Source organism: Mucilaginibacter rubeus (assembly GCF_014643835.1).
Classification (GTDB): Bacteria; Bacteroidota; Bacteroidia; order Sphingobacteriales; family Sphingobacteriaceae; genus Mucilaginibacter; species Mucilaginibacter rubeus.
The window spans coordinates 601,198-652,559 of the sequence record NZ_BMKD01000004.1 but is presented as its reverse complement, the minus strand read 5'-3'; the positions used below and the strand labels follow the sequence as shown (position 1 = coordinate 652,559).

Genomic DNA, 51,362 nt, shown 5'->3' with positions numbered 1-51,362 from the left:
AATATTCCTGGCAAATTTTTCGCTTAAACTCCTCACTGTACTGGCTCTGCCATTTACCCCCATACACTTTTGAATATCTTTCCATTTTTGTTTACTGATGTGTAAACCTATTTCAGGACAAGACAGATTGAATAAATTCCACAAAAAAAGCGATGAACACTGCCCACCGCTTTCTTTTAAATATTAAGCTGCTTATGCTTTTTTCTTATCAGTTGGCTTTGCAGCCGGAGCTTTCTTTTTGTTTTCCGTATAAGCAGCACCACCTAAGGCAAGCACCAGTAGGATTGAACCTGCTAATGAAATATTCTCGCCGGTGTAATATGATGCCGGGTGGAAAATAAATTCAATTTTGTGGTTACCGATTGGGATCTGAGCTGCACGTAATAGATAATCGGCACGGAAATAAGGTTTTTCAACACCGTCGATATACATTTTCCAGCCTTTGTTATAGTATACTTCAGAGAACACCGCAATTTGTGAGGCGGTAGAACCGCTTGTGTAAACCATATGGTCGGGCGAGTAGCTGGTAAGCTCAATTTTGCCTTCGCCGGCACCTGCTCCCAAAGTTTTTTCGTCGATAATGCTTTTGTATTGTTTATCAACAATAGCTTCATCTTTTGGTGTAAAGCTGCTGATGGCTACCATCTCCTGGTCTGCATTGTCGGCATATTTAATACTTTTAACAAACCATGCGTGGCCACAGGCTGTTTGGTTTACCTGCATGCCTACGTTTTGTGTTTTTGGATCAGAGTTAATAATGTACTTCACGTTCATCATATCCAAAACATCCTGGTTAATGCTTTTGCTTAGTTGATTATCAACAAGCTCTTCCCAGCGTTTTAGCCTTGCTGCCGAGTAACCACCCAATGACTTGTAGAAAAATGGTGTAAGACCATCGCCTTTGATTGATTGTGTGGCGTCAAATACCCTAAAATCAGGATCTTTATCTTTCATGATAAACTGGTCAACCTCGCGTGGCTGTGGTGTTTCATTGTCTTGTTTTGGCGCAAAGCTGTCGTGATTTAAATAGCGTTTGTCGATACCCCAAAGGTCAACAAGGATCAGCGCCAGGAAAGCAAGCGATGCAACAGTTGGATTGATCTTCTTTTTAAGGAATGCCCATGCAATACCAAATGCTATGGCAATGAATATAAGTGACCGGATAGCATCTGCTTGTGCTATCGATTCCCTGTCGGCAATTAAAGCGCGGGTAAGGGCTGAACTATCAGTTTTAAGGGCCTGACCAATTTGTGCAATAACGCCGGCTTGCTGTTCGCTAACACTGAAAGATAACAGCAATGAAGGTACCACGGCCACAATTAGGACAAGGCCACCAGTAATGTAAAAAGCAATTTTTAGTTTTTTAAACAGGCTTTCTTTATCTTCATTTATAATAGCTTCGTTTACTGCTAATACAGCAAGGATTGGAAAGCAGAAACCTACAATTGCCAATATTGAGTCAACTGCCCGGAATTTATTGTAAAGCGGGAAATAGTTAAAGAACAGATCAGACAGAAAAGACCAGTTTCTGCCAAATGATAATAGCGTAGTTAAAACCACAGCACCAAGCAACCACCATTTAATACGGTTTTTAACAATCATTAAACCCCATACAAACAGCAAACAAATTACTGCACCAAAATAGAATGGGCCGGCGGTGAATGGTTTATTACCCCAATATAAGGGTAGATAATTGGCCGAAATGCCGGTAACCTGATTAGGGTCGGCTCCACTTGCATTAAGCGCTTTGATTACGTGTGAGTCCGGATCGGTAGAGCCTTGTTCGCCGCCGCCATAAGCGTTAGGAATAAGGAAAGTGATACATTCACCAACACCCTGGCTCCATTCAAAGGCGTAATCGCGTGCCAAACCGTTATTGGGCTCTGCAGCTTGCCTTGTGAGATTTGATTTGCCACGGATGGTTTCATTGCCATAGTCGGCAGTACTCCATAATATGGATGCATTTACAGAAACCGCAAGAAGAGTAGCCGCCGCTATATACCCCAGCGATTTTAGAAAGCTGTTGAGGGTTTTATTTTTGATAGCATGGTAAAGTTCAATACCCACCATGATCAATAAGGCCAGCATCAAATAATACGTCATTTGTATGTGGTTGGCCCTGATCTCTAACGCAAGAAACAAGGCTGTAACCGCGAAACCAAGTAAATGCTTGCCGCGAAGCGTAAGGATGATACCCGCAAGTATCGGCCCGAAAAATGCTATGGCGAAGGCCTGATTAGCATGCCCGGCAACCAGCAAAATGATATTATATGATGAAAAGGTAAACGCTATTGCACCTGCCGCTGCAAGCCATGGATTAACCTTTAACACAATAAACAGGAAGTATGTACATAATAAGAATAACAATACTGTACCAACAGGGGTTGGGAAAGTGTAATTTATGGCAGTAACCACCCATGTAGTTAAATTGGCTTTATAAGGTGCCCACACCTGGTAGGTGGGCATGCCGCCATAGATCTGGTTGGTCCAGAGTATCGTAGTGTCTTTAGCTTTGTAATCGTTGATTTCTTTTTGGGTTGATAGAGCCCTTGTAACGTCATTGCCGCCTAATGTTTTTCCCTGGAAAGCCGGGGTTAAAAATATAAAGCAGATCACTAAAAAAATTGCAGCTATGGCAAAATGAATGCCGTTACGCTTAAACCAGTTATTCATTTAAGTTTTTTGAAATGGATATTATATTCCTCAAAAATAGAAATTACAATGAGAATAGGAATTATAAGTTTTGTTAAGGAATAACTTAACAGGTTTGCGCACGGCTGCGCAGCAGGAAAAACATGGCAATCAGCACAATGATAGATATTACGTAAGCAATAACCTGCGCCTTGCCGTAATCTTCGCGGTATTTGCGGATGTTGAAAAAGTTGTAAACGCCCAGCCCCCCCATGATCACCCAGTAAAAAGTGCTGATTTTAGTGCAATTGGCAAAAATTTGAGTGGCAACAATAAATACTATCACATTAGTGATAATAAGCGTAATTGACTCGGGCGTGTTGTTATGATTTTGGCGCCTTCTAAATACAGGGTTGGTGTCCATGATTTATTGGTTAGGTTTATTTTACTTCTTCGTAATCAACAAATTCACCTTCACTGTCGGGCACGCTGCCTTTTTTAGGCTGCGGAATATGGTCGATCCTGATTTTTCCATCAGGTTTTGGGCCTTCATTGTAGTTACGTTGTTGCTGTTGATATTGCTGTTGGGCTTTATTCACAACACTTTCAAAAAGGAACGGCAGCAGGTAACGCGCCAGGCTGCGGATAATGTATAATATACAGATAGATATGATCAGGAAACGAATAAGAATCATACTGTTAATTTTGAGCTTACAAATATAAGGTATATAACGGTAAAAATGTTTTATTATGATTTGAGGATAGCTGACGCTGTTTTAATTTGAAGATAAAGCAATTTGAAGGTTTGAAAATGTGGGGACTGTCGTTTTCAAATCTTCAAATCAATAAATTTTCAAATTAAAACTTCTCCTCCATCATTTTTTCCAAAGCAAACATTTCGTCGCGTAGTTTGGCAGCCAGCAGGAAATCCATGTTTTTGGCGGCGGCAAGCATATCTTTTTTGGTGTTGTCGATTGATTTTTTCAGGTCGGCTTTGGTCATATACTGAACTATCGGATCGGCGGCAAGGGTTAGGGTATCAGTTTCTACATAAGCCTGCTGTACACCGCCCTTAAAGTCGACCACTGATGTTTGCTCCATAATTTCCTCGCGCGTTTTGCCAACCGTTAGCGGTGTAATGCCATGTTGTGTGTTATATGCAATCTGAATTTCGCGGCGGCGGTTGGTTTCATCCATCGTGATCTGCATCGAATCGGTTATGGTATCAGCATACATGATCACACGGCCACGGTCATTACGGGCAGCACGGCCAATGGTTTGGATCAACGAACGCTCTGATCGCAAGAACCCTTCTTTATCAGCATCCAAAATAGCCACTAAGGATACTTCAGGTAAATCCAATCCTTCACGCAGTAAGTTGATCCCTATTAATACGTCAAATTCGCCAAGGCGCAGGCCACGTAAAATTTCCACGCGCTGCAGTGTTTTTACTTCTGAGTGGATGTAGCGGCATTTAATGCCCAGCCTGTCCATGTATTTGGCCAGTTCCTCGGCCATGCGTTTGGTGAGGGTGGTTACCAGTACGCGGTCGCCCTTTTTAATTGTTTTATCTACTTCGTCAAGCAAGTCATCCACCTGATTTATTACCGGGCGAACGTCAATAACGGGATCAAGCAAACCGGTAGGGCGGATTACCTGTTCTACCACCACACCACCTGATTTTTCAAGTTCAAAATCGCCGGGAGTAGCGCTTACATAAACGGTTTGCGGGGCAAGGTTTTCAAACTCCTGGAAATTAAGCGGACGGTTATCCAAAGCTGCCGGCAGGCGGAAGCCATAATCAACCAGCGAGATTTTACGCGAACGGTCACCTCCATACATCGCCCTGATCTGCGGAACAGTTACGTGACTTTCGTCAATCACCATCAGGTAATCTTCCGGGAAATAATCGAGCAAGCAGAACGGCCTTGCACCAGGCTTGCGCCCGTCAAAAAAGCGGGAGTAGTTCTCGATGCCCGAACAGTAACCCAACTCGCGGATCATTTCCAGGTCGTAATTAACCCTTTCTTCCAGCCGTTTGGCTTCCAGGAAACGGCCGTCATCAATAAACTGTTTTTTGCGGGTTTCCAGCTCTTCCTGTATAGCCCAGATAGATTGCAGGAAACGCTCTCGGGGGGCAACATACAGGTTGGCCGGATAAACCACCATGTGTGTCATTTTTTCGATGGTTTTACCGGTGCCGATATCAAAGGCGCTTAACTCTTCAATATCGTCGCCAAAAAAGGAGATGCGGTAGGCATAATCCAGGTAAGCCGGAAAAATATCGACGGTATCACCCTTAACCCTGAATGTTCCTCGTTTAAAATCGGCAGTGGTGCGGGCGTATAAAATTTCGACCAGGCGATGTAAAAAAGCATTCCTGCTGATACGGGTACCTACGGCAAATTTGAAAACCGAGTCGGCAAAATCATCGGGGTTACCCATACCGTAAATGCAGGATATAGACGATACCACGATCACATCGCGCCTGCCCGACATTAAAGCCGAAGTAGTACGTAAACGAAGCTTTTCTATCTCCTCGTTTATTTGCAAATCCTTTTCAATGTAGGTGTTGGTGGTAGGGATGAAAGCCTCCGGCTGATAATAGTCATAGTAAGACACAAAGTAGTTCACCGCGTTTTCGGGGAAAAACTGCTTAAACTCGCCATAAAGCTGTGCCGCTAATGTTTTGTTGTGGCTCAGGATCAGCGTAGGTTTTTGCGTTTGTGCTATAATATTGGCAACCGTAAAGGTTTTGCCCGATCCGGTAACCCCCAAAAGGGTTTGATATGGGTCGCCGTTGTTGATACCTTCAACCAACTGCCTTATAGCTTCAGGCTGGTCGCCGGTTGGTTTATATTGAGATGTTAATTGAAAATCCATGTTGTTATGTAAAAATACAAATAATCCAGAAACAGGGTTTGCAAATCAAAATAAGTACATGGTAATGACAACCGTATGTCAACATTGTTGGATTTGGGGTGATAAATTACATTTCTGCCTTTAAACGTAACGCCCTATCCAAAAAACTCTGCTGCTTTATTTTCTCTTCGGCTTCAATAATAGCCTTCATCAGGTTGTTTTGGGTGTCGGCAATTTCCGCGGCGGCCGCTTTCATGATTTCCCAAACAGGTTTCATGCGCACAATAAGTTCCTGGCCTTTTGTTGTTAACATGATAAGACGCTTCCTTTCATCGGCCTTATCCTTTTTTGATCGGATCAATTTCTCTTTTTCCAATTCTTTTAACAGACTGATGGTGGAAGGATGGGTATAACCAATTTCGGCAGCGATTTCCACCACGCTTAAAAGGGGCTTAAAATGTAAAGTGTAAATAACGGGGAACCATTTGGGTTCAAAATCAATATTGCTGGCTTTATAAATAAGTACGCCTTCCTTGCGCAGCTGCTCGGCCAGGCGCTGCAACCTTGTTGAAATTGCTAAAATTCCCGATTCGTCAATAACATTCATCATACCGCTGTTAATTGTTCAAATGTAACTCATAAAAAATGGTATCTGCAGCCATAAGTGGGAATGATTCAGGTAAATCCTGTTTGGCAAGGCGGGTAAAGCCATTTTTTTCATAAAACCGATGGGCCGCTTTCAGCATCTCAACAGTGCCTAAATAAATGTGGGCAATGTTGTTTTGTTTGCAATAATCAATAAGATTATTGAGCAGTAACTGCGCGATGCCCAGCTCCTTTCCCCGGTATTCTTTAAGTACAAACATTTTGCGTATGGCCGCCGAATTATTATCAAAAGCAATAAGTGCAATGGTGCCAACAAGTTGTTCGTTGTATATCGCTCCCCAAAAATCTCCGCCGGTTTGGTGGTAATTGGTTTCAATATCAAGCAGGTCGGGCTGGGCTTCAAGCGTGATAGGCACATTAAATTCAATTTGCTGAATTGGTAAAATGATATCAATGATCTGCTGGCAATAAGTATTGTTGAGTGAGCTGATAACAGGTGTAGTATCCATAACTTTAATATTTATGTACAAATCTACGTAGTTAACTACATATATTCAAAATTTATTATCCTTCCCATGGTGCGGTATGACATTTAATAAACAAATAGTGATACTATTGCTCAAAAACGCTTAAATTTAAGCATGATTTTTATCCTCAATAAAACCAATACCATTGCCAACCAGTTCCTTGCCGAATTACGGGATGCCGTTATTCAGCAGGATAAGGCACGTTTCAGGCAGAACCAGGAAAGGTTAGGAGCCATACTGGCTTATGAGTTGAGTAAATCATTACATTACGAAACCAAAGAAGTTCAAACCCCCTTGGGTACAGCCAGTGTTAATATACCGGCCGATGAACCGGTGCTGGGTATTATATTGCGCGCCGGCCTGCCTTTTCACCAGGGTTTTATGCAGTTTTTCGACCGGTCGCCCTCTGCATTTATCACAGCTTATCGCAAGGTGAAGCGTAACGGCAGCTTTTTGATCCAGGTGGATCATATCTCAACCCCTAACCTTGATGATAAGATCTTTATTTTGTGCGATACCATGCTGGCTACCGGGCAAAGTATTGTATCGGTTTGTAAGGAGTTGATGGCTCAGTATAAAATAAAGGAGCTGCACATTGCCGCTGTAATTGCAAGCACCGAAGGCGTGGCGCATGTTAAAGCCAATCTCCCAAAAGCCAAACTCTGGCTCTGCGCCGTTGACGACGAAATGACCAGCAAAGCTTATATTGTACCTGGTTTGGGTGATGCGGGCGACCTGGCATTTGGGGAAAAAGTGTAGTTGATTTCGGATTTCGAATGTTCGATTTCGGATTTATTTTGATTTCGAATTTCGGAATTGGGATTTCGGATTTAGTAATATTGAAATTCTTAATTTTGAATTTTTAAGCAGGGAAAAAAAATCGAAATCGAACATCCGAAATCCGACATGAAACAATACAAACACATCTTCTTTGATCTCGACCATACCATCTGGGATTTCGATAAAAATGCCGAAGAGGCCCTGCATGAGTTATATGTTATTCACCAGCTCGATGAAATAGGCCTGCAATCTGCCGAGTTGTTCATCGAAACTTATACCCGTAACAATCACCGCCTTTGGGCACAGTATCATATCGGCGAGATCACCAAAGATGAACTGCGGGAGGCCCGTTTCAAATCAACCTTTACTGATCTTGGTTTGCATCCCGACCTGATGCCGCTTGATTTTGAGGATGCTTACGTAAAGCTTTGCCCCACCAAAACCAACCTGTTTCCGCATGCGCACGAAACACTGCAATACCTGCAATCAAAATATACCCTGCACCTGATCTCGAACGGGTTTAAAGATTCAACGCGGATAAAAATCGCGGGGACCGACCTGGCCAAATATTTTCAGAACATTATCATCTCCGAAGATGTTGGCGTTAACAAGCCGGACAAAGCCATATTTCAACACGCGCTTGACCTGGCCGGGGCATTAAAAGAAGAAAGTGTGATGATCGGCGACAGCATCGAAGCTGATATCCGCGGGGCGCTTAATTTTGGAATGGACGCTATTTATTTTAATCCTTTTAAGGCGGAAAAACCTCAGGATGTGCCCGTGCAGATTGCTCATTTAAAAGAGTTAACTTTACTTTTATGAGTATCGCCAAAGAACGTAAAGCTATTGATGCAGCCCTTGATGAATACCGCAAACAACTGGATGTTATCCCCGATGTGTTGTTTGATGTTACTCCGGAGGATGGCGGCTGGTCGTTTGCCGAGGTTTACAGTCATATTATGCAGGCTACACTGGGTTCATCAATCGCGCTTGAACGTTGTACGCACGGCAATTGCGAGCCAACTAAAAAAGGCATTAATTGGGAAGGCCGGATCTTGCTGTTGTTAGGTAAATTTCCGCCGGTTAAAACAACAGTCCCCAATGCGGTAAGCGATAAAATGGCTGCCAATAAGATCAGTAAGGAAGATGCCAAAAACCTGATCATCAAATGCCGCAAACGGATTGAAACTACTATGCCACTCATTGCCGAATCATCGCCGGCTAACAGATACAAGCACCCGCGTATGGGAATGCTTAATGCCAGGCAATGGTTTAAATTTATCCGCATTCATTTACAGCACCACTTGAAACAACTTAACAGGATCAAAAATAAATTTAGTACAGCAAAGTAACCTTTTATATTTAATGTAGTCTTAACAGTAGGATAATGTTAAATTTCAGACATTTGTAAAAATCTTTGTGATGAATTTTGAGTATGCTTATTTGGTAGTTATAGGGTTGCTGATCCTGGTCGGCTGCTTTTATGCAAGTCCATATGAATTGACTGTTAACGAAGATGAGGACGACGAGTAATCGTTGCTTTATTAATAACAATGTTGTTTTCCGGCATATCTTGCCGGCCTGTAAAATAGCCCCTTAATTTAATGGCAAAACGCGAAGTTGATATTGTAGTAATATCTGATGTGCACCTTGGTACTTACGGCTGTCACGCAAAAGAGTTGCTTAAATATTTAAAAAGCATCAAGCCCAAAATCCTTATCCTTAACGGCGATATTATTGATATTTGGCAATTTAGTAAATCATACTGGCCCGAGGCACACATGAAAGTAGTGCGCCGCATCCTGAAGTTTGTTACCGATGGCATCCCGGTTTATTATTTAACCGGCAACCATGACGAAATGCTGCGCAAGTTTACCGATTTTAATATGGGCACTTTTCAGCTGCTGGATAAGCTGGTGCTGAATATCGACGGTAAAAAAGCATGGATCTTTCACGGCGATGTGTTTGACGTTACCATGCAGCACTCCAAATGGCTGGCTAAACTTGGGGCTGTTGGTTATGACACATTGATTTTGATCAACAGTTTTGTAAACTGGTTCCTTACCGCTATTGGCAGGCAAAAAATGAGCTTTTCGCAAAAGGTGAAAGCCAGTTTTAAAGAAGCGGTAAAATTCATTAACCAATTTGAGCAAACCGCGGCCGACCTGGCTGTCGATAAACAATACGGCTACGTGATCTGCGGTCACATTCACCATGCCGAAATCAGGGAAATTACATCTACTCAAAATACAGGCTCGGTGCTTTACCTTAACTCGGGCGATTGGGTAGAAAGTTTAAGCGCTCTTGAATATCACAACGGCAAATGGGAGGTGTTTAAATACAAGCCGGATGATTTCAATACAGATGCTGATGAAGATGATAAAACCGATTCGGAAGATCTGAACGCTATGCTCGATGTTAAAAACTTGTTGGAGCGCTTTAAACACGAACACGATTAAATTACTTACCGAAAACATTTTTCTTTACTAAATTAAGCCCCTGAATATTGGTGCAGACAAATCAGCGTGTCCGCTGTACCTGCGCGGTATAATCATCATCCTTTTGAAAAGAATTTATTTTAATGAAGATACTGTTTGGTATACAGGGAACAGGTAATGGGCATATAAGCCGGGCAAGGGAAATTGTGCCCCTGCTGCAACAATACGGCGAGGTTGATTTGCTGGTAAGCGGCACCGAAGCCGAAGTATCATTATCACAACCCCTGAAATATCGCTTTCATGGTGTAAGCTTTGTATTTGGTACCAATGGCGGCGTGGATAACTGGGCCACCTGGAAAATCATGAACCTGCGCCAGTTTCAGCGCGATCTGCGGAGCCTTCCCCTGAAACAATATGACCTCATCATCAATGATTTTGAACCTGTAAGTGCCTGGGCTTGTAAATTACGGGGTGTACCGTCGGTATCCTTAAGTCACCAGTGTTCGTTTGTATCGCCCAAAACACCACGTCCCGAAAAAAAAGACCCCTTTGCGCAATGGCTTTTAAAAAACTATTCGCCTACTACCTATCATGTAGGCTTCCATTTTGAGCGTTATGACACTTTTATCAATACGCCGGTAATCCGTAGTGAGATCAGGCAGATGGAAACCTCTAACCTGGGCCATTATACAGTTTACCTGCCGGCCTATGATGACAAAACACTGCTGAAATATTTAAGTGCCGAAAGAGAGGTTAAATGGCAGGTGTTTTCAAAACGGCAAAAGCAGGCCTACAAATCGGGAAACGTGGAGATCTTCCCCGTAAATAATGAAGCTTTTAACAAAAGCCTGGCAAGCTGTACCGGTTTGCTTACCGGTGGCGGTTTTGAAGGCCCCGCCGAGGCCCTGTTTTTACAGAAAAAGGTAATGATGATACCCATGAAAGGGCAATACGAACAACAGTGTAACGCGCTTTCGGCCTCCAGGTTGGGGGTTCCGGTGGTGAGCGAAATAAATGATAAGTTTAACGGCCATTTAAACCACTGGATCAACGACAGTAAAAAGATCGTAGTTGATTTTCCGGATGAAACCGCCGCTATTGTTGATAAACTGGTAAAGCAGTATACAAGGTAGTAAAGCATTGCAACTTAAGCGGTTTTTCTGCTAATTTTGCAACCGCAAACACGGCCGCGCATATGATCAATCTTTTCAGGAACTATAATCCCCTTAATATTATATGGCTGGCTATTTTGCTGTTCGTGCTCCGGATAGGTTTCATGGTGCAGGTTCCCGAAAAAGTTGAGTTTATTTTTGTAGAACCCTTTGCACGGCTGCTGGTACCCGTAAAATATGAATACGCGTTTTCGCCGCTGCTTAATGTGATACTGGCCGGCGGGCTTGTATTTATCCAGGCTTTATTGCTTAATTCGTTAATTAATCATCATAATTTATTAGGCAAGCCAACCTTTTTGCCGGCACTGATGTATATCACGCTTTCGGGCTTGTTTACACCCTTTTTAACTTTAAGTGCCCCGCTTTTATGTAATTTCTTACTCATCTGGATGTTGTTTAAATTATTCAACCTGTATAAGGGGGAGGATGTTAAGTCAACAACTTATGATTTGGGGTTGATCGTGGCGGTGGGATCGCTTGTTTATTTTCCGTTTATTTATTTGTTCCTGGTTATATGGATAGCGCTTATGATATTCAGGCCGTTTAACTGGCGCGAATGGGTTATTTCGATATTAGGGTATGTAACCGTGTTCTTTTTCCTTGCGGTTATTTATTTTATGAATGATATGCTGCCCCGGTTTAGCCATATCTGGTCGCCCTTAGGCAAAAAATTTCCCGATCATATCAGCATTAACTCCTATAACTACCTGCTGCTGGTGCCGGTAATTGTAATATTAGTGCTATGTTTTTTTAAGCTGCAGCAAAATTTCTTTAAAAGCTACGTGCAGATCCGTAAAACATTCCAGCTTTTGTTTTTTATTTTTCTGATCACATCACTTTCATTTTATCTCAATTCGGAATTTCGGCTGAGCCATTTTTTGCTTTGTGCAGTGCCGGTAACGGTGTTTTTTGCCTATTATTTTTTGTATGCAACCAAGCGCTGGTTTTATGAAATACTGTATTTGTTGTTGTTTATCAGCATCATTTACTTTCAGTTTAACAAATTTTAACTTTTACATTCGTCCTTATTTCGGCGGTTATGTTAGTTTTGTAGCCTGAAACTATATAATAAGCTATTTAGGTTCAACCTCAATTTAAAAAATAATTCTGATGAAGTTTGGAGTAGTTATATTTCCCGGTTCTAATTGTGATGAGGATATCATATATGTATTAGAGAAAGTGACGGGTCAGCAAGTGGTAAGGTTATGGCATAAAGATCATGACCTGCAGGGTGTTGACTTTGTTGTTTTACCCGGTGGTTTTTCATTTGGCGATTACCTGCGTTCGGGCGCTATTTCCCGTTTTTCGCCAATTATGCAGGAGGTTATCCAGTTTGCTGCCAAAGGTGGCTATGTAATGGGTATTTGCAATGGCTTCCAGATATTGACCGAGGCCGGTTTGTTGCCAGGCGCGCTATTGCACAACACCAATCGCAAATTTATTTGCCGCAACATTTACTTAAAACCGCAAACAACTCAATCATTACTTACCGCTCAGCTTGATCCGCAGCAACCCTTAAGGATCCCGATAGCACATGGTGAAGGCAACTATTTTGCAGATGCCGATGTGATCAAAGCCCTTAACGATAACGACCAGGTAATGTTCAGGTACTGCGATGAGGCCGGCAATATCACTGCTGATGCAAATCCTAACGGATCATTGGAAAACATTGCAGGTGTTACAAACCTGAGCAGGAATGTATTTGGCTTAATGCCGCACCCGGAACGTGCTGCCGACGGCTTATTAGCCAATGAAGATGGTTTAGCTATTTTTGAATCAATATTATCAATAGTTAGGGCCTGATGACCAGCCTGGTTATCGATATTGGTAATACACTCATCAAAATCGCGGTTTTTAAACTGGATGAAATACTTGAGGTTAGCCAATATGAAACCATTGATGTGCCGGTACTGGATGCTTTGCTTAACAAATACCATCCTGTTAAGGCAATCATCTCGTCGGTAAAAAAAAATACAGAAGCATGGCAGGCCGGACTGGGGCAAAAAATTCCGCTGACACATTTTAATACGTTAATGACAAGCGGAATAAATAACCATTATTTAACCCCTGAAACCCTTGGGCCCGACAGGCTGGCAGCTGTTATAGGTGCATATCATATATTCCCGGGGCAAAATAGCCTGGTAATAACCGGGGGTACAGCCATTACTTATGATGGTGTTGACACCGCGGGAAATTATTTTGGCGGCAGCATATCGCCGGGCTTAAATATGCGTTATAAGGCTTTGAACAATTATACGGCAGGTTTGCCGCTTATTGAACCCGATGCCGGTTTTGATACGCCATACGGAAACAATACAACCACGGCCATCCGTTCGGGAGTACAAAACGGAATAAAATATGAGCTTACCGGTTTTATTGAAAGCTATAGAACCATGGGCGAACAACTGAACATTATACTAAGCGGGGGCGACAGCATTTTTTTTGATACTCTATTGAAAAATAGCATCTTTGCCCGCTACATAAAAATTGAACCATATTTGGTTTTAAAAGGATTAAACGCAGCTATACAAAAGCATAATGATTAAATATACCCGGTTTTTTATAACACTTTTATTGGCTGTTGCCGCTTTTTCAGCACACGCGCAATCAACGGCAACCTCAAGCTCTCCATATTCACGTTACGGTATCGGTGATATTGATCCTCAGCTAATGGGACAAAATATAGGTATGGGCGGTATAGCTGTAGCCACCAACAGGATAAGCCTTTTTAACAATATCAACGTGATAAATCCGGCTTCATACGGTGCTATTAATCTTACAACCATTGATGTTGGCTTATATGCAAATTTTTTAAATCTGTCGCAAACCGGTTCGGCAAGCCAAAAAAACAGCAATTTCAGGCTTAACCACATCGCTTTCGCCATCCCTACTTCAAAACGTTCGGCATTGAGTTTTGGTTTATTGCCATACAGTGAGCGCGGCTATAATTTTAAAAAAACGGTGAATAAATTAGGAACCTCGGGTTCACCTGCCGATACCAACGTAACAAATTACAGTTATAGCGGCGATGGTAGTTTATCAAAAGCATATTTGGGATATGGTTTTGGCATCGGTAAGCATTTGTTATTAGGTGCAAACGTATCGTACATATTTGGTAATATTAAAGATATCGCTACTACCGAAATCCCTGGCCTGGCAGGTGCCATCAACTCAAAAATTGAATCGAGCAATGCCATTGGTGGTATCAACTATGATTACGGCTTGCAGTATTCATTTGATTTTTCTGAAACCAAGCATCTTGTATTTGGCTATTCGGCATCTGCAGGTACAAAACTGCACACGCAAAGCAGCTTTATTGTTAGCCAGTACTTTAACGATGCAAACGGAAACCAGGACATCGCTGCCGATAGCGTGGTTAGCACAACCGGGCCTAAATCAAAATTAAAATTACCGCAGATCAACAGATTCGGCATCTCTTTCCAAAGTGATGGTAAATTTTTGGTTGGTGCCGATTACTCCATGGGCAAATGGTCCGACTTGTCAATTGCCGGCGTAAACCAGGGTTTACAGGATAGTAAAACTTTCAATATCGGTGGTTCATATACCCCAAACATATCAACCATCAGAAACTACCTTGCCACTGTTGATTACCGCATAGGAGCTATATACGATCAAACTTACATGCACATTAACGGTACTACTATTAAACGTTATGCCGGTACTGTAGGTGTTGGCTTGCCTTTGCGCTCAAATAACGGCAGTTACTATAAAATTAATATCGCGGCAGAAATAGGTCAGCGCGGTTCGTTGGTTAACGGTTTGGTTAAAGAAAACTACGTTAATATTCACCTTGGCTTTACTCTTAACGATAAGTGGTTTACTAAGTATAAATTCGACTAATTCGCTATTATGAGCCGCCCTGCAGTTAACATACCGGCTTTATGCCTGTTACTGTTGCCAATGGCGGCTTTCCTGTCTTCGTGCGAAAATGACCTGAAAAAAGTTAGGGAAATTTCGGCAAACGAAGTTGATACCGTAGCGCAGCGTACTACGGGGCTTGATCTGATCATGAGCGATTCGGCCAAAGTGGAGATCCATCTTACTGCCCCGCTGATGATCGAATACCAGATCAAGAAGCCTTATAAAATTATGCCTAAAGGCGTAAAGATCGACTACTATGATCGGGGAACTGGCCAGTTTGCCGGTGATATCATTGCCGACACGGGTATCCAGCGTGAGCAGGAAAAATTGATCGAATTTCATGGCAACGTAGTTGCAACCAACGCCAAAGGCGAAACCTTTAAATCAAACGAATTATTTTGGGACCAGGTAACCAAGCGGGTTTACTCCAATAAACCTGTTCAGGCCACACTTAGCGGCGGTAATGTCATGAATGGCAATACCTTTGAAAGTGATGATAAGCTTTTAAACCCTACTTTTAAAAGCAGCACCGGGCTGTTTCATGTTGATGAAAAAGCGACACAATAATGACTTTTTTTAACGAAAATTTTGTGTTATAGAATTTTGTTAAAAATTGTATCTTGCGCCCTCTTAAAAAGAATAGAATAATTATAAATGTAATATGGGTATAATGGGTTTTTTGCGCGAAAGGATGGGGAAGATTCTCGCATTCTTTATTGGTTTCGCGCTGCTTGCATTTATTGTGAGCGAAGTTGTAAGATCGGGCGGTTCCTTTTTCAGGGACGATAGTAACGAGCTTGCCGTTGTAAACGGCGAAAAAGTGCCCTATGACAAATTCAACGAAAAGCTGGAGCAAAACTCTGCACAGTTTAAACAACAGGGACAAAGTATCTCTCCGCAAATAGCAAGTTATCTGCAGGAAACTACCTGGAACCAGTATTTAAGCCAGTTGCTGATAGGTAAAGAGATTGAAAAACTTGGCCTTACTGTTGGTGATGATGAAATGAACGTAATGATCGGCGATAACAATCCCGACCCGCAGATAGCCCGTCAGTTTGCCGATCAGCAAACCGGTCAGTTTGATCGCAGCAGGTATGATCAGTTCAAAGCCTACCTGCAATCAGGCAAAGCCGACCCTGCTCAGAAAAAAGCCTGGAGCGATTTTGTGATCGACCTGATAGAAGCTAAAAAAGCTACCAAATACATGACTTTGGTTACCAATGGCCTGTATGTAAACTCGCTTGAGGCTACAGATGATTACGAAGCAAAAAATAAGCTGGCTAACTTTAAATATGTATCGCTTGATTATGCTTCAATCCCTGACGCTAAAGTTACTTTAACCGATGCTGATTACAGCGCATATTATGATGCACACAAAGCTTCATTTAAAACTCCGCAGGAGTTAAGGAATTTTGAATACGTTAGTTTTAACGCGGCTCCTTCAAAAGAAGATTCAGCGGCAGTTAAACAACAGGCCGAGAAATTAGCGAATGAATTCAAAACTACTCCTAACGATTCGCTTTTTGTGCAGATCAATGCCGAAACCAAAGCGCCTTTGGCTTATCAGCGTAAAGGCAGCCTTGACCCTAAACTGGATACTACCATGTTTAGCGCAGCTAAAGGGTTTGTTTATGGCCCTTACCTTGAAAATGGCAGCTATAAAGTGGCTAAGCTGGTTGATACCAAAACCACTTTCGATTCGGTTAAAACCAGGCATATCCTGATCGACCTTGCGTCGGCAGGTGGTGAAGAAAAAGCTAAAGCTAAAGCCGATTCAGTTAAAAAATTAATTCAGGGCGGTAAATCATTTGCCGAACTTGCAACAGCTTTCTCCGCCGATAAAGGCAGCGCGGTAAAAGGCGGTGAAATTCCTTCATTTGACGCCAATGGCTCAATGGGCGGTCAGGGCAATTTAGTTCCTGAATATTACAATGCTGCTTATAAAGCAAATAAAGGCGATATCCTTGTTGTGAAATCACAATTTGGCTACCACGTTATTCAGGTTGAAGATCAGAAAGGTTCTGTTAAACTGGTTAAAGTTGGTGTTGTTGATAAGCCGTTAACTGCAAGCAGCAAAACCCAAACTGTAGCTTACAGCAAAGCCCAGGCATTCTTAGCCTCATTAACACCTGATAATTTTGAGGCAGAAGCAAAAAAAGAAGGTTTGAAACCCCGTACAGCCGAAGATGTTACTGCGATAGCTTCTGGTCTTCCTGGCCTGGATAATGCGCGTGACGTGGTTAGATGGGCTTACAAAGCCGAAAAAGGCGATATTACCGATAAAGTATTTACCGTAGGCGACCAGTATATAGTAAGCCGCCTTACCGAAATTAAACCTAAAGGTACCTTATCTCTTGAGGCTGTTAAAAAGCAAATTGAGCCAATGGTACGTAATGAGGTTAAAGCTAAACAATTGAAAGAGAAGTTTGATGCAGCCCTTAGCGGTGGTACTTCAATTGACCAGGTTGCCCAAAAAGTAGGCAGCAAGGTAGTTCCGGTTGAAAACATTGTATTTGCCAATCCTATTATCCCAGGTCAATCGGCAGAGTATAAAGTTATCGGTTCAATCTTTGGTTCGGCAATCAACAAAATTTCAAAACCTGTTGATGGTGCACAAGGTGTTTATGTATATGTGGTTAATGGTTTCACTAACCCGCCGGCACTAACCAACGCTATTAAACAAAAAGAACAAATTAACCAGGCGCTTTTACAACGTTCACAAGGCCAGGTGCTGGATGCATTAAAAGATAATGCAATTGTAAAAGATAACAGGGCTAAATTCTTCTAAACAAAATTTAAAGTAAATTTACATCCGGGATCAGCGTTAAGCCGTTCCCGGATTTTTGTTTATATACGGTCTGTTGGGCTTTTATATAAAGCAGTTAAGTAGTATTAGCTTTAAACTTTGTGCGTTCTGCTTTCAGCTTATATAAATATTGATAATCAAGCTAAGCGGCTTTAGGCTTTGTGCCTTCAGCTTTTGGCTTTCATATAAAAGATATGGATATCCAGGAAAACATAATAAACAAGGTAGCTCAGAGCGGCCTCGTTACCTTAGACCCGGCCTCTTTTTATCCTGCCGGCGATCGCGTCATTTATGATATTAAAGATAACCTGTTCTATGGCCTGATCCTTCGCGAGAAAGATTTCAGGGACTTTATAAAGGAACATGACTGGGCGCAATATGAGGGCAAAAATGTAGGTATCACCTGCACCGCCGATGCTATTGTACCAGCCTGGGCATATATGCTGCTGGCCAACCGGATGGCCCCTTACGCCCGCGAAATTGTTTTTGGAGATAAAGAGGTATTGGAAACTGTACTTTTTGAAAAGGAAATAGCCAAAGCCGATTTTGAACAATACCGCGGGCAGCGGATTGTGCTGAAAGGTTGCGGCGATACCGAAGTGCCGGTATCTGCTTATGTTGAGCTGACTAAAAAGCTGAGCGCTGTGGTTAAAAGCCTCATGTTTGGTGAGCCTTGCTCAACAGTACCTATCTATAAGCGTAAGGATTAAGTATTTAAGCGGCAGTGCGCAATAAAAACAAGTTTAAACCATTTATAATAGCAGTTGTCATATCACAAGCCTGGCTAAAAAGGGCTATTAATCAATGAAGAAACTGCTGATAAATAAATATTTTTTTACTGTACTGCTTTTTATAGCCTGCTGCAAGGGCGGATTTGCCCAGGAACTGAAAAAGATCAATGAGTCGATCTTTAAAGCAGGTGAACAACTGGACTACAAGATGAAATACGGTTTTTTTACTGCTGCCGAAGCTACCATAAAGGTAGAAGCCAGCGATAAGAAATATAATGACCGCCCTACATTTCATCTCGTGGCCGAAGGCAAAACCGCCGGCTCTTTCGACCTGTTTTACAAGGTACGTAACCGTTATGAATCATATGTAGATCAAACAACGTTGATGCCCTATTTTTATACAGAAAACAGGCGCGAAGGTAAGTACAGGCATACCGACAATGTTACGTTCGATCAGAAAGACAAGAAGGTAACGGCAAATAAAGGAACATTCGGGTATAAAGGTGAATCCTTTGATTTTGTATCGGCTTATTATTTTGCGCGGGCCATTGATGTTTCAAAGCTGCACCAGGGCGATACCTTTGATCTGCAATATTTCCTGGAAGACGGGTTTCACAGTATGCAAATAACCTATGTTGGCACTGAAACGGTTGAGTGTTCGCTTGGTAAGTTTAATTGTCTTAAATTTAGCCCGGCAATTATTCCGGGGCGCATTTTCCGGAAAAACAGCAAGTTGTACCTTTGGGTTACCAACGATAAGAACAGGATCCCGGTAAAGGCCCACGTTGAAGTGCTGATAGGCAGCGTAACAATGGACCTGAAATCGGCTGCAGGACTTAAATATCCTTTGAACCCTATAAAAGATTGATTTAAAAAAAGATAATGATTGAGGTTGGCAATGTATTACTGCACGAGGATGTAGTAAAAGAGAATTTTGTATGTAATTTAAATAAATGCAAGGGTGCCTGCTGCCTTGAAGGTGACTCGGGCGCACCGCTTAATGCCGATGAACTCGATATTCTGAAAGAGATCTATCCTAAAGTAAAGCCTTACCTTACCGCGAAAGGGATCAAAACCATTGAAAAGGAAGGGGTTTACGTTACCGATTTTGAAGGGGATTATACTACGCCCTGTGTTGATACCAACAAAGAATGCGCCTATGTAATATGGGAAAACGGCATTACTAAATGCGGTATTGAAAAAGCGTATGAAGAAGGTGCCGTTAATTGGAAAAAACCCATATCGTGTCATTTATATCCTATCCGCATAACATCTTATCCCGAGTTTGATGTTTTAAACTATGACCGTTGGAGTATCTGCAGCCCTGCATGTTCATTTGGGGATGAGTTGAAAGTACGCGTTCACGAATTTTTGAAAGATCCGCTCATCCGTAAATACGGAGCAGATTGGTACCGGGAACTGGAAGATACCGTTGCCGGAATTTAATCTTTTGTAAAACTTTTTAGGCCGGATATTTTTTCTTTAAACTGTAGTATAACGCCTTGCCTAAACCTATAATTGAGCGTTATAGGAGTAATTACAATAAAATTGGATATTATTGTACTACCTAATATATCTACGGTCATAATTAATGAAAAAGGCTTTAATAACAGGCATAACGGGTCAGGATGGCGCTTATTTAGCAGAGTTTTTGCTGAAGAAGGGCTACGAGGTACATGGGGTTAAACGCCGCTCATCCTTATTAAATACCGACAGGATAGATCATTTATACCATGACCCGCATGAGTCGGGTGTTAAATTCAGTCTGCATTATGGCGACCTCACCGATTCAACAAATCTGATCAGGCTAATCCAGGAAGTTCAGCCCGATGAAATTTATAACCTTGCAGCACAAAGCCATGTAAAAGTGAGCTTTGAAACCCCCGAATATACCGCCAATGCTGATGGTGTTGGTGTACTCCGTATTCTTGAAGCAGTAAGGCTTCTTGATCTCACCAAAAAAACACGTATCTACCAGGCTTCCACATCCGAGCTGTATGGCTTGGTACAGGCTGTGCCGCAAAGTGAAACCACGCCCTTTTATCCACGCTCACCTTACGCGGTGGCAAAACTATATGGCTACTGGATTGTAGTTAATTATCGCGAAGCCTATGGTATGTATGCCTGCAACGGGATTTTGTTTAACCATGAAAGCCCGGTAAGAGGCGAAACTTTCGTTACCCGGAAAATTACCCGGGCAGCATCAAAAATAGCCCTTGGCTCGCAAAACTGTTTGTATGTAGGCAACCTTTCGGCACAGCGCGATTGGGGGCATGCCAAAGATTATATAGAGGCGATGTGGCTGATGCTGCAGCAGGAAACTGCCGAAGACTTTGTAATAGCAACCGGTGTAACAACCACCGTTCGTGATTTTATCAGGATGGCTTTCATGGAGTTGGGTATCGAAGTTGAATTTAGCGGAAAGGACGAGAACGAGCGTGGGGTGATCATTGATATTGATGAGGAAAAGGCCATCGCGCTTGGATTGAACCTGGAGGCTTTGAGGTTTGGGCAAACTGTTGTAAAAGTTGACCCCAGGTATTTCAGGCCGACAGAGGTTGATCTGTTAATTGGAGATGCTGCCAAAGCTTATAACAAGCTCGGCTGGAAACCAAAATATGATTTGCAGGCATTGGTGACGGATATGGTACTGGCAGATCTGCAACTGGTAAAAAAAGATGAATATCTGAAAAAAGGTGGGTTTAGCACGCCTAATTATTTTGAATAACCAAGTATAAAACCATATAAACCATTATATGAAGAGAATATTTACAAGCATTATTTTACTGCTTTTGATAAGCGGGTTTGCGAAGGCCCAGTCAATATATCAACCTTATAACTACCAGTTTTATCAGAAACTAAATGAGGATGTTTATTCCACCAAAACAAGGGTACACAGTTCATTAAAACCATTTATGGTTGATGACTCACTTTTGAAAGTTCACTATGACTCATTGATGAACTTAAACGATATTAAAGGGCGTTTTTTTAATGAACATCAGATTGATGTTAAAAGCAGCAACTCCACCTTCTATGCCGATCTGTTGCCCGACTTCAATCTGAGTCGTGATTTCTCCGGCAAAAAGAACACCAATTTTGGTACCCTTGGGATCCAGTTGGGCGGTACCTTCGGAAAAAACTTTTCGTATAATGTGGCCGGATATGAAAACCGCGCGGTATTACCTAATTATTTACAAACCTACGTTAACCAGGTTGGCATAGCCCCCGGGCAGGCCTACGCCGGTATTTACGGCAATGAATACCGCTGGTCATATATCACGGCTAACGTTTCGTATACACCGATAAAATTTTTGAACATCAGCGCGGGGCGCGATAAAACCTTTGTTGGCGATGGCTACCGGTCATTATTATTATCTGATTATGCATCGCCCTACCCATTTTTCAAGTTAACGGCAACGCTGGGCAATGTGCGTTATATGGCCATGTGGACTTATTTTAATGACCCGCTTTCGGTAAAAGTAGATAACGGGGACAGGAAAAAATTTGGTGTATTTCACTATTTAGACTGGAACGTATCTAACCGGTTATCACTCGGTTTCTTTGACGCGGTGATATGGGCTGCTAAGGATGATTTAGGCCATAAACGCGGGTTTGATTTTACTTACATCAACCCGGTGATATTTTTAAGGCCTGTTGAAGCTTCAAATGGCTCCCCCGATAATGCTTTGATAGGATTTACAGCTAAATATAAGCTAACTGATGGCATCACGGCTTATGGCCAGTTTTCGCTTGACGAGTTTGAGTCTTCAAGCTTCTTTTCAAGTAAAGGTAGCTCGCGCAATAAATACGGATTTCAATTGGGTGTAAGGGGGGCTGACCTGTTTAATGTTAAAGGCTTAAACTATTTGCTCGAGACAAATAATGTTAAACCATATACCTATTCAGAGCGTTCTTCGGTAATCAATTACACTGAAAATGGCGAGCCGATAGGACATCCCTGGGGCGCCAATTTCCGCGAGGTAGTTGGACTGCTTAACTATTCATATAAAAGGTTTGATTTTTCAGGGGAGCTTGACTATGGGCATTACGGGCTTGATATCAATGGCCTGAACTATGGTAAGGACCCCTTTCAGGGTTATCGTGACCCGGCAAGGGTATATGGCAATTACACCGGGCAGGGCCTAACCACCAATATGGTTTACCTGGAGGGAAAAGTAGCCTATTTGATTAACCCCAAGTATAACCTAAGGTTTGAGCTTGGCGGCCTGGTACGCCGTGATAAGAACAACCAGTTCAATGATAAAACATCGATGTTAACCTTTGGTATCCGCAGTTCATTCCGTGCTATATATAATGATTTGGCGAGCTATAAAGTTCATTAAATTGAGCCCTGCATGATTAAAGAATTTTAACAAAACATAAAAAGCGACCATCAGTCGCTTTTTATGTTTTGTACGTAATAACAATTTTGCATTACGACGCTATCGTATTCACATTGCGTTTCTCAGTCATGTTACGTACTTGCCTGGCTATACCGTTGGCATCAAAGCCACAGTCGGCCCATAGTTCGGGCTGGTCGCCATGTTCAATAAACTTGTCAGGGATACCCAGGCGTTTAACCTGGATATTGGTATAGCCATTATCGGCCATAAATTCAAGTACCGCGCTACCCATGCCGCCTTCAACGCAGCCGTCTTCAACGGTAATTACTTTATTAAAGTTTTTGAATACGTCATGTAATAAAGCTTCATCAAGCGGTTTTACAAAGCGGAGATCATAATGGGCCGGGTTATAACCTTCGGCATTGAGTTCGGCAGTGGCTTTAATCACCTCGTTGCCGATAGCGCCAATAGACAGGATAGCCACATCATCGCCATCACAAACCTTACGGCCTTTGCCTACGGGGATGGCTTTGAACGGACGCTGCCAGTCAACCATAACTCCATTACCACGTGGATACCTGATCACGAATGGCCCCATGTTTTCCTGCTGGGCAGTAAACATCAGGTTGCGCAGTTCTTCCTCGTTCATGGGGGCAGATACCACCATATTGGGGATACAGCGCATGTAGGCCATGTCATAAGCGCCATGGTGGGTAGCGCCATCAGCCCCTGCAAATCCGGCGCGGTCAAGACAAAATACTACATTGAGCTTTTGTATGGCTACGTCATGGATCACCTGGTCATAAGCCCGCTGCATAAAGCTGGAGTAAATGTTGCAGAACGGAACGAGCCCCTGGGTAGCTAAACCGGCAGAGAAAGTTACCGCATGCTGCTCGGCAATACCTACGTCAAACGCACGGTTAGGCATGGCCTTCATCATCAGGTTTAATGAACAACCTGATGGCATCGCCGGCGTAATACCCATGATCTTAGGGTTTTGCTCGGCCAGTTCAATGATACTATGCCCAAACACATCCTGGTATTTAGGAGGCTGAGGCTTGTCGTATTTAGTTTTTTTGATTTCGCCGGTGATCTTGTCAAACAAGCCCGGAGCATGCCACTTGGTCTGGTCTTTTTCGGCAAGGGCATAGCCTTTACCTTTCACCGTGATACAGTGCAGTAATTTAGGTCCCGGAATATCGCGCAGGTCCTTTAAAACTTTTATCAGATGATTAACATCATGCCCGTCAATAGGGCCAAAATAACGGAACTTAAGCGCTTCAAAAAAGTTGCTGCGTTTAAGCAGGGTACCTTTAATGCTTTTTTCGAGTTTTTGGGCTACTTTAAAGGCATCCGGGCCAATGGATGATAGCTTGGCCAACACGTGGGCAATATCGTCCCTGAAGCGGTTGTATGGCTTTGACGTGGTTATGTCGGTCAGGTATTCTTTCAATGCACCAACATTAGGATCGATGGCCATGTTATTGTCATTCAAAATCACCAGCAGATTGGAGTTTTCAATGCCGGCATGGTTAAGTGCTTCAAAGGCCATCCCTGCGGTCATCGAGCCGTCGCCAATTACGGCTACATGCTGCCTGTCTGTTTCGCCTTTATAATGAGAGGCAACAGCCATGCCCAATGCGGCAGATATAGAAGTTGATGAATGGCCTACACCAAAAGTATCATATATGCTTTCCGAACGTTTTGGGAAGCCGCTGATGCCACCATGAATGCGATTGGTGTGAAACTCATCACGGCGGCCGGTAAGTATTTTGTGGCCGTATGCCTGGTGCCCAACATCCCAAACTAACTGATCGTATGGCGTATTAAGAACGTATTGTAGCGCTACAGTAAGTTCAACCACACCCAGGCTGGCGGCAAAATGCCCGCCATTAACTGATACTACGTCAATAATATACTGGCGTAGTTCCTTGCATACCTGTTCAAGCTCTGTTTCATTAAGTAGCTTTAAATCAGATGGATAATTTATTTTTTGTAATAAATTCCCGGCCGGTACCTGCATTGACATTCGTAAGGATATTTAACCTGCAAAATAAACTATTTATTGTTACATTCAGGGTATATAAAGATATTAAATTACTTAACAAACAGGATATGCCAAACAAGACAGTTTGGTTAAGGCATATTATGATGATCAACAGAAGCAGTGGATTGTTTGTTTTTAAACCTGAAAGTCTGTGCTTTGCAGCTTAATTCTTACTGCGATGAATCCGGCCGAAATGTTTATTTTTGACCGGATTTTATGACCGACGATAGTTTTGCCATTAGGTTACCCCAGTTTGAAGGCCCGTTTGACCTGCTGCTGTTTTTCATTGAGCGTGATGAGCTGGATATCCACGATATCCCGATAGCCAAAATTGCCGATGATTTTTTGCACTTCCTGCACCAGATGTCAAGCCTCAATATGGAAATTGCCAGCGAATTTATTTTCGTGGCAGCAACACTTATGCGGATTAAGGCCAAAATGCTGTTGCCGCGTTATGGCACCGAAGAGGCCGGCGATGACCCGGACACCAAAGAAAACCTGATCAGGAAACTCATCGAGTATAAAAAGTTTAAAGAGGTGTGTGAAGAGATCAGGCCTATGGAAGATGAGCGATTTAAACAGGAAAAGCGCGGCAATATCAAACATGACCTCGAACAAGTTGAAAAAGTAGCCGTCCCCGGCGAAGAGTTATCCGAATTAACCCTTTACCGCCTTATGGTTGTTTATGAGCGGATGATCCGCAATTTCACCAGGCGCAGCGAAGAGGTGAAACACACGGTAGTACAGTATCCCTACACCATCGAAAAACAAAAGAAGGCGGTTGCCGATCTGCTCAAGATCAATAAAATGCTCGATTTTAAAGCAATCGCCAAAGAATCTGAAAACAAAGTTCATTTTGTATATAACTTTTTGGCGGTGCTTGAAATGTTGCAACAGGAGCTGATAGATATCCAGATTGGATTGGGTTATAATAACTTTTGGATTTCGCCAAAAGAGATATGAGACATTAGATTTGAGACAGCCAAGTGTTTTAAAAAAGAGGAGGCCATCGGTTAGTTTATCGGAGGCTGATTTTTGGACTGATGTTCCAAAAGGAATTAAGCAGGCTATTCAAAAAGCCGAAGAACAACTTGATCGGGGTGAGGGCATTGCACATGATAAAGTGATGGAAAAAATAAAATCCAGATTTCTCAATAGGTGAAGTTGTTTGAGATTCAAAGAATAATTATGCGTTTAGGTCTGACGATTTATTCGCTGTAAACACCTGGGCGGCAAATAATATTGCGTTTATTTTAAGCCACGTAAAATCTAACATTACTCTTATCTCAAATCTCACATCTCACATCTCAAATCTATATCAATTGCGTAACTTAGCGCCGTTAAAAACACACAATGAAAAGAGACAAACTGATATTTAAGCTATTGGATGAAGAACAGCAACGCCAGGAAGAAGGCATTGAGCTTATAGCATCTGAGAATTTTGTAAGCAGGCAGGTTATGGAAGCTGCAGGTTCTGTTGCAACCAACAAGTATGCCGAAGGTTTACCGGGCAAACGCTATTACGGCGGCTGCCAGGTGGTTGACGAAATTGAAACCATAGCTATTGAACGCGCCAAGCAATTGTTTAACGCCGAGTGGGTTAACGTACAACCACATTCTGGTGCACAGGCAAACGCGGCAGTTATGCTTGCTGTATTGCAGCCGGGCGATAAAATATTAGGTTTTGACCTTTCACATGGTGGTCACTTAACACACGGTTCGCCTGTTAACTTTTCGGGCAAATTGTATGAACCTCATTTTTATGGGGTTAAAAAAGAAACCGGCCTGGTTGATTATGACCAGCTTAAAGAGGTAGCCCTGCGCGAAAAACCGAAACTGATCATTGCAGGCGCGTCGGCTTACTCACGCGATTGGGATTATGAGTTTATCCGTAAGGTAGCTGATGAAGTTGGTGCGCTGGTATTGGCCGATATCTCGCACCCTGCAGGTTTAATTGCCCGCGGTTTATTGACCGATCCGCTTCCGCATTGCCATATTGTTACTACTACTACCCACAAAACTTTACGTGGTCCGCGTGGTGGTTTAATTATGATGGGTAAGGATTTTGAAAACCCATTTGGTATCAAAACCCCTAAAGGCGAAATCAGGATGATGTCGTCATTATTGGATATGGCCGTATTCCCTGGTACACAGGGTGGTCCGTTGGAGCATATCATTGCCGCTAAAGCAGTTGCTTTTGGTGAGGCTTTGAGCGAAAACTACATGAAATACATTGTGCAGGTTAAGAAGAATGCCGACGCTATGGCCGAAGCATTTGTGAAACTGGGTTACCAGATCATATCTGGCGGTACGGATAACCACTTAATGCTGATCGATCTTCGTAATAAAAATATTACAGGTAAAGCTGCCGAAAATGCTTTGGTAACTGCCGATATCACCGTGAATAAAAACATGGTGCCATATGATGATAAATCGCCATTTGTAACTTCAGGCATCCGTGTAGGCACTGCGGCTATCACTACCCGCGGGATGAAGGAAAAACATATGGAGCATATTGTTGAATTGATAGATGCTGTAATTTCTGATCCTGAAAATGAACATTCTATCAAGAAAATCCGTAAAAGGGTTCACAAGTTAATGTACGACTTCCCGTTGTACAGAGATAAGGACTCAGAGTAAAAAATGACACTAAGGCAGGAAGATCCATCAAGCATAGAAGATAAGCGCTTAGCAGCGCTTAAATCATACAATGTTTTGGATACCATGCCCGAAAAGGAGTACGACGCTATTACGCGTTTAGCCTCCTACATATGCCAGGTGCCGGCAGCGCTGATATCGCTGCTTGATGCCGAAAGGCAATGGTTTAAATCAACATACGGCGTCGACGTGGAGGAAACACCCCGCGCCGACGCTTTTTGCAACCGCACCATCCAATCCGAGGCGCTTCTTGAAATAACCGATTCTAAAGAGGACGAGGAATTTAAGGATAACCCCATAGCCAATGAAATGGGCGTACGCTTTTATGCCGGCGCCCCATTGATTGATCCGGACGGCCACAGGCTTGGCTCATTATGCGTGATTGATACAAAGCCGCGTAAGCTCACAGCCGAACAGCGTGATGCGCTCCGTACGCTGGCCGATGAGGTCATGTCGCACCTGCTGCTCCGGAAACAGAAGCTTGAACTGGAGCGAAATTTGAAAAGCCACCAGGAATTTCATGATCTTTTTGACAGCTCGCCCGATATTCATTGTATCATGGACAGGGATTTTAACATCGAGCAAATTAACCGCTCTGCCAAACCGGTTTTGGGTTATTTAGCTACTGAGGTTATCGGTAAACCCATCTGGAGTTTTTTCCTCGAAGAAGAACAGGCAAAATCGCTGTCGGTCCTAAAAAAAGGGTTGAGCAGGCAGCAACGCCATTTTGAAATAGAAGCAAATATTATAACACCATCGGGCGATATTAAATGCATTAGCTGGTCGGTAACTTTTAAAAACGATAAGTGGTTTGCCAGCGGGCGTGATATCAGCTATCAGAAAAAGGTGGCCAATGAACTGGCATTACTATCATTGGTTGCAAGTAAAGTTACCAGTGGTGTAGTGATCAGCAACGCGGCCGATGAGGTAATATGGACCAATGAAGCTTTTGAGCAGATAACAGGTTACGGCCAGGCCGATGTGGAAAACCGGCGTTTGCGCGATGTGCTTAAAGGCGTACCGCTAGATGCCGAAGCTGTAAAACGGCTGGATGAAGCCATCCGCAACCAGGTATCCTACGAGGTTGACCTGCTGATAGATAAAAAAGATGGTGAACCGGTTTGGATCTCGGTATTTAACTCGGTGATCCGCGACAGCGCCGGGCAAACAGATAAATTTATCAGGGTTATTATTGATATAACCCAGCGTAAAAAGATTGAGCAGGACCTGGAGATCCTGTCCTTCGCGGCCCGCAAATCGCCAAGCGGTATCCTGATCCGCAGTAATACGGGCGAGGTGGTCTGGATGAATGAAGCCCTGGAGAGTATAACAGGTTATACGCTTGACGAAATGCGTGGTAAAATGTTTGGCACTATGCTGGTTGGCGAAGATACCGACCTTAATGTGTTTAACGCGGCAGTGAAAGCTGTAGAGGAAAAACGGGGATATGAAGTTGAAATAAAAGTTTATAAAAAGGACAAAACCCCAATCTGGATCTTTCTGTCAAATAGCCCTTTATTTAATGAAACAGGTAGTGTTGAAAGGCAGATAGCTGTCATGGTTGACATCACCGAACGTAAGAAAACCGAAGAACAGGTAACCATGCTTTCGTTAGTGGCCAGCAGTACTGCCAGTGGCGTGGTAATTAATAACAGCGATGGTAAGGTTGAGTGGGTCAATAAAGCCTTTGAGCAAATAACCGGCTATACTTTGCTTGATGTAAAAGACAACCATCTTGGTGATGTGCTGAAAGGGGAACTTACTGACGTATCTATTATCCAAAAGGCACGCGAGTTATCCCGCAATAAACAATCATTTGAGGTTGACCTGCTGGTTTACCGGAAAGACAGGCAGCCGTTGTGGATCTCGGTGATCAACTCGGTGATCATTAACAGCAAAGGCGAGGTTGATAAATATATTGAGGTTATCATTGACATAACAGCTAAAAAGAAGGCTGAAATTGAACTGATCAATGCCCGCGAGGAAGCTATACAGCTGAGCCGCGCCAAAGATATGTTCATATCGGTAATGAGCCACGAGATCCGTACGCCGCTGAATGCCGTAATTGGTATGTCGCATTTGTTACTGGAGGATGATCCGCTTGATGGGCAAAAGGAAAACCTTAATATTCTGAAATTCTCGGCCGAAAACCTGATGACACTGATCAATGATGTGCTTGATTTTGCCAAGATCGAAACCGGGAATGTTGAGCTGGAGAAGGAGCGGGTTGATTTAACCGAACTTGTTCAAAGCATAACAAGCTCCATGCAGTATAAAGCCGCCGAAAAAAATATATATATTAGCAAAAGCATTGATGAGGCCATACCCAAGGTGATTTTGGGCGACCGCACCCGGCTGATCCAGATATTACTAAACCTTGTTGGTAATGCCATTAAATTTACCGAAAAAGGCGGAGTTACCATCGATCTGAAAGTAATACAGCAATCAGAACAGGATGTGCGCATCAGGTTTGCAGTAATTGATACCGGCATAGGCATTGCTGCAAATAAACTGGGGACTATATTTGAGCAGTTTAAGCAGGCCGAACTGGATACTACACGCAAGTTTGGAGGTACCGGCCTTGGCCTCGCTATCAGCAAGCGGTTAATTGAACTGCATGACTCGCGCATAAATGTTGACAGCGTACCTGGACAGGGATCAACATTTTGGTTTACCATAGGTTTTAAAAAAGGAGATTACCAGTCAAACAGAAATAGTAATAACGTGGAAGAAGGACTTAAAATAAATGTTTTAGTAGTTGATGACAACCAGATTAACCGCCTGCTCATTAATAAGATATTAAAGAAATGGGGTGCCAGTGCTGATTTTGCCGAAAACGGCATTGAAGCTATTGAAAAGGTTGAAACCAACCGTAACTACAACGTAGTGCTGATGGATATCCACATGCCCGAAATGGGCGGTTTGGAAGCTACAGGCATTATCCGCGCTAAAACAGAAACTTATTTTCAGCAGTTACCTATCATTGCCCTTACGGCCTCTATGCTCAGCAACCAAATGGGCGAGATTAACGATGCCGGAATGAATGACTACATCCTTAAACCCTTTGACCCGAGGGTGCTTTATGATAAACTAAGCAGGTACCAGCAGCAGTAGGGGTTAGTGATTAGAGACTGGAGATTAGAGGTGAGTTTGTTTAAATCCCCGTACTAAAACAGATGTCATTATAAGCGATAGTGCGGCAATCGCACGGAAGCGTGACCGCTCTATATAGTATGCGATTGCCATGTCGAACCCCTGGCTCATTCCCATGTTGCTTCTCAACAATGACATGATTAGTATCCTACTCGATTATGGCCCTACACCGCATAAGCTATGGCCGCTATACTCAACTTCAAACCGGGAACTTTCAATAACTCCGCGCCGCAGGCTTCAAGCGTTGAGCCGGTAGTTACTATATCATCAACCAGCAATACATGTTTGCCTTCAAGTGCAGCCGGATCTTTAACCGCGAATACATGCTGCATATTCTCAAACCGGGCAAAGCGCGACCGTTGGGTTTGCGTTTTAGTGGCCACCGTACGTACAAGGCTGTGCTCATCAACTACCGCGTTTAATTTTTCGGCAAGGCCATGGGCAAAGCAGGCGCTTTGGTTATAGCCACGTTCGCGCTGGCGGCGTTTATGGAGCGGCACCGGAATAATTACATCTGCCGTATTAAAAATATCATTTGCGGCCAGCTGTGCCCCCGCTATGGCTCCAAGCAGATTACCGATCTGGTGCATGCCTTTGTATTTAAAATGGTGCATCAGGTTTTGGATCTTTCCTCCTTTATGAAAATAATAGAGCGCGTAGGCGGCTTCAATATTAATTTTACCCCAAAATTGCTGGGCTACAATATTAGCAGGCTGCTGATGAAAATTGGTGAACGGTAAATTAAAGCGGCAATCGCTGCAAATGATATGCTCACCTGCTACCAAGCTTGCCTGGCAGGCCGGGCAAAGTTCCGGGAACAGCAGGGCGGCAAAATCTGAAAGGTAGGCACGCAGTAATTTCATGCCCTCAATTTAATACGGATTTTTTAAACTTCGGCCAGTTTATCTTTTTCTTTAATGGCAAGCTGACCGCAGGCAGCGTCAATATCCTTGCCGCGGCTGCGGCGGAGGTGCGTGTTAATACCTTGTTTGGTGAGGTAATCGGCAAATGCTTCAACTTTATCCTCGCCGGCGTTGATGTAGCTGGCAAAAGCAATAGGATTGTATTCAATGATGTTGACCTTGCAGGGCAGGTGTTTGCAAAATTTAGCCAGCTCCATAGCGTCCTGGATACCATCGTTCACACCATCAAAAATAATGTACTCGTAGGTTACCGGGTTTTTGGTTTTGGCGTAGTAGTATTTTAATGCCTCGGCCAGGGCTTTTAACGAGTTTTGCTCGTTAATGGGCATAATGGTATTACGCTTTTCGTCGTTTGCCGCGTGCAGGGAAAGGGCAAGATTAAATTTTACCTGGTCGTCGCCCAGTTTTTTGATCATTTTGGCAATGCCGGCTGTTGATACAGTAATGCGTTTGGCAGCCATATTAAGCCCATCCTCGGAGGTAATGCGCTCTATCGACTTCATCATGTTGGCATAGTTAAGCAATGGTTCGCCCATGCCCATGTAAACAATGTTTGATAAAGGCTGATTATAGTTTTCGCGGGCCTGCTGATCAATTAAAACTACCTGGTCGTAAATTTCGTCGGGGTTGAGGTTTCTTTTGCGCTCCATATAACCGGTGGCACAAAATTTACAGGTAAGGCTGCAACCCACCTGCGATGATACACAGGCTGTCATACGGCCGGGAGTTGGAATTAAAACGCCCTCAATTAAGTGGTTATCGTGTAAAATAAAAGAATTTTTTATAGTTTTATCAGCACTAACCTGTGAAGAATTAATTTTTACATTATTAATTACAAAATTTGCATCCAGTTTAGCACGGAGTTCTTTTGAAATATTGCTCATCTCGTTGAAAGAAAAGCAAGATTTTTTCCAAAGCCATTCATACACCTGTTTTGCCCTGAAGCCTTTTTCATCCATACGGATGAAATGCTCCTGTAAAGCATTCAGGCTCAGGCTACGGATGTCAATTTTATCTTTTGTATTGTTCACAGTGCAAAAGTACTTAAATTTAAAAAAATCTATCTTTTTTTAAAGTCATTCTTTTTGGCTAATAAAAAACAATAACTAAAAGTTAATTGTACTTATTTTGCAGGACAGATTGTTTTGAAAAACGTTATGTGTTACGATACTAAGTTTAAATTTTAATGAAAAGTTTTAGAGCCGATTACGTTTTTCCTGTTTATGCCGATCCGATTAAAAATGGAATAGTTACTGTTGATGATCAGGGGAAGATCATAGCTGTTACCGATAATACCAAGTCCCCTGGCGGGCAAATACAGCAGGTAAGCGGTGTTATTTGCCCGGGATTTATCAATACGCATTGCCATACCGAACTTTCTCATTTAAAAGATAAAGTAAAGCCCAAAGGCGGCCTGGTAAATTTTATAAAAGACGTTCAATCCTTACGCAATACCGATCAGCAGGAGGTTCTTGATGCCATAGCTAAGGCCGATCAGGAAATGTATGATAACGGTATTGTAGCCGTTGGTGATATCTCCAACACTAATAATAGTGTTGCGATGAAAAAACAAAGCAAATTATACTATCATACCTTTGTTGAAACTTTCGGTTTTTTGCCCGAAAAGGCTGCTGAAGTTTTTGAAAAAGCGCTGGCCCTGCTTAGTGAATTTAAGCCCGGCTCGTGTTCTATAACCCCGCATGCACCGTATTCGGTATCAAAAGAGCTATTTAAGCTGATTAAAAAGCACAGCGATGCCAACGATGAGAACCTGCTCAGTATCCATAACCAGGAGTGTGAGGATGAGAACAAATTTTACCGGTATAAACTTGGTGCTTTTTTAGAGTTGTATGAGCATTTTGGTATGGATATATCCTATTTCAAACCGCAGGCCCGTAACTCGGTACAATCTATTATCCCGCTGCTCTCTAACAAGCAAAAGGTTTTGCTGGTACATAATACCTGTACCAACTTGAAGGATATTTACTTCATCAAACGGTTTGACAGAAAGATAAACTGGTGTTTTTGCCCTAATGCAAACCTTTATATTGAAGGGCGTTTACCTAAAATTGATCTTTTTGTTGACCAGGGTTTTAATATTACCCTTGGTACCGATAGCCTTGCATCAAACAGCAAATTATGCTTACTGAGCGAGATGCGTGCTATTCAGCAAAAGTTCCCTTCTATAGGCTTGCCGCGTCTGGTTGAATGGGGTACCCGTAATGGTGCCGGATACCTGGGTATCGACGATGAAAAAGGGACGCTTGAAGCAGGCAAAACCCCGGGCCTGAACCTGATTAGCGGCCTTGATGGGTTTAAGATCACCCCCGAAACCAAAGTAAAGAAACTGATATAAATTGACACTAATTTTCACGAATCAGATCGAATTACACGAATAACGTAAAGGAAACATTCGTGTAATTCGATTAAATTATAAGTAAGCTATACAGGGATTCGTGCAGATATCATCCTTTACTTACCGGCACTGTCAAATGAATTGTAACCTCGGGCGGTGTGCCGCTTCTGTCGATACCATATTTGGGAGGTTGTACTTTAAAGTCGCCTTTAAATACACCCTCACTGCCTTTTTCATCAAATGTAAAATGGATCGATTCGGGGTTGGTTTTGCCTTTCATTGTTAGCTTTCCGCTGGCTACGTAACCGTTACCGCTTTTTGACACCGAGGTTGATTCGAACCTGATGGTTGGATAATCGTCGGCGCCCAGGGCCGATTTTACGTGGCTGGTTTTAATAAAAAAGCCCGTGGCTGCTGTAGTTACATCAATGGTTGCCGATATTTTGGCCGCTTCGGGATGGTCTTTATCAAATGTTATATCGGCTTTTAAACCGCTGAATGAACCGCTTACCCTGTGGCCTTCAAAAGTTACCTGGGCTTCATCGCCTTTCACTTTCCAGTTGCCAAAAATAGCAAATGCCGAAAAGGTTGTAAGGGCAATAATCAGGGCAGAAAAAATAATTTTTTTCATAAAATAGATTTTTAGAGTTATATCAATCAAAATAAAATGTAATGCGTTTTGTAGTAATTACGCTTGTTAAGTAAAACGGGTTGCTTAGCCGGAAAAAAGTTACCTTTGCACCAGTAGGGTTGTTCGCTTCAAGCTTTGCGCATTCCGCTTTCAGCTCTTAATTTAATACCTGTCAAATCTAATGATCAAACATCTCAATATTACAGTTAAAGGCAAAGTGCAGGGTGTTTTTTACCGTAAATCAACCAAAGCGGTTGCCGATCAGCTTGGTGTACGCGGTTTTGTATTGAATGAGCCCAACGGTGATGTGTATATCGAAGCCGAGGCTGATGACACATTTCTTGATATGTTTCTTGAATGGTGTAACGAGGGCCCTCAGGATGCAGAGGTAAATGCCGTTGAAAGCCATGAAGGCGAATTGAAAAACTATCGTAATTTTGAGGTTGTTAAAAGGCGTTTGTAATTAAACACAAACTCATTAAATCGAATATCTCCATTGTCTACTATAAAAAAATTCGCCGGGCAAACTGCTATATATGGTCTGAGTACTATCATTTCCCGGATGATCTACTTTGTTTTAACGCCAATTTATACGCGTACCCTGCCGGTAAGTGCTAATGGCGTTTTTACATCGGTATATGGAAGTGCTTCTATCATTAACGCCATTTTGGCTTTTGGTATGGAAACTACCTATTTCAGGTACCTGCAAAAACGGTCGGATAACAAACAGCAGGTTTATAATAACGCGTTTGGTGTTGTTATAATGGTATCAGTAATATTCCTGGTTTTTTGTGTGCTATTTTTAAATCCTATTGTCAATTACATGCAGGCCGGCGTCACTAAAGATCATGCCGACTATACTTTTTACGTAAAGTGCTTCCTTGTAATTTTAGTGCTTGATGCTTTTTGCGTAATCCCTTTTGCCCGTATCAGGGCAGAAGGCCGCCCCATAAAATACGCCATTATCAAATGCTCAAACATCGGCCTTGTATTGATGCTCAATTTGTTTTTTCTGTTCGGCGTTCCGTTTATAATAAATCACCATTTGCCATCCGGAGCGTGGATGGCAGGTTGGTACAGGCCCAATTGGGTAGGATATGTATTTTTAGCTAACGCAATAGCAAGCGGGCTTACCATATTATTGCTATTGCCCGAGATATTGCAAATGAAGCTGAAGTTTGACGGTGCCATGTTAAGCGAAATGTTTGCATACAGCTGGCCTATATTGATAGCCAATATATCGTTCATCATTAATGAGTCATTGGATAAAGTGATGCTGAAGCAAATGCTGCCCCAAAGTATTGCCGATACGCATGTGGGCATTTATGGCACCTGCGCCAAGATTGCATTATTCCTGAGTATTTTCGTGCAGGCCTTCAGGTTAGGCGCCGAACCGTTTTTCTTCAGCCATGCAAAAAACAAAAACTCGGGCGAAACTTATGCCCGCATCATGACCTACTTTGTAATTATGGTGGCCGTTATATGTGTAGCACTCATTGCCAATGTTGATATACTGGCTACTGTTATAGTAGGAAAAGAAACGCATGAGGTGAAACATCATATAGTTTACAATCCGTTTTGGCAGGGCCTTGGCGTTGTACCGCCTTTATTGTTCGGTTATCTGAGCCTTGGTATTTATATGAATCTTTCGGTGTGGTATAAATTGTCTGACCAAACCCGGTATGGCTTATATATATCTGGGATAGGAGCGGTATTAACCGTTATTTTAAACTGGCTGCTCATTCCTAAATACAGCTATATGGCTTCGGCGTGGATCTCGTTTGTGGCCTATGCTACCATGATGGTGCTCTCGTACCTGTGGGGGCAAAAAAATTACCCCATCCCGTATAACCTAAAAAAGAACCTCGCGTATATAATTGTCTCGGTATTGTTTGTTTTTCTGTCGTTCACGGTATTTAAACGTAATATTTTTGTTGGTAACGGGCTTTTACTTTTATTTGCGGCCGGGGCGTATTACTTTGAACGCAAGGAGTTAAAAGCTATATTTAAACGATGATCATCCGCATAATTAACAAATCAAAAAATAGTTTACCGGCTTATGAAACTGCTCATGCGGCAGGCATGGACCTGCGTGCCGATGTAGAAACAACGGTAGTGCTTAAACCAATGGAACGTAAACTCATTCCAACAGGTTTATATATTGAATTGCCCGAGGGTTTCGAAGCGCAAATCCGCCCAAGAAGCGGCCTGGCATTTAAGCATGGTATTGGTATTGTTAATTCGCCGGGAACCATTGATGCCGATTATCGCGGTGAGATCAAGGTGTTGCTGATCAATTTCTCGACAGAGGATTTTGAGGTCAATACCGGCGACAGGATAGCCCAGATGGTAGTTGCCAAACACGAGCGTGTTAACTGGGAGCAGGTAGAAGTACTGAACGAAACCCAAAGGGGCGAAGGCGGCTACGGGCATACAGGGAAGTAATTAGAGTCAGGACTATAAGAGTCAGGAAGCAAGAAAGAAATATAGTCAAGACCATTAGAGTCAGGAAACAAGACGAATGAAGATTGGTAAAAGCAATATTAAATTAGAAAGTATACGGAAAACACACCTGTTTTCTGCACCTTTTCTTGCTTCTTTATTCTTGCCTCTTGCCATCTTGCCGCTAAATTCTCAGGCTCAGCATAAAAAGAACGGCGATAATAAAACACTGACATCGGCAGGTAAGGTGATGAGCTACCAGGACAGCGCTATGGTTAAGCAGCTTTTCTTTTCGGCCCTGCGCGAAAAAACGGTGGAGAACTATAAACTTGCTACCGAAATGTTTGAGCGCGTTTTACAGGCCGACCCTGCAAATGATGCTTCCTTATATGAGCTGGCCAACCTTAAAAGGCAGCAAAATGATTTTGCAGCTTCTGAACCCCTCCTGGAGCAGGCTGTAGCAATAAATAAGGATAACGAATGGTATTGGGCGGCACTGGCCGATAGCTATGAAAAAACCAATACCATTGATAAGCTTGAAAATGTTTTTAACCAGTTGATCAGGCTTAACCCGGATAAATCAGCGTATTATTTTGACAAGGCCAATGCTTTCACCATCCTGAAAAGGTACGATGATGCCCTTAAGGTGTATGACGAGATTGAAAAACTGAATGGTCCGAGTGATGATCTTTTAGCCAATCGTCAAAAGATCTATTTAAAGCAGGGCAAAATTGACCAGGCCACTTCCGAACTGGAAAAAGAGATAGCCGCTAATCCCGGGGAGATCCGTTATTACCTGGCCCTTGGCGAAGTTTATAATTCGAACGGGTTTGCCGATAAGGCGCTTAAAGTATTGCAGCAAGCTGAAAAGCTTGATCCGCGAAATGGTTTGGTGCACTTTGCGCTGGCCGATATCTATCGCGATAAAAAGAACAACGAAGCCAGCTTTAATGAGCTTACCCAGGGATTTGCCATTCCGGATATCGGCATCGATCAAAAAATTAATATTATATCCGGATACTTTCCTAAGTTTCCGGAGGCTAATGCAAAAGCCAGCGCGCTTGAATTAAGTCGGATCCTGACCGTTGCCCATCCTAACGATGCCAGGGCTTATGCTATTTACGGCGATATGCTGATCCAGAATACCAAATATAAAGAGGCAAAGCCGGTACTTAAAAAATCGGCCCAGCTTAATAACCAGGTGTACAATGTTCAGGAACAGCTGGTGCGCCTGGATTTAGGCGACAATGACCTTGATGCCGCTATTAAAGATGGTGAAAACGCATTGTCATTATTCCCGAACCAGGCCTGGATGAATTATCTTGTCGGTGTTGCCTGGGCACAAAAAAAGGATAACAATAAGGCGGTTGGTTATCTTAAAAACGCCACTTCATTAGAACTTCAGGATAAGGAGCTACTTTCGTTAAGTTTTTCATTATTGGGCGATTGCTATCATGAGTTGAAGAATATTAAAAGTTCTGACGAGAGTTATGAGAAAGCTTTAACCTACAATCCGGATAATGCATTCACTTTAAACAATTATGCGTATTATTTATCGTTAAGGAATGAGCAATTGGAAAAGGCGGCAGCAATGTCGGCACATTCCAATGAGCTGCAGCCTAATACAGCATCGTTTGAAGATACTTATGCCTGGATCCTGTTTAAACAAAAAAAATATGCCCAGGCCAAAGAATGGATGGAGAAAGCCCTGACGCATGATAAAGACAACAGCGGGGTTAAGTATGAACATTATGGCGATATATTGTTTTTCCTTGGGAATACCGATGCTGCCGTAACTAACTGGAAAAAGGCGAAAGGCTTTGGTGAGCAGTCACCAGTTTTAGATCGTAAGATAAATGAAAAAAAATATAGCGAATAGTTTACTTATAGCTTGCTGCCTGCTGGTAATGGTAAGCTGTAAAGCGCGTAAACAAGTTTTGGTTACCCGTAAGGCAGATTCGACCGCAAGGACGAGTGATATTGCCGGCAAACTGGCAGCCATAAGGGCAAACCAGGTAAATTTTACAACATTTGCGGGCAAGGCAAAAACCAAGCTTAGCATCAATAATAACAGCAATGATGTTACCCTGAATATCAGGATAGCAAAAGATAAAAGGATCTGGGTTTCCATCACAGCAGTATTAGGCATTGAAGCTGCCCGCGCCGTTATAACGCCCGACAGCATTATGATCATTAACCGCTTGCAAAGCGTTTACATTAAAAAGCCGTTTAGCTATATATATACTTACGCCAGCAAAGAGGTTAATTATAAAACACTCGAGTCGTTGCTGATTGGCAACGCCGTGCCCGAGCTGGTTAATGAGCAGGCCACTATTGATCATACCGATGGCAATACAACTTTGAGCGGCACCCTGAATGATCTGGTTTACAAGCTGATACTGGGTCCGGATAATAAGGTTACGCAAACCAATTTAGATAACCAGCGCCAGGCGCAATCGTTACAGGTTACCAATAATACCTTTATCGAAGCAACAAACCGGGTATTGCCGGCACAAATAGATATCGCATCAGTAGTAAAAGATAAAAAAATACAAGTTAATTTGCATTATACTAAGGCCGATTTTGAAGTACAGCAAAACTATCCGTTCAGCATTCCTGACGGGTACGAGCCTGGCAAATAATTAATATGTTTATTTAATGAAGTTTTTAAAAGCAGTTTTCTTTTTATTATTGGTACTGGCAGCAGTTAATGTACACGCGCAAAGCAGTGACGAACTGAAACGTCGTAAAGCACAGCTGAATAAAGAGCTTGAACAATTAAATGAAGATTACAATGAAACTTTAAACAATAAAAAGGCTTCATTAAAGCAACTAAGCATACTCAAGGCACAGATAAACCTGAGACAGGAAAAAATAGAAAATATCAACTCTGAAGTGAGGCTTTTGGATAACCAGATCTCAGAGAGTAGTAATAACGTACGTAGTTTACAGTCGCAATTAGATCAGCTTAAAAAGGAATACGCGGCTATGATCCTGTTTGCATATCGCAATCAAAGTGCATATAATAAAATGATGTTCCTTTTTGCATCAAAAGACTTTAACCAGGCCTATAAGCGTTTAAAATATTTACAGCAGTTTGGTACCTACCGTGAGCGGCAGGCCGCCTATATACAAGGTACACAGAAGGAGCTGCATGTTAAAATTAATGAGCTTGACCGGACAAAGGACGAAAAGAATGATCTTTTAAAGGATCAGCAAAAAGAAAAAGAAACACTGGGTAATGAACGTAATAACCAGGTTAAAGTAGTAAGCGATCTGTCGCAGCATGAGGGGATCCTGAAGAAACAGCAAAAAGATCTGCAGGCTAAGATAGTAAAAACAAACCGCGCTATTAACGAAGCTATCCGCAGGGAAATTGAAGAGGCCAGGCGCAGGGCTGCTGAAGAAGAAAGACGCAGGGCTGAAGAAGCTGCAAGACTGGCCGCAGCCAAAGCAAAGGCCGAAAATAAGCCCGCGCCTGTTGCACCGGCTCCGGCTAAGCCGGCTGCCGCGCGCAGTACATCAAGTGTATTGAATGCCACACCCGAGGCCGCTAAGCTGTCGAACGACTTTTTGGGTAATCGCGGTGGTTTGCCATGGCCGGTATCCAACGGGATAATTACCCAGGGTTTTGGTACCTATACCACGCCTGAAGGTATCAGGAGTGAAAGTACAGGTGTTGATATCCGTACTAACCAGGGCAGCACCGTAAGGGCTGTATTTGATGGTACGGTTGTAAAAGTGGGTGATGTGAGCGGCACCTATTTGGTAATTATATTGCATGGGGAGTATTTTACAGCTTACAGTAATTTACGGTCGGTAACTGTTGCGCGTGGGCAAAAAGTGAGCACCAAACAAGCTATCGGCACGGTGGCAACTGATCCATCGACAGGAGAAACGGAGGCGCACTTTGAAATTTATAAAGGAACAACACCGGTTAACCCCAAGATCTGGCTGGCGCCTAACTAATTAGTTATGAACTATAAGAAATTTTAATTGTATATATTTGTATCCTTAAACAGAATGCTATGTTAAGTTCAGTTTTGTTATTTTTAAATATTGGTACGGGCGAGATGGTACTGATACTTTTTGCAGCATTGATGCTATTTGGCGGCGAAAAACTGCCCGGCCTGGCACGGAGCCTGGGTAAAGGGATCCGCGACTTTAAAGATGCCTCTGAAGATGTTAAACGTGAGATCAATAACCAGATCAATAATTACGAGGAAAAGAAACCTGCACCTAAAGTAGAAGAAGAAAAACCGCTTTTAGATGAAAAAGCTTCAGAAGCTCCGGAAGCTGCAGCTGAGCACGAAAAGCCGGTTGTTGAAAATACTGTTCCAAATACAATCGCGATCAGTGATTATCATGTAAATACCCCGGCTGAGCCGGAACACCAAAGTCATATCAATTTAGATAAGACCATTACCGGTAGCCATCTGGATACCGAAAAAGAAGAAGAATACAAATCATAATATAATATTAATCATACATAAAACTTAAAATCATGGGTGGATTAGGCGCACCAGAAATTATTCTGATCATCATTGCGATACTTTTATTATTCGGCGGTAAAAAAATACCTGAATTAATGAGAGGCTTAGGGAAAGGCGTTAAGGAATTTAAAGACGCGCAAAACAGCGACGGCTCATCTTCTTCATCTGAAGAAAAAAAAGCTTAATACCCTAACAGGGATTAGGTTTTAATGCCATTTTTATCGAGTATATGAACTTATCTGTTGATTTATTTCTTATTTCAACGGATAAGTTTTTTATTTTAGCCCCATGGCTAATATTTATTCCTCTTTAACCGAAATAAAGAGCGGGTTGGAACGTGCAGAAATTACTGTTGAAGGTCTTGTAAAGGGCTATTTGCTTGAAATTGAAAAAAATGCTCATTTAAACGCTTTTAATGAAGTGTTTGCCGATGAAGCGCTGATTGCTGCAAAAAACGTTGACAACAAAATAAAGAATGGCACCGGCGGCAAATTAGCCGGTATGGTTGTCGGCATTAAAGATAATATCTGCTATAAAGGGCACCAGGTTAGTGCCTCCTCAAAAATCTTAACCGGTTTCACTTCCATCTTTTCATCAACCGTGGTTGAACGCCTGCTGGCCGAAGACGCGGTGATCATTGGGCGCTGTAACTGCGATGAATTTGCCATGGGCGCCACCAACGAATCATCATACTTTGGCCCGGTAAAAAACCATGCCGATGAAACTAAAGTTGCAGGAGGTTCGTCGGGCGGTTCGGCTGTGGCCGTACAAGCAGGGATGTGCCATGCCGCTTTAGGTACGGATACGGGTGGTTCGGTAAGGCAGCCGGCTTCATTTTGCGGTGTTGTAGGTTTAAAGCCAACATACGGAACAATTTCAAGGCATGGTATTATCGCCTATGCTTCCTCGTTTGACCAGGTTGGCCCTATCACTAAATCGGTAGAAGATGCTGCATTATTGTTGGAAGTGCTCGCAGGCCCGGATGAATATGACAGTACATTATCACAAACTCCGCCTCCGGCATCATATACTAACCTTCAAAAGCCGGGAAAAAAGAAGATAGCTTACCTGCAGGAAGCCATATCAAGCCCCGGCGTTGATACCGAAGTAAAAGACAACCTTGTACAATATATTGATAAGCTGCGTGCCGAGGGGCATACTGTAACACCAATAGCTTTTGAACTGCTGGATTATTTGGTACCAACCTACTATATCCTGGCCATGGCCGAAGCGTCATCAAACCTGGCAAGGTACGATGGTGTGCATTACGGCTATCGCAGTCCGCTGGCTACAGATTTACAGTCTACTTATAAACGTTCCCGTTCTGAAGGCTTTGGTAAGGAGGTAAAGCGCCGCATTATGCTGGGCACTTTTGTTTTGAGCGCGGGTTATTACGATGCTTACTACGCGAAAGCACAAAAAGTACGCAGGTTGATACAGGAAAAAACTAACCAGATACTGGAAGAGTATGATTTTATACTGGTGCCTACGGCACCCGAACCGGCCTTTAACATAGGTAAGGAAGAGAAAGATCCGGTGGTAATGTATCTTTCTGACATTTTTACCGTACAAGCCTCATTAACCGGTGTACCGGCCATATCAATACCTACGGGCAATAACAGCAACGGTTTGCCGTTAGGTTTACAGTTATTAACAAAGCACTTTGGCGAACAGCAACTGTTAGATTTTGCCAAATATTTTCTCGATCTGTAATAAAAAATGATATTTTAGTAAAATGCTGATGCTTTGGGCATTATAAATTAATCAAATCCCTGAATAAATGAAGAGATTATTTACGCTGACCATTTGCCTCTTATCACTCCAGGTTTTACAAGCCGAAACAAACACAACCAATTCGGCAAAGTCAATTAAGCAAATAAACCGGGTAACCAAATTCAACCCCGATATTGTAAACGCCGACACCACTATTTTACCGGTTCTTAACCAGTCGTTGCCGGTAAGCACATACGGCGGTTTGTACAAGCGCCGGTTAGATTCCATCCGCAAGGATATCCAGTTGGATTATAATGAATATGTACAGGCTTATATCGACCTGTATATGCATAACCGCGATGAAATGGGCCAGGTTGCAGGCTTAACCAAATACTACTTCCCCATTTACGAAAAGGCTTTCCGCGAAGCGGGGATCCCCGAAGAAATAAAATTCCTGTCGATTGTTGAATCAAAGCTTGATCCAAACGCAGTATCAAGGGTAGGGGCCACAGGTCTTTGGCAGTTTATGGGTACCACAGCAAAAACTTATGGCTTAAACATGGATAACTATGTTGATGAACGCCGTGACCCTATCCAATCGAGCTATGCCGCGGCTGCCTATCTGAAAGACGCGTACCAGGAATTTGGCGACTGGCTGCTGGCCATTGCCTCCTATAATTGTGGTAAAAGCAATGTGGAACGCGCCGTTGAAAAAGCAGGTGGCGTAACCGATTTCTGGAGCATCCGCCAGTACCTGCCTGTTGAAACCCGTGGTTATGTGCCGGCTTTCATCGCCATGAATTATGTGATGCATTATTTTAATAAACATAACATCGTTGCACAGGCCTGCAATTTCTCTACCCGCACCGATACGGTGATGGTGAAAAGGGTAGTGCCGTTAAGTAATGTTGCCCAGGCGCTTGATGTTAGTTTAAGGGAGATCACCATCCTTAACCCATCCTACCGTATGGCGGTGGTTAATGGCAGCGCTAAGGCGCCACGCAGATTGATTATCCCCCAAACAGCAAAAGATAATTATGCAGCACTATATAATGTGTTAAATGGTGTTGATGCCCCGGTGAAGCCTGCTGTTGCCAGGCCTGCTGCTTACGCCGCCGTTCAATATACACCGGCTAAGTCTGAACGCAAAATCCCTACCCATCATAAAGTGAAGAGAGGCGAAACACTTGCTTCTATAGCTGATATGTTTGGTTGTGAAGTTTCAGACCTTAAAGTTTGGAACCATCTTAAAACTAACCGGGCGCCTGTAGGGGCCATGCTAAGGGTATCGGCAGGGGAAGTTGCTGCCAACGTGCAGGATGACGGCCAGTATTCAAAGAATTAATTTTTTTAGTCGGGAAGTCCGCAGTCCGGAAGTCCGAAAGTATTTTTAGTCGGGAAGTCCGCAGTCCGGAAGTCCGAAAGTTGAGATCCAGCTTTCGGATTTGTCTTTTATACTATTGTAAGTTCTTCAATCGCCGCCCGGTTAATGGCTACAGTGGTACAGCGACCGCAAACAAAGTACTTTTAGCGGATTGTTAGTGTAACCCCTGTTTTTATTATATATCTTATTATCAATATTTTATATTGACAAATTGCGAAAAGTGTTAACCCTGTTAACCCCCTCGCCGCCGCTCGCATCCTGGCGAGTGGCGATTATCAAGCGGCCTCTGGCCGCCGGGGCAAAGTAGCTTAGCCGTTTTAACTTGCGCTCGTTTGCAACGAGTGCTTATCTTGGGTTAGCGTTTATAACGCGACTGGCGATGCAATCGCCAAACCATATTAAGCACTCGTTGCAAACGAGCGCAAGAGATGATAGTATAAGAATCTTTCGGACTTCCGGACTTTCCGACTTTCGGACATAAAAAAACATTTGTATTTTTATAGATAAAAAGTCTTTCCGTGAAAATCTTTCGGACTTATGCGGACTTTCGGACTTCCGGACAAAAATATTGCTATGGAAAAGCCAAAAGAAAATATTGATGAATATATTGCCGGTTTCCCGGATGATGTACAACAGAAACTGCAACAGGTGCGCGAAACCATCAAAGCCGCTGCCCCAGATGCCGGGGAAGCTATCAAATATGCTATTCCTACCTTTGTGCTCAATGGCAATTTAGTGCACTTCGGCGGTTTTAAGAATCATATCGGGTTTTATCCCGCACCGCAGGGTTTGGAAGAATTTAAAGAAGAACTTTCGGGCTATAAAGGGGCCAAAGGCTCGGTTCAGTTTCCGCTTGATGAGCCTATGCCCCTCGATCTGATCACTAAAATTGTAAAGTTCAGGGTTCAGAAAAATATGGAGAAGGCAAAGAAGAAAAAATAGAACATTGCCAAATCCGTTCTTTTAAACACATCTTATCAAAACTTTAACCATATTTTATCCTCTTTTTAACATAATCGCAAAAAGGGGCTTTTTTATGTTTGTTCCATAAAAAGAATTGTAATTTTGGGCGCTTCAATTTGAAAAAAATGAATAAAACTAACCGAAAACAGGATGCGCTGAATTACCACTCGCAAGGCCGTCCCGGAAAGATACAAGTTGTACCTACCAAACCAACAAATTCGCAGCGCGACTTAACCATGGCCTACTCGCCCGGTGTGGCTGAGCCATGTTTAAAGATTGCTGACAATACCGAAGATGTTTATAAATATACCGCTAAAGGCAACCTGGTAGCCGTGATCAGTAATGGCACTGCGGTACTTGGCCTGGGCAACATCGGCCCTGAGGCCAGCAAGCCTGTAATGGAGGGTAAGGGTCTCCTGTTCAAGATCTATGCGGATATTGACGTGTTTGATCTTGAGCTGAATGCTAAAAGTGTTGATGATTTTGTAAACATTGTAAAAGCGCTTGAGCCAACATTTGGTGGTGTAAACCTGGAAGATATTTCGGCCCCAACCTGCTTTGAAATTGAGCGCAGGCTAAAAGCCGAAATGAATATTCCCGTAATGCACGATGATCAGCATGGTACCGCCATTATATCCGGCGCGGCTTTGATGAACGCCTGCGAAATCCAGGGAAAAAAACTCGAGAAAATAAAAATGGTAGTTAACGGTGCGGGCGCCGCCGCGGTATCCTGTTCAAAAATGTACCTGTCATTAGGGGTTAAAAAAGAGAACCTGGTGATGTTTGATATCAATGGCGTACTAAACCAGGAACGCACCGATCTTGACGAGATCAGGATGGAGTTTGCTACTGGCCGCAAAGATGTTAAAACACTGGCCGATGCTATGAAAAATGCCGACGTATTTGTCGGTCTTTCGGCAGGTAATGTGGTAACGCCCGATATGCTGAAAGCTATGGCTAAAAAGCCTATCGTTTTTGCTATGGCCAACCCGGTGCCCGAAATTGATTATGACCTTGCAGCCGGCACACGCGATGATATTATTATGGCAACCGGCCGTTCCGATTTTCCTAACCAGGTAAATAACGTGCTTGGTTTCCCTTACATTTTCCGCGGAGCACTTGACGTAAGGGCCACTGCTATTAACGAGGAAATGAAGATTGCCGCCACGCACGCCATTGCCGAAATGGCTAAAAAACCGGTTCCCGAAGCCGTTAACCTCGCTTATAACCTTACTAACCTGAAATTTGGCAAGGATTACATCATCCCTAAACCAATGGACCAAAGGCTGATCACCGAGGTATCCATGGCGGTGGCAAAAGCGGCCATAGCTTCAGGAGTAGCCCGTAAGGTGATCACCGATTGGGATGCGTATGCGGAGGAGCTGAGGGTGCGCCTGGGTACTAATGATAAGCTGCTGCGGAACCTTACCGCTAAAGCAAAACAGAACCCTAAGCGCGTTGTATTTGCCGAGGCTGATAATTATAAGATCTTAAGATCGGCACAGATAGTGAAAGAGGAAGGTATTGCCACCCCTATTTTGCTGGGCAATATTGACAGGATCAAAAAGATCATCCATGATAATGACCTTGATTTGGGCGATGTTCATATCATTGATCCGCGGGAAGGCTGCGAGCATATGGATGAGTACACCGAGTTTCTGTATAACAAACGCCAGCGCAGGGGGATCACCCTGTACGAGGCTAAAAAGCAATTGGTAGACCGCAACTACTACGGCGCTTGTATGGTACAATTTGGCCGGGCCGATGCGCTGATCTCAGGTTTAACCAAAAACTATGTAACCACAGTAAAACCGGCCCTGCAAATTATCGGTACTGAAGAAGGTGTGAACCGTGTTGCGGGCATGTATATGATGATCACGGCTAAAGGCCCTGTATTTTTTGGTGATACTACGGTGAACGTAAACCCGTGTGTGAATGATTTGGTTGACATTACCGTGCTGATTGAACGCTCAGTAAAACAGTTTAATATCAGCCCGAGGGTGGCTGTGTTATCATACTCCAACTTTGGTTCGAATGAAGGGGAGATACCAGAAAAAACCAGGGAAACAGTAGCGATACTGCATGAAAAATATCCTGATATGGTTGTCGACGGCGATATGCAGGCCAACTTTGCGCTAAACGCAGATTTGCTTGATGATAACTTCCCGTTCTCAACGCTCAATGGTAAACCGGCCAATACGCTGATTTTCCCTAACCTGGAGTCGGGTAATATTGCCTATAAACTTTTGCAGGAAATAGGCGGTGCCGAAGCAGTTGGACCGATATTGGTTGGCTTAAAGAAACCCGTGCATGTGCTGCAGTTAGGTAGTTCGGTACGTGAAATTGTAAATATGGTTACCATTGCGGTGGTTGATGCGCAGGCAAAAGCTGCAGCCAAATAAGCCAAGCCCCCTCTAAATCTCCCCCGGTAAGCTCCACCCAAACCCTCCCCGGAAGGGAGGGCTTTTAAGAAATCTCGATAAAGTCTCCCCTACCGGGGGAGATTTAGAGGGGGATAAAGACGCTGGTATTTAAATGCTTAGCGTCTTTATCTTTTAAGGCGAGTATAATGCAGCTTTTTGTTTGTCATTATATGAACATAATGACGCCGGAATTTTATCTTTGGATAATCACTGTAAAGGCTGTTTGCCATTAACATCATTGTTTAATAATCTTAATAAAGTAATAATATATGTATGATTATATTAGTGGGAAACTAATGTTCAAAAGCCCGTCGTATGTGGTTATAGATGCGGGAGGGGTAGGGTATCATATTAATATTTCGGTAAATACCTATTCGGGCATTAGTGACGACGAAAAATGTAAACTCTTTGCATGGTTACACGTAAAAGAGGACGCGCACACGCTTTACGGCTTTGCTACAGAAGGCGAGCGCAGGTTGTTCTTACATTTGATCTCCATTTCGGGTATCGGGCCAAATACGGCAAGGATGATGTTATCGTCCATAAGCCCGGCCGAGATCCAGGCGGCTATTGTGACCGGTAATGTTTCATTAATCCAGCGGATAAAAGGAATAGGGCCAAAATCGGCCCAGCGGATCATTTTGGAGCTGCAGGATAAGCTGCGTAAGGAAGGCCCCGATACCTTAACTGTTGTGCCGGTGAGCCAGACGGTTAAGGATGAAGCACTATCAGCATTAGTAATGCTGGGCTTTGCGCGTAACGTTGCTGAAAAGGTGTTAGACCAGGAGATCAAGAAAAATAATGGCGAATTAACGGTTGAAGAACTAATTAAGTTCGCGTTAAAAACGCTATAATTACGGATAAATATCTACTAACTTTTGACCAAAGTATTTACTTATAAGACACTTATAAGTGTGTTGTTCATTGTGGTGTTCGGGGGGCTGGGTAATGTGTATGCACAACAAAAGCCTTCACCTGCGGCTAAAAATGACACAACCAAATCAAATGCACCAATAAACCTGACCGCGCCACGAAGCCAGCGGATGAGGGAAGGTATTTTCAATACCGACCCGGCAGGCCTGGTACGTACCATTGAATATGATCCGGCCACAAACCGTTATATTTTATACGAAAGGGTAGGTAATTTACTTTACCGCCCCCCGCAGTATCTTACGTTTGAGCAATATTTAAAACTTAAAGAACGATCGGTCCAACGTGGCTATTTTCAGCAGCTGGCAGATAATTATGCCTATGATTCGCAGCAGCCGGGGTTTATACCGCCTATAAAGGTCAGGAGTCGTACGTTTGAGCAGATCTTTGGCAGCTCGGTGATTGATATCCGCCCGCAAGGATCAGCAGAAATGATCATGGCCGGGCAGATAAATAAAAACCAAAACCCGCTTTTTAACACCCGCCAGCGCAGTCAGTTTAACTTTAATTTTGATCAGCGCATCCAACTCAACGTAACCGGTAACATAGGCGATAAGTTAAAGATCACCACCAATTACAACACCGACGCGCAGTTCCAGTTTGAAAACCAGATCAAGCTGGATTATACAGGCTCGCCCGACGAGATCATTCAGAAAATTGAAGCCGGTACGGTTAGTATGCCGCTTAATACCACGCTGATCACCGGTAGTCAGGCGCTTTTTGGCGTTAAAACCAAGTTGAAATTCGGACGGCTGGATGTTACAAGTATCTTTTCGCAGCAACGCTCACAGTCAAAAACCATCACCATTACCAATGGTTCGCAACAGGGCGAGTTTAGGTTGACGCCTGCCGATTATGAGGCCAACAAACACTTCTTCCTGTCGCAATATTTCAGGAATAATTATAATAGGGCGCTGGCCAATATCCCGATCATCAGCTCCAATGTAAACATTACTAAAATTGAGGTTTGGACAACCAATCGTACCAACGTAACTACCGATTCGCGCGATATATTGGCCTTCATGGACCTTGGTGAAAATAACCCATACAATAAAACAAGGATTGTGGGCGGCGGCAGTGCCCTGCCCGCGGGTTTTAAAGGACCAGGTTTTGCCCAGCAATCAAATAACCTGTTATCTGTTTTGCCACAAAATGCAAGGCTCACCAACTCCAATGATGTGGCCAGCTTTTTCCAGGGATCGGGCAATACGGATAACTATTCAAAACTAACTTACGCCCGCAAGCTTACTGATAAGGAGTATACCCTGCACCCGCAGTTAGGTTACATCTCCCTAAATTATCCCTTAAATAATGATGAGGTATTGGCGGTTGCTTACCAGTATACTGTTAATGGTGTGCAATACCAGGTGGGTGAATTTAGCAGCGATGTTGCCGTTAACCCAAATACGCCTAATGTGCTTTTTGTGAAATTGCTGAAAGGCGAGTTATTGAAAACCAACCTGCCTACCTGGGATTTGATGATGAAAAACATTTACTCCCTCGGTGCTTTTCAGATAGCCCCTACCAATTTTAAGTTAACTGTTACCCGCCTTGATGATAAAACGGGGATTGAAAAAACAGTAATGGAAGAGGGGCAAAACCTAAAAGGTAAGCTGTGGCTTCAGGTAGCAGGACTTGATAACCTCAACCAGCAAAGCGATAAAAAACCGGATGGCTACTTTGACTTTTTAGAAGGAATCACCATCGATTCGCAAAACGGGCGGATTTCGTTCCCGGTGGTGGAGCCTTTTGGTTCGGACCTGGCATCCAAATTTACCCCGGGCGAGACTGACCTGGTTAAACGATACGTTTATCAGCCATTGTATGACTCAACCAAAACCATCGCGCAGCAATATTTCCCTGCATTAAACAGGTATGTAATTAAGGGAACTTATACCTCAACAGGTGGTTCAGAGTACCAACTAAATGCAGTTAACATTCCGCAGGGATCAGTAAATGTAACCGCGGGTACGGTAAAATTGCAGGAAGGGAACGATTATACGGTTGACTATAATGCCGGGCGGATCAGGATCCTGAACCAGGCACTGTTATCTTCCGGTCAGCCTATTACCGTAAAGCTGGAGAATAATGAATTGTTCGGTGTGCAGCAAAAGTCATTGTACGGCACCCGGCTTGATTATCATGCCAGCGATAAGCTTCAGTTAGGTGCTACTTTGATGCACCTTACCGAACAGCCTATCACCCAAAATGAAATCGCCGGCGAAGAATCAATCTCCAATACCATTTGGGGTTTTGATGCCAATTACAGTTCAAACTCCCGGTTTTTAACCAGGTTGGTTGATAAGATCCCCGGCATCCATACCAAAGTGCCATCATCCATTAATTTTTACGGCGAGTTTGCCAAACTGATGCCGGGCAGTCCCGGTGCATTGAATTTTGCAGGCTCCAAACACGGCACATCTTATCTTGACGATTTTGAAAACAGTCAATCGGTAATAGATATTAAA

The 51,362-nt window shown here is 43.1% G+C and carries 44 protein-coding genes (1 of these 44 running past the window's edge); 34 read left to right on the top strand and 10 right to left on the bottom strand.

Annotated features, from left to right (window positions below; genetic code table 11):
* Positions 1-192: 192 nt before the first annotated feature.
* From IEX80_RS16790 to IEX80_RS16765, 6 genes are all read right to left on the bottom strand, one after another.
* The gene (locus IEX80_RS16790) at positions 193-2,673 is read right to left on the bottom strand and encodes a glycosyltransferase family protein (protein WP_188833520.1); all 2,481 of its coding nucleotides are present in this window, start codon (positions 2,671-2,673) and stop codon (positions 193-195) included.
* An 85-nt stretch (positions 2,674-2,758) separates the two neighbouring features.
* Positions 2,759-3,055: a hypothetical protein gene (locus tag IEX80_RS16785; RefSeq protein WP_090534932.1), complete on the bottom strand. Its 297-nt coding sequence runs from the start codon at positions 3,053-3,055 to the stop codon at positions 2,759-2,761.
* Between the two features lie 16 nt (positions 3,056-3,071).
* Positions 3,072-3,326: a DUF4834 family protein gene (locus IEX80_RS16780; RefSeq protein WP_091174527.1), complete on the bottom strand. Its 255-nt coding sequence runs from the start codon at positions 3,324-3,326 to the stop codon at positions 3,072-3,074.
* A gap of 163 nt (positions 3,327-3,489) precedes the next feature.
* Complete coding sequence (uvrB, locus tag IEX80_RS16775; protein WP_091174530.1) at positions 3,490-5,514, bottom strand: excinuclease ABC subunit UvrB; 2,025 nt, start codon at positions 5,512-5,514, stop codon at positions 3,490-3,492.
* Between the two features lie 106 nt (positions 5,515-5,620).
* Complete coding sequence (locus IEX80_RS16770) at positions 5,621-6,103, bottom strand: MarR family transcriptional regulator (protein WP_229701660.1); 483 nt, start codon at positions 6,101-6,103, stop codon at positions 5,621-5,623.
* Between the two features lie 7 nt (positions 6,104-6,110).
* Entirely contained in the window at positions 6,111-6,608 is a 498-nt protein-coding gene (locus tag IEX80_RS16765; protein WP_188833519.1) for a GNAT family N-acetyltransferase, read from the bottom strand.
* A 132-nt stretch (positions 6,609-6,740) separates the two neighbouring features.
* On the opposite strand from IEX80_RS16765, the gene upp reads away from it, so the two are divergent.
* The 16 genes from upp (at position 6,741) to IEX80_RS16685 (ending at position 22,778) form a co-directional block, all read left to right on the top strand.
* Positions 6,741-7,385: a uracil phosphoribosyltransferase gene (gene upp, locus IEX80_RS16760; protein ID WP_188833518.1), complete on the top strand. Its 645-nt coding sequence runs from the start codon at positions 6,741-6,743 to the stop codon at positions 7,383-7,385.
* 147 nt (positions 7,386-7,532) lie between these two features.
* Positions 7,533-8,228, top strand: a complete 696-nt coding sequence (locus tag IEX80_RS16755; protein WP_188833517.1) for a YjjG family noncanonical pyrimidine nucleotidase — start codon at positions 7,533-7,535, stop codon at positions 8,226-8,228.
* The gene (locus IEX80_RS16750) at positions 8,225-8,758 is read left to right on the top strand and encodes a DinB family protein (protein WP_188833516.1); all 534 of its coding nucleotides are present in this window, start codon (positions 8,225-8,227) and stop codon (positions 8,756-8,758) included. Before IEX80_RS16755 ends, IEX80_RS16750 begins: the two co-directional genes overlap by 4 nt.
* Before the next feature lie 252 nt (positions 8,759-9,010).
* Positions 9,011-9,865 (top strand): UDP-2,3-diacylglucosamine diphosphatase, encoded by an 855-nt coding sequence (locus IEX80_RS16745; protein ID WP_090534944.1) that lies wholly within the window; start codon positions 9,011-9,013, stop codon positions 9,863-9,865.
* Between the two features lie 122 nt (positions 9,866-9,987).
* The gene (locus IEX80_RS16740) at positions 9,988-10,977 is read left to right on the top strand and encodes a glycosyltransferase family protein (protein WP_090534945.1); all 990 of its coding nucleotides are present in this window, start codon (positions 9,988-9,990) and stop codon (positions 10,975-10,977) included.
* A gap of 62 nt (positions 10,978-11,039) precedes the next feature.
* Positions 11,040-12,026 (top strand): DUF6427 family protein, encoded by a 987-nt coding sequence (locus IEX80_RS16735; RefSeq protein ID WP_112651502.1) that lies wholly within the window; start codon positions 11,040-11,042, stop codon positions 12,024-12,026.
* A 100-nt stretch (positions 12,027-12,126) separates the two neighbouring features.
* The gene (gene purQ / locus IEX80_RS16730) at positions 12,127-12,819 is read left to right on the top strand and encodes a phosphoribosylformylglycinamidine synthase subunit PurQ (protein ID WP_188833515.1); all 693 of its coding nucleotides are present in this window, start codon (positions 12,127-12,129) and stop codon (positions 12,817-12,819) included.
* Positions 12,819-13,562 carry a type III pantothenate kinase gene (locus IEX80_RS16725; RefSeq protein ID WP_188833514.1) on the top strand — a complete coding sequence of 248 codons (744 nt, stop codon included), beginning with the start codon at positions 12,819-12,821 and terminating at the stop codon, positions 13,560-13,562. The genes purQ and IEX80_RS16725 overlap by 1 nt, the downstream gene beginning before the upstream one ends.
* The gene (gene bamG / locus IEX80_RS16720) at positions 13,555-14,877 is read left to right on the top strand and encodes a BamG family beta-barrel-assembly machinery protein (protein ID WP_090534951.1); all 1,323 of its coding nucleotides are present in this window, start codon (positions 13,555-13,557) and stop codon (positions 14,875-14,877) included. Before IEX80_RS16725 ends, bamG begins: the two co-directional genes overlap by 8 nt.
* A 9-nt stretch (positions 14,878-14,886) precedes the next feature.
* Positions 14,887-15,465 (top strand): LPS export ABC transporter periplasmic protein LptC, encoded by a 579-nt coding sequence (lptC, locus tag IEX80_RS16715; protein WP_090534953.1) that lies wholly within the window; start codon positions 14,887-14,889, stop codon positions 15,463-15,465.
* Positions 15,466-15,559: 94 nt separating this feature from the next.
* Positions 15,560-17,686 carry a peptidylprolyl isomerase gene (locus IEX80_RS16710; RefSeq protein ID WP_188833513.1) on the top strand — a complete coding sequence of 709 codons (2,127 nt, stop codon included), beginning with the start codon at positions 15,560-15,562 and terminating at the stop codon, positions 17,684-17,686.
* A 212-nt stretch (positions 17,687-17,898) separates the two neighbouring features.
* The gene (locus IEX80_RS16705) at positions 17,899-18,414 is read left to right on the top strand and encodes a DUF2480 family protein (RefSeq protein WP_188833512.1); all 516 of its coding nucleotides are present in this window, start codon (positions 17,899-17,901) and stop codon (positions 18,412-18,414) included.
* Between the two features lie 94 nt (positions 18,415-18,508).
* Entirely contained in the window at positions 18,509-19,303 is a 795-nt protein-coding gene (locus IEX80_RS16700) for a DUF3108 domain-containing protein (RefSeq protein WP_090534956.1), read from the top strand.
* 14 nt (positions 19,304-19,317) lie between these two features.
* A complete protein-coding gene (locus tag IEX80_RS16695; protein ID WP_090534958.1) occupies positions 19,318-19,881 on the top strand; it encodes a DUF3109 family protein in 564 nt (187 codons plus the stop codon).
* 145 nt (positions 19,882-20,026) lie between these two features.
* Positions 20,027-21,163: a GDP-mannose 4,6-dehydratase gene (gene gmd, locus IEX80_RS16690; RefSeq protein WP_188833511.1), complete on the top strand. Its 1,137-nt coding sequence runs from the start codon at positions 20,027-20,029 to the stop codon at positions 21,161-21,163.
* 28 nt (positions 21,164-21,191) lie between these two features.
* A complete protein-coding gene (locus IEX80_RS16685) occupies positions 21,192-22,778 on the top strand; it encodes a gliding motility protein RemB (RefSeq protein ID WP_090534962.1) in 1,587 nt (528 codons plus the stop codon).
* Positions 22,779-22,869: 91 nt separating this feature from the next.
* Here the strand turns inward: IEX80_RS16685 and dxs are convergent, their stop codons facing one another.
* Entirely contained in the window at positions 22,870-24,801 is a 1,932-nt protein-coding gene (dxs, locus tag IEX80_RS16680) for a 1-deoxy-D-xylulose-5-phosphate synthase (RefSeq protein WP_090534964.1), read from the bottom strand.
* A 240-nt stretch (positions 24,802-25,041) separates the two neighbouring features.
* Between dxs and IEX80_RS16675 the strand changes: the two genes are divergently transcribed.
* From IEX80_RS16675 to IEX80_RS16665, 3 genes are all read left to right on the top strand, one after another.
* The gene (locus tag IEX80_RS16675; RefSeq protein ID WP_176627815.1) at positions 25,042-25,788 is read left to right on the top strand and encodes a segregation and condensation protein A; all 747 of its coding nucleotides are present in this window, start codon (positions 25,042-25,044) and stop codon (positions 25,786-25,788) included.
* 390 nt (positions 25,789-26,178) lie between these two features.
* A complete protein-coding gene (glyA, locus tag IEX80_RS16670) occupies positions 26,179-27,465 on the top strand; it encodes a serine hydroxymethyltransferase (RefSeq protein ID WP_090534972.1) in 1,287 nt (428 codons plus the stop codon).
* A 3-nt stretch (positions 27,466-27,468) separates the two neighbouring features.
* On the top strand, positions 27,469-30,597 hold the full coding sequence (locus IEX80_RS16665; RefSeq protein ID WP_188833510.1) for a PAS domain S-box protein: 3,129 nt from the start codon (positions 27,469-27,471) through the stop codon (positions 30,595-30,597).
* A gap of 203 nt (positions 30,598-30,800) precedes the next feature.
* Here IEX80_RS16665 and IEX80_RS16660 read toward each other — a convergent pair whose 3' ends face one another.
* On the bottom strand, positions 30,801-31,499 hold the full coding sequence (locus tag IEX80_RS16660) for a ComF family protein (protein WP_188833509.1): 699 nt from the start codon (positions 31,497-31,499) through the stop codon (positions 30,801-30,803).
* Between the two features lie 23 nt (positions 31,500-31,522).
* The gene (rlmN, locus tag IEX80_RS16655; RefSeq protein WP_091174591.1) at positions 31,523-32,590 is read right to left on the bottom strand and encodes a dual-specificity RNA methyltransferase RlmN; all 1,068 of its coding nucleotides are present in this window, start codon (positions 32,588-32,590) and stop codon (positions 31,523-31,525) included.
* 155 nt (positions 32,591-32,745) lie between these two features.
* On the opposite strand from rlmN, the gene IEX80_RS16650 reads away from it, so the two are divergent.
* Complete coding sequence (locus IEX80_RS16650) at positions 32,746-33,915, top strand: amidohydrolase family protein (RefSeq protein WP_188833508.1); 1,170 nt, start codon at positions 32,746-32,748, stop codon at positions 33,913-33,915.
* 109 nt (positions 33,916-34,024) lie between these two features.
* Here the strand turns inward: IEX80_RS16650 and IEX80_RS16645 are convergent, their stop codons facing one another.
* Positions 34,025-34,546, bottom strand: coding sequence for a YceI family protein (locus IEX80_RS16645; protein WP_188833507.1), 522 nt, complete (start codon positions 34,544-34,546; stop codon positions 34,025-34,027).
* Positions 34,547-34,730: 184 nt separating this feature from the next.
* Between IEX80_RS16645 and IEX80_RS16640 the strand changes: the two genes are divergently transcribed.
* From IEX80_RS16640 to sov, 14 genes are all read left to right on the top strand, one after another.
* Entirely contained in the window at positions 34,731-35,009 is a 279-nt protein-coding gene (locus IEX80_RS16640) for an acylphosphatase (protein ID WP_090534455.1), read from the top strand.
* Positions 35,010-35,042: 33 nt separating this feature from the next.
* The gene (locus IEX80_RS16635; RefSeq protein WP_188833506.1) at positions 35,043-36,563 is read left to right on the top strand and encodes an oligosaccharide flippase family protein; all 1,521 of its coding nucleotides are present in this window, start codon (positions 35,043-35,045) and stop codon (positions 36,561-36,563) included.
* A complete protein-coding gene (dut, locus tag IEX80_RS16630; protein ID WP_090534327.1) occupies positions 36,560-36,991 on the top strand; it encodes a dUTP diphosphatase in 432 nt (143 codons plus the stop codon). The genes IEX80_RS16635 and dut overlap by 4 nt, the downstream gene beginning before the upstream one ends.
* Before the next feature lie 175 nt (positions 36,992-37,166).
* Positions 37,167-38,867, top strand: a complete 1,701-nt coding sequence (locus tag IEX80_RS16625) for a tetratricopeptide repeat protein (RefSeq protein WP_188833505.1) — start codon at positions 37,167-37,169, stop codon at positions 38,865-38,867.
* Positions 38,845-39,630, top strand: a complete 786-nt coding sequence (gene lolB1, locus IEX80_RS16620) for a lipoprotein insertase outer membrane protein LolB1 (protein WP_188833504.1) — start codon at positions 38,845-38,847, stop codon at positions 39,628-39,630. Before IEX80_RS16625 ends, lolB1 begins: the two co-directional genes overlap by 23 nt.
* A gap of 16 nt (positions 39,631-39,646) precedes the next feature.
* Complete coding sequence (locus IEX80_RS16615) at positions 39,647-40,957, top strand: murein hydrolase activator EnvC family protein (protein ID WP_188833503.1); 1,311 nt, start codon at positions 39,647-39,649, stop codon at positions 40,955-40,957.
* 59 nt (positions 40,958-41,016) lie between these two features.
* The gene (locus tag IEX80_RS16610) at positions 41,017-41,460 is read left to right on the top strand and encodes a Sec-independent protein translocase subunit TatA/TatB (protein ID WP_188833502.1); all 444 of its coding nucleotides are present in this window, start codon (positions 41,017-41,019) and stop codon (positions 41,458-41,460) included.
* Between the two features lie 32 nt (positions 41,461-41,492).
* Positions 41,493-41,666 (top strand): Sec-independent protein translocase subunit TatA/TatB, encoded by a 174-nt coding sequence (locus tag IEX80_RS16605; protein ID WP_175490113.1) that lies wholly within the window; start codon positions 41,493-41,495, stop codon positions 41,664-41,666.
* 103 nt (positions 41,667-41,769) lie between these two features.
* The gene (gatA, locus tag IEX80_RS16600) at positions 41,770-43,194 is read left to right on the top strand and encodes an Asp-tRNA(Asn)/Glu-tRNA(Gln) amidotransferase subunit GatA (RefSeq protein WP_188833501.1); all 1,425 of its coding nucleotides are present in this window, start codon (positions 41,770-41,772) and stop codon (positions 43,192-43,194) included.
* 67 nt (positions 43,195-43,261) lie between these two features.
* On the top strand, positions 43,262-44,539 hold the full coding sequence (locus IEX80_RS16595) for a lytic transglycosylase domain-containing protein (protein WP_188833500.1): 1,278 nt from the start codon (positions 43,262-43,264) through the stop codon (positions 44,537-44,539).
* Positions 44,540-45,151: 612 nt separating this feature from the next.
* Positions 45,152-45,520: an iron chaperone gene (locus tag IEX80_RS16590; protein WP_188833499.1), complete on the top strand. Its 369-nt coding sequence runs from the start codon at positions 45,152-45,154 to the stop codon at positions 45,518-45,520.
* A gap of 146 nt (positions 45,521-45,666) precedes the next feature.
* Positions 45,667-47,943 (top strand): NADP-dependent malic enzyme, encoded by a 2,277-nt coding sequence (locus IEX80_RS16585; protein WP_188833498.1) that lies wholly within the window; start codon positions 45,667-45,669, stop codon positions 47,941-47,943.
* Positions 47,944-48,233: 290 nt separating this feature from the next.
* The gene (gene ruvA / locus IEX80_RS16580; protein WP_090534345.1) at positions 48,234-48,818 is read left to right on the top strand and encodes a Holliday junction branch migration protein RuvA; all 585 of its coding nucleotides are present in this window, start codon (positions 48,234-48,236) and stop codon (positions 48,816-48,818) included.
* A gap of 24 nt (positions 48,819-48,842) precedes the next feature.
* Positions 48,843-51,362, top strand: partial view of a T9SS outer membrane translocon Sov/SprA gene (gene sov / locus IEX80_RS16575; RefSeq protein WP_229701658.1) — the start only. It continues 4,494 nt past the right edge of the window; the window shows 2,520 of its 7,014 coding nt (coding positions 1-2,520); it begins with the start codon at positions 48,843-48,845; its stop codon lies beyond the right edge, outside the window.

Coding starts and splice junctions, on each gene's coding strand:
- IEX80_RS16735 (WP_112651502.1), top strand. CDS start 11,040: ATGATCAATCTTTTCAGGAACTATAATCCCCTTAATATTATATGGCTG.
- IEX80_RS16750 (WP_188833516.1), top strand. CDS start 8,225: ATGAGTATCGCCAAAGAACGTAAAGCTATTGATGCAGCCCTTGATGAA.
- IEX80_RS16605 (WP_175490113.1), top strand. CDS start 41,493: ATGGGTGGATTAGGCGCACCAGAAATTATTCTGATCATCATTGCGATA.
- IEX80_RS16675 (WP_176627815.1), top strand. CDS start 25,042: ATGACCGACGATAGTTTTGCCATTAGGTTACCCCAGTTTGAAGGCCCG.
- IEX80_RS16610 (WP_188833502.1), top strand. CDS start 41,017: ATGTTAAGTTCAGTTTTGTTATTTTTAAATATTGGTACGGGCGAGATG.
- upp (WP_188833518.1), top strand. CDS start 6,741: ATGATTTTTATCCTCAATAAAACCAATACCATTGCCAACCAGTTCCTT.
- IEX80_RS16665 (WP_188833510.1), top strand. CDS start 27,469: ATGACACTAAGGCAGGAAGATCCATCAAGCATAGAAGATAAGCGCTTA.
- IEX80_RS16725 (WP_188833514.1), top strand. CDS start 12,819: ATGACCAGCCTGGTTATCGATATTGGTAATACACTCATCAAAATCGCG.
- IEX80_RS16645 (WP_188833507.1), bottom strand. CDS start 34,546: ATGAAAAAAATTATTTTTTCTGCCCTGATTATTGCCCTTACAACCTTT.
- IEX80_RS16615 (WP_188833503.1), top strand. CDS start 39,647: ATGAAGTTTTTAAAAGCAGTTTTCTTTTTATTATTGGTACTGGCAGCA.
- IEX80_RS16780 (WP_091174527.1), bottom strand. CDS start 3,326: ATGATTCTTATTCGTTTCCTGATCATATCTATCTGTATATTATACATT.
- IEX80_RS16705 (WP_188833512.1), top strand. CDS start 17,899: ATGGATATCCAGGAAAACATAATAAACAAGGTAGCTCAGAGCGGCCTC.
- IEX80_RS16660 (WP_188833509.1), bottom strand. CDS start 31,499: ATGAAATTACTGCGTGCCTACCTTTCAGATTTTGCCGCCCTGCTGTTC.
- IEX80_RS16785 (WP_090534932.1), bottom strand. CDS start 3,055: ATGGACACCAACCCTGTATTTAGAAGGCGCCAAAATCATAACAACACG.
- lolB1 (WP_188833504.1), top strand. CDS start 38,845: ATGAAAAAAAATATAGCGAATAGTTTACTTATAGCTTGCTGCCTGCTG.
- gatA (WP_188833501.1), top strand. CDS start 41,770: ATGGCTAATATTTATTCCTCTTTAACCGAAATAAAGAGCGGGTTGGAA.
- IEX80_RS16740 (WP_090534945.1), top strand. CDS start 9,988: ATGAAGATACTGTTTGGTATACAGGGAACAGGTAATGGGCATATAAGC.
- IEX80_RS16695 (WP_090534958.1), top strand. CDS start 19,318: ATGATTGAGGTTGGCAATGTATTACTGCACGAGGATGTAGTAAAAGAG.
- ruvA (WP_090534345.1), top strand. CDS start 48,234: ATGTATGATTATATTAGTGGGAAACTAATGTTCAAAAGCCCGTCGTAT.
- IEX80_RS16650 (WP_188833508.1), top strand. CDS start 32,746: ATGAAAAGTTTTAGAGCCGATTACGTTTTTCCTGTTTATGCCGATCCG.
- lptC (WP_090534953.1), top strand. CDS start 14,887: ATGAGCCGCCCTGCAGTTAACATACCGGCTTTATGCCTGTTACTGTTG.
- bamG (WP_090534951.1), top strand. CDS start 13,555: ATGATTAAATATACCCGGTTTTTTATAACACTTTTATTGGCTGTTGCC.
- IEX80_RS16595 (WP_188833500.1), top strand. CDS start 43,262: ATGAAGAGATTATTTACGCTGACCATTTGCCTCTTATCACTCCAGGTT.
- IEX80_RS16585 (WP_188833498.1), top strand. CDS start 45,667: ATGAATAAAACTAACCGAAAACAGGATGCGCTGAATTACCACTCGCAA.
- IEX80_RS16685 (WP_090534962.1), top strand. CDS start 21,192: ATGAAGAGAATATTTACAAGCATTATTTTACTGCTTTTGATAAGCGGG.
- purQ (WP_188833515.1), top strand. CDS start 12,127: ATGAAGTTTGGAGTAGTTATATTTCCCGGTTCTAATTGTGATGAGGAT.
- IEX80_RS16745 (WP_090534944.1), top strand. CDS start 9,011: ATGGCAAAACGCGAAGTTGATATTGTAGTAATATCTGATGTGCACCTT.
- IEX80_RS16770 (WP_229701660.1), bottom strand. CDS start 6,103: ATGATGAATGTTATTGACGAATCGGGAATTTTAGCAATTTCAACAAGG.
- dxs (WP_090534964.1), bottom strand. CDS start 24,801: ATGCAGGTACCGGCCGGGAATTTATTACAAAAAATAAATTATCCATCT.
- IEX80_RS16590 (WP_188833499.1), top strand. CDS start 45,152: ATGGAAAAGCCAAAAGAAAATATTGATGAATATATTGCCGGTTTCCCG.
- IEX80_RS16790 (WP_188833520.1), bottom strand. CDS start 2,673: ATGAATAACTGGTTTAAGCGTAACGGCATTCATTTTGCCATAGCTGCA.
- IEX80_RS16755 (WP_188833517.1), top strand. CDS start 7,533: ATGAAACAATACAAACACATCTTCTTTGATCTCGACCATACCATCTGG.
- IEX80_RS16700 (WP_090534956.1), top strand. CDS start 18,509: ATGAAGAAACTGCTGATAAATAAATATTTTTTTACTGTACTGCTTTTT.
- dut (WP_090534327.1), top strand. CDS start 36,560: ATGATCATCCGCATAATTAACAAATCAAAAAATAGTTTACCGGCTTAT.
- IEX80_RS16765 (WP_188833519.1), bottom strand. CDS start 6,608: ATGGATACTACACCTGTTATCAGCTCACTCAACAATACTTATTGCCAG.
- gmd (WP_188833511.1), top strand. CDS start 20,027: ATGAAAAAGGCTTTAATAACAGGCATAACGGGTCAGGATGGCGCTTAT.
- IEX80_RS16710 (WP_188833513.1), top strand. CDS start 15,560: ATGGGTATAATGGGTTTTTTGCGCGAAAGGATGGGGAAGATTCTCGCA.
- glyA (WP_090534972.1), top strand. CDS start 26,179: ATGAAAAGAGACAAACTGATATTTAAGCTATTGGATGAAGAACAGCAA.
- uvrB (WP_091174530.1), bottom strand. CDS start 5,514: ATGGATTTTCAATTAACATCTCAATATAAACCAACCGGCGACCAGCCT.